The sequence below is a fragment of the Acinetobacter sp. YH12108 genome (assembly GCF_013419055.1).
GTDB lineage: Bacteria > Pseudomonadota > Gammaproteobacteria > Pseudomonadales > Moraxellaceae > Acinetobacter.
In genome coordinates this window covers 1-48,628 of record NZ_VPAW01000026.1, presented here as the reverse complement: position 1 = coordinate 48,628, position 48,628 = coordinate 1, and the positions used below count along the sequence as shown (strand labels likewise).

41 protein-coding genes, 6 tRNA genes, 1 pseudogene and 1 riboswitch are annotated in these 48,628 nt (G+C 43.2%); of the genes and pseudogenes, 27 read left to right on the top strand and 21 right to left on the bottom strand.

Annotation, left to right across the window (positions count from 1 at the left end; all coding sequences use genetic code 11):
* A pseudogene (locus FTU46_RS13990) lies at positions 1-150 on the top strand (IS5/IS1182 family transposase); the annotation flags it as partial.
* Between the two features lie 29 nt (positions 151-179).
* Here FTU46_RS13990 and FTU46_RS13985 read toward each other — a convergent pair.
* The 5 genes from FTU46_RS13985 to FTU46_RS13965 form a co-directional block, all read right to left on the bottom strand.
* Positions 180-746 carry a glycosyltransferase gene (locus FTU46_RS13985; protein WP_180105205.1) on the bottom strand — a complete coding sequence of 189 codons (567 nt, stop codon included), beginning with the start codon at positions 744-746 and terminating at the stop codon, positions 180-182.
* Positions 747-768: 22 nt separating this feature from the next.
* Positions 769-1,632 (bottom strand): lysophospholipid acyltransferase family protein, encoded by an 864-nt coding sequence (locus FTU46_RS13980; RefSeq protein WP_180048137.1) that lies wholly within the window; start codon positions 1,630-1,632, stop codon positions 769-771.
* Between the two features lie 18 nt (positions 1,633-1,650).
* Positions 1,651-1,872 (bottom strand): hypothetical protein, encoded by a 222-nt coding sequence (locus FTU46_RS13975; RefSeq protein ID WP_005232078.1) that lies wholly within the window; start codon positions 1,870-1,872, stop codon positions 1,651-1,653.
* 115 nt (positions 1,873-1,987) lie between these two features.
* Positions 1,988-3,772, bottom strand: coding sequence for an aspartate--tRNA ligase (gene aspS / locus FTU46_RS13970; RefSeq protein ID WP_034704264.1), 1,785 nt, complete (start codon positions 3,770-3,772; stop codon positions 1,988-1,990).
* A gap of 161 nt (positions 3,773-3,933) precedes the next feature.
* Entirely contained in the window at positions 3,934-4,698 is a 765-nt protein-coding gene (locus tag FTU46_RS13965) for a DUF4184 family protein (protein ID WP_180054115.1), read from the bottom strand.
* A 141-nt stretch (positions 4,699-4,839) separates the two neighbouring features.
* Here FTU46_RS13965 and znuD point away from each other — a divergent pair, with 141 nt between their 5' ends.
* Positions 4,840-6,954, top strand: coding sequence for a zinc piracy TonB-dependent receptor ZnuD (znuD, locus tag FTU46_RS13960; RefSeq protein ID WP_180105204.1), 2,115 nt, complete (start codon positions 4,840-4,842; stop codon positions 6,952-6,954).
* Positions 6,955-7,059: 105 nt separating this feature from the next.
* Positions 7,060-8,523, top strand: a complete 1,464-nt coding sequence (locus tag FTU46_RS13955; protein ID WP_180105203.1) for a phospholipase D family protein — start codon at positions 7,060-7,062, stop codon at positions 8,521-8,523.
* A gap of 76 nt (positions 8,524-8,599) precedes the next feature.
* On the opposite strand, the gene FTU46_RS13950 is transcribed toward FTU46_RS13955, so the two are convergent.
* Positions 8,600-9,052 (bottom strand): hypothetical protein, encoded by a 453-nt coding sequence (locus tag FTU46_RS13950; protein WP_180017145.1) that lies wholly within the window; start codon positions 9,050-9,052, stop codon positions 8,600-8,602.
* 178 nt (positions 9,053-9,230) lie between these two features.
* Between FTU46_RS13950 and FTU46_RS13945 the strand changes: the two genes are divergently transcribed.
* Positions 9,231-9,671, top strand: coding sequence for an RcnB family protein (locus tag FTU46_RS13945; protein ID WP_180105202.1), 441 nt, complete (start codon positions 9,231-9,233; stop codon positions 9,669-9,671).
* 92 nt (positions 9,672-9,763) lie between these two features.
* On the opposite strand, the gene FTU46_RS13940 is transcribed toward FTU46_RS13945, so the two are convergent.
* Positions 9,764-10,261, bottom strand: a complete 498-nt coding sequence (locus tag FTU46_RS13940) for a phosphate-starvation-inducible protein PsiE (protein WP_005232065.1) — start codon at positions 10,259-10,261, stop codon at positions 9,764-9,766.
* 173 nt (positions 10,262-10,434) lie between these two features.
* On the opposite strand from FTU46_RS13940, the gene FTU46_RS13935 reads away from it, so the two are divergent.
* Positions 10,435-10,641, top strand: coding sequence for a hypothetical protein (locus FTU46_RS13935; RefSeq protein WP_125279369.1), 207 nt, complete (start codon positions 10,435-10,437; stop codon positions 10,639-10,641).
* A 51-nt stretch (positions 10,642-10,692) separates the two neighbouring features.
* Here the strand turns inward: FTU46_RS13935 and FTU46_RS13930 are convergent, their stop codons facing one another.
* The 3 genes from FTU46_RS13930 to FTU46_RS13920 all read right to left on the bottom strand — a co-directional run bounded on the left by FTU46_RS13930 (position 10,693) and on the right by FTU46_RS13920 (position 15,386).
* The gene (locus FTU46_RS13930) at positions 10,693-12,474 is read right to left on the bottom strand and encodes an acyl-CoA dehydrogenase C-terminal domain-containing protein (RefSeq protein ID WP_005232064.1); all 1,782 of its coding nucleotides are present in this window, start codon (positions 12,472-12,474) and stop codon (positions 10,693-10,695) included.
* A gap of 169 nt (positions 12,475-12,643) precedes the next feature.
* Positions 12,644-14,446, bottom strand: coding sequence for an acyl-CoA dehydrogenase C-terminal domain-containing protein (locus FTU46_RS13925; protein ID WP_180105201.1), 1,803 nt, complete (start codon positions 14,444-14,446; stop codon positions 12,644-12,646).
* 310 nt (positions 14,447-14,756) lie between these two features.
* Complete coding sequence (locus tag FTU46_RS13920; protein ID WP_159124146.1) at positions 14,757-15,386, bottom strand: hypothetical protein; 630 nt, start codon at positions 15,384-15,386, stop codon at positions 14,757-14,759.
* Between the two features lie 137 nt (positions 15,387-15,523).
* On the opposite strand from FTU46_RS13920, the gene baeS reads away from it, so the two are divergent.
* From baeS to FTU46_RS13900, 4 genes are all read left to right on the top strand, one after another.
* Positions 15,524-17,188: a sensor histidine kinase efflux regulator BaeS gene (baeS, locus tag FTU46_RS13915; protein WP_180105200.1), complete on the top strand. Its 1,665-nt coding sequence runs from the start codon at positions 15,524-15,526 to the stop codon at positions 17,186-17,188.
* A gap of 14 nt (positions 17,189-17,202) precedes the next feature.
* A complete protein-coding gene (locus FTU46_RS13910) occupies positions 17,203-17,889 on the top strand; it encodes a response regulator (protein ID WP_034704234.1) in 687 nt (228 codons plus the stop codon).
* Between the two features lie 90 nt (positions 17,890-17,979).
* Positions 17,980-18,486: a GNAT family N-acetyltransferase gene (locus tag FTU46_RS13905; protein ID WP_180025146.1), complete on the top strand. Its 507-nt coding sequence runs from the start codon at positions 17,980-17,982 to the stop codon at positions 18,484-18,486.
* A gap of 220 nt (positions 18,487-18,706) precedes the next feature.
* Positions 18,707-20,062, top strand: coding sequence for an amino acid permease (locus FTU46_RS13900; protein ID WP_180105199.1), 1,356 nt, complete (start codon positions 18,707-18,709; stop codon positions 20,060-20,062).
* Between the two features lie 93 nt (positions 20,063-20,155).
* Here FTU46_RS13900 and FTU46_RS13895 read toward each other — a convergent pair whose 3' ends face one another.
* The 7 genes from FTU46_RS13895 to FTU46_RS13865 form a co-directional block, all read right to left on the bottom strand.
* Positions 20,156-20,710, bottom strand: a complete 555-nt coding sequence (locus FTU46_RS13895) for a GNAT family N-acetyltransferase (RefSeq protein ID WP_180068716.1) — start codon at positions 20,708-20,710, stop codon at positions 20,156-20,158.
* 15 nt (positions 20,711-20,725) lie between these two features.
* On the bottom strand, positions 20,726-21,097 hold the full coding sequence (locus FTU46_RS13890) for an MmcQ/YjbR family DNA-binding protein (protein WP_180105198.1): 372 nt from the start codon (positions 21,095-21,097) through the stop codon (positions 20,726-20,728).
* Positions 21,098-21,173: 76 nt separating this feature from the next.
* Complete coding sequence (locus FTU46_RS13885) at positions 21,174-22,619, bottom strand: YdiU family protein (protein WP_180105197.1); 1,446 nt, start codon at positions 22,617-22,619, stop codon at positions 21,174-21,176.
* A 138-nt stretch (positions 22,620-22,757) separates the two neighbouring features.
* Complete coding sequence (locus FTU46_RS13880; RefSeq protein ID WP_104495369.1) at positions 22,758-23,924, bottom strand: acyl-CoA desaturase; 1,167 nt, start codon at positions 23,922-23,924, stop codon at positions 22,758-22,760.
* A 425-nt stretch (positions 23,925-24,349) separates the two neighbouring features.
* A complete protein-coding gene (locus tag FTU46_RS13875) occupies positions 24,350-25,063 on the bottom strand; it encodes a glycerophosphodiester phosphodiesterase (RefSeq protein WP_004782178.1) in 714 nt (237 codons plus the stop codon).
* Positions 25,064-25,208: 145 nt separating this feature from the next.
* Complete coding sequence (locus tag FTU46_RS13870) at positions 25,209-25,793, bottom strand: cob(I)yrinic acid a,c-diamide adenosyltransferase (protein WP_180105196.1); 585 nt, start codon at positions 25,791-25,793, stop codon at positions 25,209-25,211.
* 94 nt (positions 25,794-25,887) lie between these two features.
* Positions 25,888-27,726 carry a TonB-dependent siderophore receptor gene (locus tag FTU46_RS13865; protein WP_180105195.1) on the bottom strand — a complete coding sequence of 613 codons (1,839 nt, stop codon included), beginning with the start codon at positions 27,724-27,726 and terminating at the stop codon, positions 25,888-25,890.
* Positions 27,727-27,763: 37 nt separating this feature from the next.
* Positions 27,764-27,974: riboswitch (cobalamin riboswitch) on the bottom strand.
* Positions 27,975-28,117: 143 nt separating this feature from the next.
* On the opposite strand from FTU46_RS13865, the gene FTU46_RS13860 reads away from it, so the two are divergent.
* The 3 genes from FTU46_RS13860 to FTU46_RS13850 all read left to right on the top strand — a co-directional run bounded on the left by FTU46_RS13860 (position 28,118) and on the right by FTU46_RS13850 (position 31,342).
* Positions 28,118-28,762: a phosphoribosylanthranilate isomerase gene (locus FTU46_RS13860; RefSeq protein WP_180105194.1), complete on the top strand. Its 645-nt coding sequence runs from the start codon at positions 28,118-28,120 to the stop codon at positions 28,760-28,762.
* Entirely contained in the window at positions 28,743-29,987 is a 1,245-nt protein-coding gene (gene trpB / locus FTU46_RS13855) for a tryptophan synthase subunit beta (protein ID WP_004782182.1), read from the top strand. The genes FTU46_RS13860 and trpB overlap by 20 nt, the downstream gene beginning before the upstream one ends.
* 362 nt (positions 29,988-30,349) lie before the next feature.
* Positions 30,350-31,342 carry a DUF2804 domain-containing protein gene (locus FTU46_RS13850; protein ID WP_180105193.1) on the top strand — a complete coding sequence of 331 codons (993 nt, stop codon included), beginning with the start codon at positions 30,350-30,352 and terminating at the stop codon, positions 31,340-31,342.
* A gap of 63 nt (positions 31,343-31,405) precedes the next feature.
* Here FTU46_RS13850 and FTU46_RS13845 read toward each other — a convergent pair whose 3' ends face one another.
* Complete coding sequence (locus FTU46_RS13845; RefSeq protein WP_179993252.1) at positions 31,406-32,284, bottom strand: metal-dependent hydrolase; 879 nt, start codon at positions 32,282-32,284, stop codon at positions 31,406-31,408.
* Between the two features lie 140 nt (positions 32,285-32,424).
* On the opposite strand from FTU46_RS13845, the gene FTU46_RS13840 reads away from it, so the two are divergent.
* Positions 32,425-33,462: an AraC family transcriptional regulator gene (locus tag FTU46_RS13840; RefSeq protein WP_180105192.1), complete on the top strand. Its 1,038-nt coding sequence runs from the start codon at positions 32,425-32,427 to the stop codon at positions 33,460-33,462.
* A 40-nt stretch (positions 33,463-33,502) separates the two neighbouring features.
* On the opposite strand, the gene FTU46_RS13835 is transcribed toward FTU46_RS13840, so the two are convergent.
* A complete protein-coding gene (locus FTU46_RS13835; RefSeq protein WP_180068725.1) occupies positions 33,503-34,834 on the bottom strand; it encodes a Na+/H+ antiporter NhaC family protein in 1,332 nt (443 codons plus the stop codon).
* A gap of 365 nt (positions 34,835-35,199) precedes the next feature.
* On the opposite strand from FTU46_RS13835, the gene trpA reads away from it, so the two are divergent.
* The 4 genes from trpA to FTU46_RS13815 are packed head-to-tail and all read left to right on the top strand — an operon-like array spanning position 35,200 to position 39,215.
* Complete coding sequence (gene trpA, locus FTU46_RS13830) at positions 35,200-36,000, top strand: tryptophan synthase subunit alpha (protein ID WP_004782187.1); 801 nt, start codon at positions 35,200-35,202, stop codon at positions 35,998-36,000.
* Between the two features lies 1 nt (position 36,001).
* Positions 36,002-36,898 (top strand): acetyl-CoA carboxylase, carboxyltransferase subunit beta, encoded by an 897-nt coding sequence (gene accD, locus FTU46_RS13825; protein WP_034169942.1) that lies wholly within the window; start codon positions 36,002-36,004, stop codon positions 36,896-36,898.
* Positions 36,895-38,178 (top strand): bifunctional tetrahydrofolate synthase/dihydrofolate synthase, encoded by a 1,284-nt coding sequence (folC, locus tag FTU46_RS13820; protein ID WP_180012591.1) that lies wholly within the window; start codon positions 36,895-36,897, stop codon positions 38,176-38,178. The genes accD and folC overlap by 4 nt, the downstream gene beginning before the upstream one ends.
* On the top strand, positions 38,169-39,215 hold the full coding sequence (locus tag FTU46_RS13815; protein WP_373684505.1) for an SPOR domain-containing protein: 1,047 nt from the start codon (positions 38,169-38,171) through the stop codon (positions 39,213-39,215). The genes folC and FTU46_RS13815 overlap by 10 nt, the downstream gene beginning before the upstream one ends.
* Positions 39,216-39,220: 5 nt before the next feature.
* Here the strand turns inward: FTU46_RS13815 and FTU46_RS13810 are convergent, their stop codons facing one another.
* Positions 39,221-39,811 (bottom strand): dual specificity protein phosphatase family protein, encoded by a 591-nt coding sequence (locus FTU46_RS13810; protein WP_159124161.1) that lies wholly within the window; start codon positions 39,809-39,811, stop codon positions 39,221-39,223.
* A gap of 568 nt (positions 39,812-40,379) precedes the next feature.
* Positions 40,380-41,021, bottom strand: a complete 642-nt coding sequence (locus tag FTU46_RS13805; protein WP_104426585.1) for a peroxiredoxin — start codon at positions 41,019-41,021, stop codon at positions 40,380-40,382.
* A gap of 331 nt (positions 41,022-41,352) precedes the next feature.
* Here FTU46_RS13805 and secA point away from each other — a divergent pair, with 331 nt between their 5' ends.
* From secA to FTU46_RS13755, 10 genes are all read left to right on the top strand, one after another.
* Positions 41,353-44,079, top strand: a complete 2,727-nt coding sequence (gene secA, locus FTU46_RS13800) for a preprotein translocase subunit SecA (RefSeq protein ID WP_180105191.1) — start codon at positions 41,353-41,355, stop codon at positions 44,077-44,079.
* 153 nt (positions 44,080-44,232) lie between these two features.
* Positions 44,233-44,586: a hypothetical protein gene (locus FTU46_RS13795; RefSeq protein ID WP_159124164.1), complete on the top strand. Its 354-nt coding sequence runs from the start codon at positions 44,233-44,235 to the stop codon at positions 44,584-44,586.
* 154 nt (positions 44,587-44,740) lie between these two features.
* Entirely contained in the window at positions 44,741-45,961 is a 1,221-nt protein-coding gene (gene argJ, locus FTU46_RS13790) for a bifunctional glutamate N-acetyltransferase/amino-acid acetyltransferase ArgJ (protein ID WP_179993244.1), read from the top strand.
* A 152-nt stretch (positions 45,962-46,113) separates the two neighbouring features.
* A complete protein-coding gene (nadA, locus tag FTU46_RS13785; RefSeq protein ID WP_179993243.1) occupies positions 46,114-47,181 on the top strand; it encodes a quinolinate synthase NadA in 1,068 nt (355 codons plus the stop codon).
* A gap of 154 nt (positions 47,182-47,335) precedes the next feature.
* A tRNA-Pro gene (locus tag FTU46_RS13780) sits at positions 47,336-47,412 on the top strand.
* A gap of 35 nt (positions 47,413-47,447) precedes the next feature.
* Positions 47,448-47,524, top strand: a tRNA-Arg gene (locus tag FTU46_RS13775).
* A 36-nt stretch (positions 47,525-47,560) separates the two neighbouring features.
* Positions 47,561-47,636: transfer RNA gene (locus FTU46_RS13770), tRNA-His, on the top strand.
* An 18-nt stretch (positions 47,637-47,654) separates the two neighbouring features.
* Positions 47,655-47,731: transfer RNA gene (locus FTU46_RS13765), tRNA-Pro, on the top strand.
* A gap of 78 nt (positions 47,732-47,809) precedes the next feature.
* Positions 47,810-47,885, top strand: a tRNA-His gene (locus tag FTU46_RS13760).
* A gap of 18 nt (positions 47,886-47,903) precedes the next feature.
* A tRNA-Pro gene (locus FTU46_RS13755) sits at positions 47,904-47,980 on the top strand.
* Positions 47,981-48,628: the final 648 nt, after the last annotated feature.

The following is a 48,628-nucleotide window of genomic DNA, read 5'->3' as shown; positions in this document are numbered from 1 at the left end:
GTGGAAACCAAGATGCATTGCATCAAATTATTAGGCGATAAATTAATGGCAAGAAGCTTTCCTAGTCAGGTGAATGAAATTCATGCACGTGTAGCAGTCCTCAACAGATTTACGGAATTAGGTCGACAAATTACCCAAGTTACGCCTTAAATTTGGCTCAATTAGGGGCGCTTTGCATTTCAAATCTTTGTGCAACAAAGCCTATGTACTCTAGAATTATTTAATAAAGAGAGGTATTTATATTCAAGGTCTTTATTTAATGTAATAATTTCTTGATTAGCCATTAAACGTATAAAATTTCTCTTAAAGAAATTATTTTTATAATAATTTCTTAAAGTTTTTAAAGGATTATAGGTCTTGTTGAAAGGTGGAAGTAAGTCTGCTTGAGCCCAGACTTTAACCTTATATTCTTTTAAATAAGGAAGTAGATTAAAAGCATACCAAATAGTTACGATAATATAATCAGGTTTTAGATTATTCATAATATCTGATAGATGAGATTGAGTGTTTTTATCTAAAGTTTTATTAACTAGTAATTTTCCTCTAGAAAAATCTGCTGGGACATTTAGAGAAAATGTTTTAAAAGATTCAGTTATATGGTCGAAATTATTTTTATTTTCTAATAATAATAGGCTAATGTCATATCCTCTTTCTTGAAGTTTTTGTGCGAGATTAAGAGTCATAATCTCTGCACCACCGCCTTGTAGGTGATCAACAATAAAGAGAATTTTTGCTTTATCTTGCATTGGAAACCTAATCTTCTAACCTTTATTTATATAAATTCTTTGATTGTTCTAATTTCCTAAACCTTTTATACCCCCACAAATACTGCTCTGGAGCAATGTTAATCATTCGCTCCATTTCCTTGTTTAAGGTATCTACAGAAAGCTGTAAGTCTTTAGATAGAATATCAATTGATAATTTAGTTACATGAATATCAAAGCCGTTTAGATCATCATGACGTAGACAACTCAAGCCAATTACAGAGCATTGGGTTTTTGCAGCCAATTTAGAGAGCAGGGTGGAAGATAGAGCATTCTGTCCATAAAAAGGTGAGTAAATACCACCACTTTCTTTGGGCACATGATCAGGAAGAATAGCAGCGAAGCCACCCTGTTTTAAATGCTTGAATAAAGCCCTTACTCCCGTTTCATCAGTCGGAACAAGGGTAGCATTTAAACGCTGCCGTGCTTCGAGCATAAACCGATCGACATCAGGATTTTTGCTCGGTTTATACATGATGACAGGGCTAGTGTGTTGATTCACCCAGGCATTAAGTAACTCCCAAGTACCAAAATGAGGAACGACTGCTAAAGTTCCATTCGGGTTTTTCAGTGCATCAGTAAAAATTTCTGGATGATGAATATTCCGGATTTGTTTTAATGCGAACTCAGGTTCAGAACCCCAAATTTTGACTGACTCGGCATAGGTCATGCATTGGCTTTGAACACTTCGTTTTGCCAGTCGTGTACGTTCTGATGCTGACAGTTCAGGATAGGCAATCCCTAAATTAATTTCTGTAGTACGGCGAATCGATGAATTCGTGATATAGAGAAGTGATCCAACACTTTTCGCCAAATTTTGAATGAATCTTAACGGGAGTTTGGAGAAGTTCTTGAGTAATGCGTACATGGTGTGCAGCTTGCCTGATTAAGATTCTTGATCAGGATTGCCTTTAAGCACCATATAAATCAAACCTACAAAAATGACAAGTGCACCTAAAATACTGCTCAGGCAGAAGTACACGATACGGTCATTGGTGTCCAGATTAAACAGGTTGTTTGCAAGGATATAGCGCATGAACAGCCATTGTACGACTGAAAACACGATCAGCATGATGCCACGGTTACGAACAGCAGGACGCATCGCCATTGCCAAATTACCTAAAAATAGAAACTGAAGCTATTATGCCACTGTCGTGCAGGCTTCTCAATGCAATAAAAAAGCCCTGCTAGAACAGGGCTTTTTTACTTAAATCATCAAGAAATTATTCTTGAGATTCAGCTTTTGGTTTTTCACGTAGGCGAATACCCAAATCACGTAGTTGAGTTGATTCAACTGGTGCAGGTGCTTGAGTCAATGGACATTCAGCAGTTTTGGTTTTCGGGAATGCAATGACGTCACGGATTGAAGATGCACCTGTCATCAACATCACCAGACGATCCAGACCGAATGCTAAACCACCGTGAGGAGGCGCACCGAATTTCAATGCATTTAATAAGAAGCTGAATTTTTCTTCTGCCTCTTCTTCAGAAATACCCAGCGCTTCAAAGATCGCTTTTTGCATTTCTAAAGTATAAATACGCAGTGAACCACCACCGATTTCAGTACCATTCAATACCATGTCATAAGCAACAGACAATGCTTCGCCTGGATTATTCTTCACATCTTCAACGCTTGATTTAGGAAGCGTGAACGGATGGTGAACAGAAGTCCATTTACCATCATCAGTTTCTTCGAACATTGGGAAGTCAACCACCCAAAGCGGAGCCCATTCGCAAGTTGCAAGGTTCATGTCATGACCAATTTTCACACGAAGTGCGCCCATTGCATCATTCACAACTTTGGCTTTGTCTGCACCGAAGAATACGATGTCGCCATTTTCAGCACCAACACGTTTCAATAGATCCAGCACGATAGGCTCGATGAATTTAACGATAGGTGATTGAAGACCTTCGATACCTTTTTCAAGTTCGTTGACTTTGATGTAAGCCAGACCTTTCGCACCGTAGATACCAACGAATTTAGTATATTCATCGATTGCGCTACGTGGCAGTGAACCCGCACCTGGAACGCGAAGCGCAACGATACGGCCTTTAGGATCTTTAGCAGGACCTGCGAAGACTTTGAACTCGACATCTTGCATCAAGTCTGCAACATCAACGAGTTTCAAAGGAATACGTAAGTCTGGTTTGTCAGAAGCGTAGTCACGCATTGCTTCTGAATAAGGCATACGTTGGAATTTGTCGAATTTGATGCCAAGAAGTTCGTCGAACATCTTAACAGTCATGCCTTCCATCAAATCCATAATATCGTCATCGCTCATGAACGATGTTTCGATGTCGATTTGAGTGAATTCAGGTTGACGATCCGCACGTAAATCTTCGTCACGGAAACATTTAGCGATCTGGTAGTAACGATCTACACCACCTACCATCAACAACTGTTTGAACAGCTGTGGTGATTGTGGAAGCGCATAGAAGCTACCATTAGATACACGGCTTGGAACTAAGTAGTCACGCGCACCTTCAGGGGTCGCACGAGTCAAGATCGGAGTTTCAACGTCTAGGAAACCGTGATCGTCTAAATAGTTACGGATCAGGTTGGTCACTTTAGAACGGAAACGTAAACGATCGATCATTTCAGGACGACGGATGTCCAGGAAACGATATTTCAAACGAATTTCTTCAGAAATGCTTGTATTTTCGTCATTTAATGGGAATGGAGGAGTTTCAGACTGAGCAAGAACTTCAATTTCTTTACCCAATACTTCGATTTGACCACTCACCATGTTGGCATTTTCAGTACCCGCATAACGGCGACGTACACGGCCTGTAATTTTTAATACGTATTCAGAACGTGCTTTGTCTGCTGTTGCAAACGCTTCAGGTGTATCTGGGTCGATAACCACTTGAACAAGACCGTCACGGTCACGCATGTCAAGGAAAATGACACCACCGTGGTCACGGCGACGGTGTACCCAACCGCATAATGTTACGGTCTGGTCAATTTGAGCTTCGGTTAAAGAACCGCAGTAATGAGTTCGCATCATAGCGTTAAAAATCCAACTATATGGGTTAAGGAAGCGTATACGTAAACAGCGTACCGCCTTTAGCAAAGGTAGGATTATGCCTCTTTGGGCATGTTGTCACAAGAACTTGAGGCAAAAACAGTATCATTTTAAAGTGAATAAGCAGGAAGTGAGAGATTTTCCTAGCCCATACGCCGATCACGATCCAGAAATAGAAATAGCAGACAGCCCAGACTAAAGGTGATTAAAAAGCCCTGGCTAAATTCATTGATAGAGCGGCCGGTAAAATAATACAGATCAGATCGCCAGACCTCATCCGGAATATAGCGCATATAGTCCCATGTCGAAAATAAACCTGTGAGCGTAGATAGACCGAATAGACCCCAGCAAAAGAGGAGGATCTTGTGACTGACGCTTAAATATTGCTGGTGAGTTTTATAGTAATGCAGACTCATCCATAGAATAAAAGGCAGAGCCAGAGCAGAAGTCCCTATCTGCAAAATCCGGTGTAGAGGATAAGTTCGCCCTAAAATTTGATACTGCTGGCTGAGAATGTCATAAAAGGCAAAGGTTCGAAAATCCACATGGGTGAGACCATCCCAAATAATATGGGTTGCTGTCCCAATCATCACTGCAATACACATAGCGCAAATAAATTTGAACGCTGAAAATAGATTATGAATATTTAAATCATGCTGTATGCCAATGAAACGATAAATCACTGGCCGGTAAATCAGGTACCAGACCGCACAAAAAATGAGACCAATCCATAAATCAGGGTGAATCAGCGAAGACCATAAATGAGTAATATTAGAATTCTTATGGGTAAAAAGACGGTACAGATCAGGAACCATGCTGCCAATCGCCAGTGCAGCAACAGGTAGCCGATTGCCAGTTAAATATGAAATAGGTGGAGCCAGTACAGCATGTGATAAAGTAAAGGGCATAAAAAATAGTGTTTTACTACAATGAAAAATATTCAAATGACATTCTAATAAAATATCTCATTGATTATCGTAAAGGATTGCAAAAGCAATGAAATGTTATATTATAACATTATTCGAAATTGCTGAATTTGAGCTTGGGTCATGTCCTTTTCTAAGAATCTAATAACACTCTCAATTTTTGCTGTAGTTGCGCCTACAGTATTTGCTGAACAGTCATCTTCTTCTATTCCTGTACAAACCATGGATACCATTCAGGTACAAGCTCATCCATTGGTACAGACTGCGGCAGATTTTGCAGTTGCTGATCTAATGGTGGACCAGAAAGCTTTGTCTGAACGTGCAACGACTATTGGTGATGCGCTGGCAGATGAACTTGGGGTGTATTCAAATCAGTATGGAACCGGAGCGAGCCGACCGGTAATTCGAGGCCAGGATGGTCCACGTGTCAAAGTTTTGCAGCATGCCTCCGAAACGGCTGATGTATCTACTCTATCTCCTGACCATGCGGTGACGGTTGATCCGATTCTGGCCAAACAGGTCGAAGTGATTCGTGGCCCATCAACTTTGCTTTATAGCGCGGGAACCGTCGGTGGTCTGGTCAATGTCACTGACCAGAAAATCCCAACCCAAATGCCGGAAGATGGTCTGGAAGGAACTGCTGGACTACGTTACAACTCGGGCAGTGATGAAAAACTGGCAAGTGCAGGCGTGACTGCTGCAGTCGGTGAAAATTTTGCCCTGCGTGTCGAAGGTACTAAACATAAGGCCAATGACTATATTGCTCCGGATTATGTTCATGAGCATGGTGATGAATTAGAAAAAGAACGTCGTGTAGGTAATACCTTTGCTGAAGGCCAGACCGTAAATATTGGTGGATCATGGATTCATGATCGTGGTTTTGTGGGGCTATCTTATAGTAACCGTCAGGATGAATATGGCTTGCCGGGGCATAGTCATGAATATCATGGCTGTGTATTACATGGTGATCATTTCCATGGCTGTCCAGAGCCGGGTGTTGCCGCAGAACATGAAGAAGAGCATGGCGGACCATGGGTAGATCTGAAATCTGAACGTTATGAAGTACGTACTGAACTGGAACAGCCTTTTGCCGGTTTTGACAAGTTACGTGCCCATGCCAGTTTTACCGATTATGAGCATGATGAGCTGGAAGAAAATGAAGTGATTAGTAATTTCAAAAGCAAAGGCTACGATGGCCGTTTAGAGCTGGTGCATGTTCCGGTTGCTGGTTGGGAAGGGGTAATTGGCACCCAATATAGCCAGCAGAAAATCAATCTGGCTGCTACAGAACATGATCATCATGAAGATGGTGACGAAGATGATGAAGAACATCATGTTCATGGTTCAAGCGTAGTCATGCCAGATACCAAAACTGAAAAATACAGTCTGTTTGCTTTAGAGCATAAACAACTCGGTGATGTGCATGTCGAACTGGGTGCACGTGTTGATCATCAAAAAGTACAAGTTGAATCTGAACAGAAAAATTATTCAGGCACAGGTATCTCTGCTTCTGCCGCTGCGAATTGGGAATTTGCCCCGAACTATAAGTTATCCATTGTAGGTTCACATCAGCAACGTTTACCATTGGCGCAAGAGTTGTATGCCAATGGTCTGCATTTTGCCACCAATACCTATGAAGTCGGTAATCCTGATCTGGAAAAAGAAAGCTCGAATAACCTGGAACTGGGTTTCGAATATGAAGGTGATAAGCTGGATTATCATGCGCATATTTACCATAACTGGTTTGATGACTATATCTACGGTGCGACTACGGCCAGAAATGGAAATTTGCGTGGGGTAGAATATACTCAAGATAAAGCTCGTTTCTATGGGGCTGAAGCGGAAGCTACTTATGCATTAAATGACACATACAAGTTTGGTGTGTTCGGTGATTATGTACGCGGCAAAATTGAGGGTGAAAATGCACCCCGTATTCCAGCAGGCCGCTTAGGAACCAAGGTTGAAGCAGACTTTGCCGATGGCTGGTCAGGAATGGCAGAGTATTATCATGTCTTTAATCAGGACAAAACGGCCAGTTATGAAGATGAAACCCAAGGCTATAACATGGTCAATGTCGGTCTAAGCTATGCTAATAGCATTGCTGATAAAAATGCCTATCGGGTTTATTTTAAAGCCAATAACCTGCTCGATGATCAGGTCTATTCACATAGCTCATTCCTGTCGAATATTCCGCAAGTCGGACGTAATTTCACAGTCGGCGTACAATATGATTTCTAGGATTCAGATGAAATAACTGACCGAATCCAAGTACTGTCACTGAAATAGACTTGAAAAATCATCAGATTAAACCTAGCCTGAGTATATTGGGTTAGGTTTTTTCTTATGCGTATCTTTCAACGAATTCACAATAAACTGAACTGGTCAAACCGCCGTTATGCGGCCTTGATCATTGGTGTGCTGATGGCCAGTTATCTGGCTTCAGCAATTTATCATACTTATAAACCCTTACCTGAAGGGCTGAATTACACGGGTAAGCTGCGCCATGCACAGGTGAAATTTCTGGTCGATCAGACTTATCTGAATGCACAGGGCAAGCAGCAACTGGATCATCAGATTTTTAATGAAATGCTGAAAATGGTTGAGGAAGCAAAATCCCTGATCGTGCTGGATATGTTCCTGTTTAATCAGCAGACCGGTGCCTCTAAACAGGAACATCAGGCACTCAGCAAACAGCTCACAGAGGCCTTACTTAACAAGCGATTAATGCAGCCTGAAGTGGAAATCAAATTTATTACCGATCCGATTAATTCTGTCTACGGTGGAATTACAGCACAGCATTATCGTGAACTGCGTCAGGCGGGAGTAGATGTAATCGAAACCAATCTGACACCGCTGCGTGCTTCTAATCCAAGCTGGTCAGGTTTCTGGTATCTGTGCTGTCAGGGGATTGGCAATAATCCGGAAAAAGGCTGGTTGCCGAATCCATTTGGTCCAGAAAAAGTGACCTTACGCAGTTATTTCGACCTGTTTAATTTCAAAGCCAATCATCGTAAAACACTGGTCGTGGATACAGATCAGGGCTGGAAAGCACTGGTTACCTCAATGAACCCACATGATGGCAGTTCACGGCACTCCAATATTGGTCTACTGGTCTGGGGCAGAACAGCGATTGATATTCTTGCGACAGAACAGGCGGTCGGGATCATGTCTCAAGCCAATATGCCGGCTGTGATTGCAGGTGAGTTTGAAGCAGAAAAAAAACAGCCTCAAGTTCAGGTACTAACTGAAAAAGCCATTTATGAGGGAGTTCTAAAGCTGCTTGAAACGGCGAAAGCAGATGAGCAGATTGATCTGGCCATGTTCTATCTGTCAGAACGTAAGATTGTGAAAGGGTTAATTGCAGCGCATGAGCGCGGAGTGAAACTTCGGGTTTTACTTGATCCAAACAAAGATGCATTTGGTCGTGAAAAAAATGGCATTCCTAACCGGCAGGTGGCTTCAGAACTGCATAAAGCTGGTATTCCGGTACGCTGGTGTAATACTCAAGGCGAGCAATGTCACAACAAAATTCTGATGAAATCCGGTGCCCAGCAAGCTGAAATGATTTTAGGTTCAGCAAATTTCACGGCGCGTAACCTAAAAAATTATAATCTGGAGACCAATCTACGTGTGGTGGGTCAGCCTCAGGCGGAAGTCTTTAGCGATGCGCAGCAGTATTTCAATACGGCCTGGTCTAATTTGAATGACCGTTCTATGAGCGTGGACTATGCTCAATATGCTGAAGAGTCATTCTGGAAATACTGGCTCTATCGTTTTATGGAATGGAGTGGCTGGTCGACGTTTTGATTGGCCTCTCCCTAGCCCTCTCCTGAAAGGAGAGGGAACTCCTTCTCCCTATGGGAGAAGGTTGGGATGAGGGGAGTTATTTTTCTGGATTCGGCGGAACCAGTTGATCCAGTTCTTTATCTGTCAGCTCATCCAGTTCAGAAATATCAGTCTTAATTTTCCATTGTGCTTCATCATCCACCGGATTTGGTAAACGTGCTTCTAGCCAGTCACATACCACATCTGGTGGGAAGTCAGCATGATTGCACTGGATGACCCAAGATAAGAAATCTTTGGCTACACCATTCATATAAGGCGGTGGAGAAACTGGAAGAAACTGAGTCGGCAGGCGCTCATTTTTAGAAATATAGTTCAGGACATGACCCAGTTCCTGCACAGTTTGCCATGCTAAAGGATGATCAACGTTGATCTGAAATTTAAACCACCAAGCCTGTTTCCCATCCGAGCCATAGCTATCAATCAGTCCTTTTTGAACACTAGGTACCTTGCAAAAATATTCATATAAACGATCGAAATTTAAATCAGACACAGTATGCAACTCAAAGCATTAAAAAAGTGATATTAGCATACGCACTTCAGCGTTCATCACGCAAGCCTGTTAAAGTCATGGAATCAATTACAAAACTTTGCAGCAGCAGGGGATTTATCCATATTTTCTGCATGGATTTTGGTTAAAATATGGTCAGAAATCTTTGGAGGACGCACTTATGAAAAAATTAGCTTCAGGTGCATTGCTGGCTTCATTCCTGTTTGGTATTGCGGTGCCCGCTTGGGCGGATAATGCCTGGGTAGGCTATACTGGTGTTGATCGTTCTAAACCTCAACATCGTCCTCCATCACGTCCTCATGATGCACCGCAGCCCCCTCATTCGCAGCGGCCTTATTCTCCGCAACGTCCGTCCCATGGCGGCTATTATCCTCCTGCGCAGAGCCAAAGCGGGTTCAATATCCAGTATCAGGCACCGACCACGATTTACCAGAATTCCAATAGCTATAGTTGGGTCAATGGTGATCCGAATGTAGCCCACATTGAAAGTTCGAGATATACAGTGATTACTGACTGGCAGCGTTTGGGATTACCGGCACCACCACGCGGAAGTTACTGGATTTATGAAAATGGACGTTATGTGTTGATGAATAACCGTTAAAAGAAATTCCCTCTCTTGTTAGGAGAGGTGATTAATTACCCTCTTGCGAAGCAGTGCTTCTCACCTTTTGCAAAGGGGGGACTTTTCTATGACTATGCCAACTCATCATCTTCAGGACGTGGAGTTTTACCTTCTGGTAATGGCTTTTCGCTATGCTTGTCGCGAATAACGGATGGATAGGTCCAGGACGCATAACGGACCACCAGAATGGCAAAAGCCAAAATCAGAATCGAACCGGTAATAATAACCTGATCCATGCTGGCTTTGTGTGTATGCTGAATATCAGAAATCAGTAAACGGGTCAGGGCAGTAATCGCAATATAAATCAGGAACCGAACCGGCATATGATTGGTCTTGAAATAGATGCCGACCATGGCACCAAGTTCCAGATAGATAAACAGCAAAAGAATATCATCAATGGTGGCAAACTGTTTGACGGTCAAAATGTCAAATACGGTATGACCTGCGGACCAGATCACCATACAGCCAATAATGAACAGCGCAAGATAATGGAAACTTTCAACGGCAAGGTTGCCAAAACGGTCGAGGAGAGTTTCTATTCTTTTCACTTTAGACTCTGATTTACTCATGTTCTCCTCCTGATTTTTCATGTGAACTAACATGTGAACAGAAAAGAACTAGCAAAGATCATGCACAAAAAGAGAAAAATAAAATAAAAGTGAAATTATTCGAACTTTTGCACTTTTTTTGCACTAACTTGTTATATTGTATGAGAACTACATTGAATAAATAGGAGAAAAAAATGTTGGACAAAATTCAAACAAAAATTAGTCAATTAGAAGCAGGAAAAAAATTAATCTTGGGCACGGGGATCAAGGCTGAAGAGATGCAGAAGGTACTTGAACTGTGTGAATCTTTAGAGTCGCAAGGGGGAATTAAAATAGTAAATAAGCATTTCAATCCTAAAATAACGACGCAACCAGATACGATCTTGATTGAAAAAGTATAATGGATAAAAAGCCCTGCAGATGCAGGGCTTTTATATGGATTCACGTCAAGATTAAGCTTGAGTCGTAAAGTAATCTTCAGAGAAATTCATTACTACTTCACAACCGGCTTTCACTTTAGTGATACGCAGTGCAAGTTCAGGCAAGATGCGTTGCGTGAAATAACGCGCCAGTGCCAGTTTGTTTTGGTAGAACTCGCCATCTTTGTCTTTTGCAGCATTGGCAATGCGCGCAAACATATAAGAGAAGCTCAATAGGCCTACTGCATGTAGGTAATCAACCGCTGCAGCATTCGGGAATTCTGCATTTTCGCCAGCAGCTTCAAGCACAAACTGAGTCAATGATTCTACTTCAGTAGCTGCATCTAAAGTTGCATCTTTAATGAAGTTCAGGTCTGCATCTAACTGGTTCGCAAAGTCGCGGATTTCTTCGATGTATTCACCGATGTACGCACCGCCACATTTAATGGTTTTACGGCCGATTAAATCTTGCGACTGAACGCCATTGGTTCCTTCATAAATCTGTGAGATACGCAGGTCACGGATACATTGTTCCATACCCCATTCACGGATATAACCATGTCCACCAAAGACCATTTGTGCATCTAGGGTTGCCTGGAATGCCGTATCCGTCAGGTAAGCTTTCGCAATTGGTGTTAACAGCGCAACACGGTCATTGGCTTTTTTCACGGCTTCAGGATCAGTCGAGAACTTAGTAATATCCAGTTGCTGACCTACATACACTGCAAATGCACGGGATGCTTCGTTGTTCGCACGAACATTCAGCAACATACGACGTACATCACCATGTACTAAAATGCTGTCTGCCGGTTTAGCCGGTGATTGAGCACCAAGTGCACTACGACCCTGTAAACGATCTGTCGCATATTGCGCAGCATTTTGATAAGCAAATTCTGAAGCACCTAGGCCCTGGATGCCCATAGACAGACGTTCGTAGTTCATCATCACGAACATGGCTGCCAGACCTTCATTTTCTTTACCCACCAGGTAACCTTTGGCACCGTCAAAGTTCATTACACAAGTCGCAGATGCCTTGATCCCCATTTTGTGTTCGATTGAACCTGGACCTACCGGGTTACGTTCGCCAATTGAACCGTCTTCATTGACCAGGAACTTTGGTACAATGAACAGGGAAATACCGCGAGAGCCGGCAGGCGCATCAGGAGTTTTTGCCAGTACCAGATGAATAATGTTTTCAGCAAGATCGTGGTCACCACCCGTGATAAAGATTTTGGTACCGGTAATGCTATACGTGCCATCTTCATTACGTTCAGCTTTGGTTTTGATAATACCCAGATCAGTACCGGCATGTGGCTCAGTTAAGCACATGGTGCCTGACCATTCACCAGAATAGATTTTAGGAAGATAGGTTTCTTTTTGCTCTTGAGATGCATAGCTGTTTAAAGCCATACCTGCACCCACAGAAAGAAGCGGGTAGAGCATGAAAGATGGGTTGGTTGCAAACAGCATTTCATCAGAAAGTACGGTAAGCATTTTCGGCATTTCCTGGCCGCCCCATTCTGCATCGGCACCCAGACCGATCCAGCCACCTTCAGCATATTGTTTGAATGCTTCTTTAAAGCCAGCAGGTGTGGTGACATTGCCATTTTCATATTTTGCGCCTTCTTCATCACCGGTACGGTTCAGAGGAAGCATGACGTTTTGCGCAAACTTCGCCATTTCTTCAAGAATGGCTTCTGCTGTGGCAGTATCCAAGTGGGCAAGATTTTCATTCGCCTGCCAGAACTGTTCTGCATTGAAAACATCATTCAGGATGAATTTCATGTCAGCAAGTGGCGCGTTATAAATTGGCATAGTATGTCACCTGTTTTATTGTTTAATTGGATTGTTTTGGCTCAGTCTAAAGCATTAAAAATCTGAATGTTAGACGACTAAAGGTTAATTCTGTAACTCTTTATAAAGAAAAAGGACTGCCTGAAGATGGCCGTCCTTTTTCTTATTATGCATTTAAAACTGCATCAGCTTAGAATGCGAAATGTTCAGCATCTAAAGACATAAGCGGTTCTACACCAGTTGCAATCACGTCAACGTGTGAACGAACACGTGGCAGGATTTTCTTGAAGTAGAAGCGTGCAGTCGTCAATTTAGCATTGTAGAAGTCTGCATCAGTGGTACCTGCAGCAAGAGTCTCTTGAGCAACCAGTGCCATACGAGCCCACAGGTAAGCCAGTGTTACATAACCAGAGAAGTACAGGTAATCTACTGCAGCTGCACCCACTTCTTCAGGGTTTTGCATCGCACGCATACCAATCTGCATGGTCAGGTCACCCCATTCTTTGTTCAATGCCGCAAGCGGTTCAACAAATTCTTTCATTGCAGAATTGTCTTTGTTCGCTTCCGCAAATTTGTGGATGATCTTGGTGAAGTCTTTCAACATCGCACCTTGAGTACCCAGTACTTTACGGCCTAACAGATCCAGTGCTTGAATCTCAGTCGTACCTTCGTACAGGCAGGCAATACGTGTATCACGTACGATTTGTTCCATGCCATGCTCAGAGATAAAGCCGTGACCACCGAAGACTTGAACACCATGTTTCGCAGCTTCTGAACCAGTTTCAGTCAGGAATGCTTTTGCGATTGGAGTTAATAGCGACAGGATATTGTCAGCGAACTTGCGCTCTTCTTCAGAAGTACCTTGTTCAACCACATCAGCATATTGAGCCAACAGGTAAACCAGTGCACGACCACCTTCAGCAAATGCTTTTTGAGTTAAAAGCATGTTACGTACAGCTGGGTGAACAATAATTGGATCTGCTTCTTTTTCAGGTGCTTTAGGACCAGAAAGAGAACGCATTGCCAGACGGTCTTTAGCATAAGTTAAAGCGCCTTGGAACGCCGCTTCAGATGCAGACAGACCTTGTACAGCAGTACCGATACGTGCAGTGTTCATGAACGTGAACATACAGTTCAGACCACGGTTTTCAGGACCAATCAGGAAGCCTTTTGCGTTATCGAAGTTGATGACACAAGTTGCGTTACCATGGATCCCCATTTTGTGTTCGATTGAACCACAACGTACGCCGTTACGCTCACCGATTGAACTGTCAGCATTCAGATTGAATTTTGGTACGATGAACAGAGAAATACCTTTAGTACCTTTAGGCGCGCCAGGCAGACGAGCAAGTACGATGTGGATGATGTTCTCTGCCATGTCGTGTTCACCAGCAGAGATAAAGATTTTCTCGCCAGAGATTGCATAGCTACCATCAGCTTGTGGCTCAGCTTTAGTACGGATAATACCGAGGTCAGAACCTGCATGAGATTCAGTCAGACACATGGTACCTGTCCATTCACCTGAAACCAGTTTAGGCAGGTAAGCGTCTTTTTGTTCTTGAGAACCGTGGTGTTCTAAAGTACGAACTGCACCATGAGACAGACCAGGGTACATACCCCATGCCCAGTTCGCAGTACCCACCATTTCAGAAAGAGTGATACCTAAAGAATTTGGTAAGCCTTGACCGCCGTATTGCTCTTCAGCAGAAAGAGAAGGGAAGCCTAGCTCGATGTATTTTTGGTAAGCTTCTTTAAAGCCAGTCGGTGTCGTTACAACGCCGTCATTCCAGGTACAACCTTCACGGTCGCCTACTTGGTTTAGAGGAGATAATTCATTTTCACAGAAGTCAGCTGCAGCTTCTAGGTACTGATCAACCAACTCACGGCTTACGTTTTCTTGAAACGCAGGAAGTTTTGCGTAATGTTCTTCAGCATTTAATAATTCGTGTAGAACAAATTGCATGTCACGTAAGGGCGCTTTGTATTGTGGCATATCGGTTTCCTCAATACTGGTTTAGACCAGCGTTATCATCCTAAATTAATTGAAACGTGCCTTCAGTGACACGTATTGCTATGAATCTAATCGTGCAACATCTTGCCCGGCCATACAAGCTTTCAGGCGGCTTTCTTGGTGACTATAAAGTCAAAGATTAATCTGCACGGAACAGTAAACATGTTGACTGCAAAGACTTTTGTAGAAATTAGCAGAACATGAATGGTCAAAAGAGGACTGAGGAGTCAGCTATAAAAAAAAGGCACCCGAAGGTGCCTGAATTTGAAGGAATAAGAAACGTAGAAGAAGATTAAGATGCAGCTTTAGTCATCTTAATGGGTGCATTCGGCTGGAAGTGCACGATACATTGACCATCAATAGTTTGAGTACCCGCTTTCACTTGAACGGCCTTGCCGTGGGTTTGACCTTTACAAGCGTTGGCAAACGCAGTTTGTAGAGCCTGACGTTCTGATAAACGCTGATCATACTGTTTAACCATTTCTGCACGTTGACTATCCGTTAATGCTTCTCCACGGTTCATACCACCTCGGAATTCACCACGCATTGGACGATGTTCACCGCGCATACTACGGAATTCACCACGTTGACCTGTGATGCCTTTATGGTCAGGTTTGAAAGAAATCTTGCATTGCCCATCAATGGTTTTATCACCCGCCTTGATTTGGACTGCACTACCTACAGCTTTACCGTCACAGGCCTGTTGAATCTGTTTATGCAATTGCATGCGTTCTGCACGAGCGGCTTTGAATTGTTCGCGTTGCTCTGGAGTGAGACGATGCTGTTTTTGACCTTCATGATGTTTCATCATGCGAGAATGATCTTTCTGCTCATTCACGTTGCTCGTAGATTGACAGGCAGTCAATGCACCCATCGATAAAACACTGGCACTGATTAAGGCGATTTTTGTCATTGCTTTCATGTTTTTACCTCATTCAAGAGCTGATTCTTTTTGATGAGTAAAGATTAAATAATAAAGATGAAGAAACAATGGAGAGTTTTTTAAGTCTGTGTTCGCTACAATAATGAATATAGAGAAGAAAAACTGAGATTTTTACTTTGAAGATTCGCCGTATTCCGATTGCATTACGTCTGTTTTTGACTGTTTTATTGACCACCCTGGTAATTACCACGGTGAGTCTGGGCGTATTGCATCTGAATATGCAGCGCAACTTTACCCGCTATGTGGCGGATGTAGAAATGCAGAAGCTGGATCATGTGATCGAGAATCTGGCTGATGTCTATACGGTATATGAAGACTGGGGTAACGCCATTCAGGCGCAGATTCTGCAAATTGAAGGTGAAGCTGCACCGGATGATTATGACCGTTTATCGCGCTGGTGGTTGCGCCGTCAGTATGATATTGCCTTACAGCAGCGTTACTTTCAGGAGCAGACCTTAGCCACTGTAGCGCCTTCAAGTATGGTTGAACCAAATCTGACATCGCGTTCAGTCAATGAAGAAGAATTGCGTATTCTGGCATCTAACCTGCCTTCACAATTCCAGCCCTTTGAAGGTTTAAGATTTCCACTTAGTTCCAATCAGAACCTGTTTAGAACCGACCGTAAAGACAATAATGGCGGTCAACAGCCAGTCCAGCAGCCCACTGGCAAGAAACAGTTCATCCAGATGCCAGACCGTCTGGGTCTAAGTTCACGCCTGTCGCTCTATGATGCCAAACGTCGTTTTGTAGTAGGTGAGGCGTCAGATGAGCAGATTTCTTATCGTCCGATTATGGTCGAAAACCAGGTAGTCGGTTATTTGGGTTTGAAACCGGTTTTAGACCAAGATGATGCTTTAAGTATTAATTTCTTTAGTAATCAGAAACGTTACCTATTTTTAGTTTATGGTTTAAGTATTCTAGCCAGTCTGATTGCTGCATTATTACTGGCAACTTATTTTAAAAAACCGATTCAGCGTTTGTTGAACGGTACGCGTGAATTGACTCGTGGTAATTATCAGCATCAGGTGAAAGTGAAACGTAATGATGAGCTGGGTGATCTGTCTAATGAGCTGAATCAACTGGCCGTGATTTTGGATCAGCATGAAACTTCACGCCGTCAGTGGGTAGCAGATACCTCACATGAATTGAAAACTCCGCTGGCAGTCTTGCAGGCACAAATTGAAGCGATGCAGGATGGAATCCGTAAACCGACACCAGAGCATTTTGCGTCGATGTTGGCACAGGTAACCAGCCTGAAAAAACTGACTCAGGATCTGGCAGCTCTAGCGCAGGCTGATGCACAGCAATTACAGTTTTACTATGCAACTGTAAATCCATGGGAGGTGGTGCAGCAGGAATTGATGAACTTCCAGCCTAAATTTGAACAGGCTGATCTGAAAGTGACTATTGAAGGTGACGGTGCTGAAGTCGAGCTGGATCTGGACCGTTTCAAGCAGATTGTAGCCAACCTGCTCAGCAACAGTATTCGTTATACAGAAGCCGGTGGACAGGTACATATCCATACCGAACAGAATGAGAAAGAATGGACCTTATATGTCGATGACAGTCCATTCGGTCTGACTGATGAGCAGCTGGCTCGCATTGGTGAACGTTTCTATCGGGTTGATGATTCGCGTACCCGTTCCACCGGTGGAACAGGCTTGGGTCTGGCCTTATCTTGTAAAATTACTCAGGCTATGGGTGGTAGCTTAAGCTTTGCACATTCACCATTAGGTGGTTTACGATGCAAACTGAGCTTTCCTAAACAAATGAAACCATAAAGGAAAATATATTCATGAAACATATTATGCTGGTTGAAGACGAAGTCGAACTTGCCCTGTTAGTGCGAGATTATCTAGAGGCTGCTGGTTTTGAAGTCAGCGTGTTTCATGATGGGCAAGAAGCATATAACAGTTTTACCCAGCGTAAACCGAGCCTGATGATCTTGGACTTGATGGTGCCGCGTATGGATGGTCTGACCATTTGCCGTAAAGTACGTGAGCAATCAGACTTGCCGATCATTATGGTGACTGCGCGTACTGAAGAAATTGACCGTGTACTTGGCCTGAATATGGGCGCGGATGACTATATCTGTAAACCATTTAGTCCAAAAGAACTGGTTGCCCGTGTACAAGCCGTATTACGCCGTTTAGACCGTAAAGCTGAGCCGGAAAGCAATGATTTATTCCGTATGGATAAATCACAACAGCGTATCTGGTATCAGCAAAAAGCCTTGAACCTGACCCCGACTGAATTCCGTTTGCTGGAGCTGTTCCTAGAGCATGTCGGCCAGGTGTATTCACGAGCACAATTACTAGATCATATCAATCCGGACAGTTTTGATGTGGCAGACCGTGTGATTGATAGTCATATCAAAAATTTGCGCCGTAAAATTTCAGATGCTGCGGAAACCGGAAACCGTCATGAGTGGATTCAGGCCGTTTATGGGGTAGGTTACCGTTTTGAATATCCTGAAGACTGATATTCGAATTCGTTAAAGAAAAGCGGATAGACTTCTTGGTTTGTTCGCTTTTTTATTTCTGAAAATGATCAATATAAGAGAGCCAAAATAATGAAAATCATCATTCGGGATGAACGGCTAGAAGATATTCCAGCCATTGCTAAATTGACCCGAGCGGCTTTTCAAAATACTGACCATTCAAGTCATACTGAACAATTTATTGTCAATGCTTTGCGCACGCATGGGCAGTTAACGATTTCTCTAGTTGCGATTGAAAATAATCAGCTGGTTGGCCATGTGGCTATTTCACCTGTCACTATCTCTTCAGGTGAAACTGGCTGGTACGGTCTTGGCCCAATTTCGGTATTACCTGCAAAACAAGGACAGGGAATCGGCACTTTACTTATACGGGTAGCTTTAGATCGCCTGCAACAGTTGGGGGCTCAAGGATGTGTAGTGCTCGGTGATCCTCAATATTATGGTCGTTTCGGGTTTAAGGCTTTTTCAGAACTTTACCTCAAGGATGTTCCATCAGAATACTTTCAAGTCATTGCATTTAATGGATCTATTCCACAGGGAGAAGTGGTCTACCATGAGGCGTTTAATGCGACACAATAATTCATCAAAAAAGAGCTATTTCTATTGAAAAGTTATGGAGTTTTGAAATGTAAAATAGCTTTTAACTAGTATCTATTATGAAATCAATTATTTATATTTCTTTTTATCTGAGTAGATACAAAAAATAAAAGTTTAATAATTAATAACTTAAATTTATGTATTGGTTGATTAGTTGGAGACCCGCTACAATTCGGTTTTTTATTCATCATGAGAGCGTGTCTTGGAGAGTGAAACACCGCAACTACAGCGCCGTTTAAAGAACCGTCATATCCAGCTGATTGCTATGGGCGGGGCCATTGGAACCGGATTATTCTTGGGGTCCGCACAGATTATTCAGTCCGCAGGACCTTCCATTATTCTGGGCTATTTGATTGGTGGTTTGATTGCATTCCTGATTATGCGCCAGTTAGGTGAGATGATTGTGCATGAGCCTGTGACTGGTTCATTCAGTTATTTTGCATTTAAATACTGGGGTAAATTTCCAGGCTTTTTAACCGGCTGGAATTACTGGATTTTATATATTCTGGTCGCAATGACAGAGCTGACCGCCATTGGCAAATATATCAATTACTGGTGGCCACATATTCCAGCCTGGGTATCTGTACTCATTTTCTTTTTGACGGTAACACTTGCCAACTTGGCTAATGTCAAAATTTATGGTGAATCTGAGTTCTGGCTATCGATGATTAAAGTCCTTGCCATTATTGCAATGATTATCTTTGGCATATATTTGCTCGTCACTGCTGATGCAACCTCAACCTCTTCGATCAGCAATTTATGGACTCATGGTGGATTTTTTCCGAATGGCTTTGATGGGCTGTTTTATATGCTCGCCTTTATGATGTTTGCCTTTGGCGGCATTGAGCTGATTAGTATGGCAGCGGCAGAAACCGAAAATCCTGACAAGAACATTCCACGTGCTGTAAATCAAACTGTGATTCGGGTATTTTTATTTTATATCTGCTCGCTTGCCGTATTACTTTCACTCGTACCATGGAATCAGCTGAATTTAGGCGATTTAGATCATAGTCCATTTGTAATGATTTTCAGCCAGATGGGGATTGAATGGGCTGCACATTTACTGAATTTCATTATTTTAACTGCTTCACTTTCAGTCTGTAATAGTGGCATGTATGCCAATAGCCGTATGTTGATGGGGCTGGCTCAACAAGGGAATGCACCGCAATTATTTAAGAGCGTGAATAAACATGGTGTGCCTGTGGCAGCGGTATTGTTTTCGGCATTTCTGATCTTTGGCTGTGTGATCCTGAATTACTTTGTGCCTGAAAAAGCCTTGAGGTACCTGATTTATATCGTGGTGGCTGCGGCAGTACTGAACTGGATGATGATCAGTTTGATTCATTTGAAATTTAGACAAGCCATCAAACGAAAGGGGATTCAAACCAAATTTCCAGCAATCTTTGCGCCGTTTAGTAACTATTTTGTTTTAGCTTTTATGCTGATGATTTTATACATCATGTGGACACAAGGCTTTATGTTGTCAGTGTTAATGTTGCCGGTGTGGATTGCGGTGTTGTTTGGCGTGTTTAAGTTTCTGAATAAAAGGAATGCTTAAGCCTAAAATCTCCAATCAGAAGAAGCCCGACCAGAAATGATTGGGCTTTTTTCATATTGTCGCAATATCTAAAGCTTTTAGATGAGTTAAGGTTTATTTTGATCTTAGTGGCAGAATATACTGAATACAGTCTTTAAGGTCATTTCCCAATAAAGGAAAGATGGTCCAAGCACGAAGCAGTTGCTGTTTATGAAAACCTGTTTTTTCTAACACTTGTCTTGACGCTAAATGTTCAGTAGCACAAAAGGTTTCAATTCTATTGAGTTTTTTAGTTTGTTTTAAAAATTGGATCACTGAAGTCATCGCTTCACACATCAAACCTTGTCCCTGATAAGGAGTCCCAAGCCCGAAGTGAATTTCTCCAATGTCATGCCTTTGTATAAAGATCAAAATACCCATAGGTTGCTGGGTTAAATGATCTGCAATAATCCACATAAACTCAGGATCTGAGTTTTCCCACTTTTGTCCCGCCCAGTTTTCTAAAGTTTGTCGAGTTTGAGTTTGGTTCCGATGTGGATGTCTTTGCAAATATTTTGACGCTGCTAGATCGCTAAAATAGTTTTGAAATAAATTGATTTCATCACCACAGTGGTAGGAGCGAAGAATTAAACTCTTTGTCTTTAATGTTATTGGTTTGATCTTAGTCATCGGTGGTATCTGCACTTATTTTTCTAATGTTCGTAATAATTCAATCCGTACTTTTTCTGCTTTCTTTAATTTCGATACTACCAGCTCATAAGAATTCTGTACTAGGTCCTCAATCAGATGTTCATCCAGTTCATTATTTTCATACACTGAAATCCAGTGCTGTTTATTCATATGCCAGCCTGTACAGATATAAGAATAAATATCTCGCAGCATAGCACCATGATCAGGCGCTACTTTTAAATTGACAGCTTTGCCTTGGAGATAGAACTGAAGCATAAAGACTTTATCTAGCACCTTGAATACCTTACAACCTTCACCGAAAGGCTGAGTCACAGTGACTTCAGGTAAACTTATCGCTATCTGTGCTGAGATTTGATGTAAGGTCATAAGTTATGAATAAACCGAAATAAAACTGTGGATAATGCTTAAATTATCCACAGTTTTTAGTCGTCTTGTGAATAAATTAAGATGAACAACTTACCATGACTTCAGGTACATCACTCGGCAATGGCACTAGATCTTCAGGGTGTTCCAGATCCGGCTGTTTTAAATAAGGCTGACTCAATAATTTAAACAGGCGATCGACTTCGGAAAAGTCATCCCGCTCAGCCAGTTCAATGGCTTTCTGTGCCATGTGATTGCGCAGGATATAGTGTGGATTGACGAGTTGCATGGCGGCATCTAATTCTTCAATATCCTGATGTTCGCGGATCGCTTCATATTGAGTCAGGAATGCTTCAAACTGACGGCGATCCAAACAATCATCCTTGATTGCTTCATATTCATGATTCTGCAGGCGAATAAAGCTTTGCGTATAGTCGAGTTGCTCGCTTTGTAAGATTCTGAGAAAAGCCATGGCGCAGTCAAAGCTGTCTTTGTGAAAACTCGGTAAGCCCATTTTCTGGTTTAGGCCATGCTTATAATGTTCCAGGAAGGTCGGTTCATAATGTTCCAGACATTGGGCCAGATCCTGTTTCCATTGTTCTTCATCATAGTTTTCAGGACATAATGGAATCAGGTTATTCAGCCACATCCACAAGTTCCAGTGGCCGATGCTTGGTTGCTGCTGATAAGTATAACGACCCTGATAATCCGAGTGGTTATTAATCCAGTTGGGACGGAACCGCTCCATAAACCCATAAGGACCAAAGTCTAGCGTTGAACCGGTAATATTCAGGTTGTCGGTGTTCATGACACCATGTGCAAATCCGACCAGTTGCCATTTGGCAATCATGACTGCCGTGCGCTGAATCACTTGGGTAGCAAATGCCAGAATAGGCTGTTCTGCTTGCAGACATTGCGGGTAATGCCATTCCATACATTTTTGTGTGAATACAGGCAATAGGTCTGGCTGATACTGATTGATCCATTCAAAATGTCCAAACCGGATATGACAGTCAGACGTCCGTAATAGCATTGCACCCGGTTCCAGTTTTTCACGCTGTACACCTTGAGCGGAAGAGGTAAAACCAACCGCATTACTGGACTCTACACCTAGTGCATTTAAGGCGTGTCCGGCTAGGTATTCCCGAATCACCGAGCGTAACACTGCACGACCATCTCCCATACGTGAATAAGGCGTTGCACCAGCACCTTTCAAATGCAGATCAATGGTCTGATGATCTTTATCCAGAATCTGAGCGATCAATAAACCACGTCCATCACCCAGTTGTCCTGCCCATTGTCCAAACTGATGGCCAGCATACACCATGGCCAAAGGTTCAAACTCGGCAAAGGTTTTTTGACCACTACAGATTTCGACCCATTGTGCTTTATCTTCCTCAGACCATTGCAGATGCTCAGCAAGCGCAGCATTAAAATGTCCCGCTTTAGCATCTTTTAAAGGCAGTGGGGGCTGATGATGGTAAAGGCGAGGAGGGAGAGTTTGATATCGAGAATTAAAATACATAGCAGTCAAAATATTTAGGCAATAAAAGCAATATAACAAAGATCTCTGTTTAAAACTGTTGTAAAAGGAAAGTATAAGTAAGACAGACAAAAATAAAAAAAGCCCCTGATTTCAGGAGCTTTTTTGAGAATTTAAATCTTATTGAGAGACAGGCGCTTTTTTCAAATTACGTACTAACAGATTCAGTGTTTCACGATGATGAGAAAGACGCTGTTCAACCAGCTGGAATTCAACTTTAAGCTTGTCATCCATCTGGTGAATCTTTTCTGCTACAGCCGCCTTTTTCACCTGAATTTCCTGTTCTTTCAGTTTGGCCCAGTCATTCAATGTTTGAGTAAAGGCTTCATATTCCTGAGCAATCTTACTTTTTACATTGATAATGTCTTCATTGACATTATGGCCGTATACCGCCAGATCCTGCTCGGCATATTTAAACTTCATTGCCAGTTCAGCTTTTTTGATATTAAAGCTTGGAATACGGCGCAGATTTTTAGCCAGACCCAGTTTAGAGCAAGTCCAGATTAACCATTTAGTTGGGTCATATTGCCACCATTTTACGCCATTACGGTAATCGTACTGGAAGATGTGATGGTAGTTATGATAACCCTCACCCCAAGTTGCAATTGCTAACCAGAAGTTGTCACGTGCAGTGTTTTCATCCGTATAAGGACGTGAACCCCACATATGGCACAGTGAGTTAATGAAGAAGGTCACGTGATGGCTCAGGATTAAACGAACCAGACCACCCAATAACAATACACCCCAGACATCGCCTACAGCCCAGCCGATTGGCAACAAGATTGCAGCGTGTACTGCAATTACTAAAGGCACATAGTATTTGTGCTGGAACATAACGACTTTGTCGTTTTGCAGGTCTGGTGCATTTTTGTAGTTTGGTTCTGCAGCAGGATAGTCACGCAGCATCCAGCCCAGGTGCGCATACCAGAAGCCGTTATTAATTGAATATGGGTCTTTTTCCACGTCATCGACATGACGGTGATGGGTACGGTGACCTGAACCCCAGTACAGAATACTGTTCTGCACGGCAAAGGTACCCATGATCATTAAAATGATTTTTAAAGGTAAAGTCGCTTCATAAGCACGATGTGCCCAAAGACGATGATAGCCCGCTGTAATCCCCAGGCTGCTAACGCCGAGCAAAACAAACATACTGATCCAAGCGGCAAGGCTAAAATCATGGTGATACGCATATAACGGAATCGCGATAACAGCTACAATGGGTAAAACTACCAGAGCAAACACAGCGACCCAGTTAATTGGGGCTTGAGGTAGGGGAGCATTCATCTCCAACAGCACTCCTGGAACCTGGGAAGGTATAACAAAAAGCAGAGGCCGCTATTGTTTATTTTAACAGCGGTTAAGTCATTCATATTAGCACGCCCCCCTAGGGCATCACTAGCATTATTGTACGGTTGTATTGTACTTATCGGTAACAGAATAAGTAGGATGAAAACTACCATTTTCACGAGCTAGACAGGCTCTGATTTCCGAGTAAATCACTGAGATTTTTGAAGCTTTTAATCAAATTTATTTTATGAAAATGAGTCAAATGAATGTTCATTTTTTCTACTAGATTGCAGAGAAATAAATTTGTAAGCAAACCCATAACCTAAGGTTAAACAAGATTACAGACAGGTATTCTTCTTTAAATGATTTTTCAAGGCTTAAAGAAAAATAATCTTTATATAGAATCTTGCATTTTGGGTCATTTAAAGATGTTGCATCATTAACTTCGGATAATCCGTAATAAGACCCTGAATACCCCAGTCGCGTAATTCTTTGGCACGATTAACATCATTTACGGTCCAGACGCTGATGGTGAGTTTGGCAGCTTGTGTGGCTTGAATAATATCTTTGCTGGCCAGTTCATTCATCCAGCCAATCTGACAACAGCCAAGTTCTAAAGCTTGATCAATCGCCTGATATTTCACATCTGTTTCAATTAGAAGGCCGCGTTTTAAACTGGAATTTTGCTGTTGCAAAGCCTGATGGATTTTAGGATCAAAGCTGGTAATCACGACTGACTGCTCATAACCCTGTAACTGCTGTTCAAGCTCAAGCGTAATTTTTTCAGCATCTGCCTGGCTCGCGACACTTTTGACTTCAACTTCAATATGATCAAAGTTATGAATCACGGTTAAGGTCTGATCCAGCATGGGGGTCGCTTCGACCTTGTTCCATTCTGACCATTTCACTGCGTGGTTATATTGACTGAGATCCTGACGGCTACATTCATAGAGGGGTTTTTGCAAACCGGTAGTGCGTACAAAATTATCATCATGCATGATGATCAGGGCATTATCTTTAAGCTGGCGTACGTCAAATTCGACTGCGCGAATCCCGATATCCTGAATATATTGAAAACCGCCTAGTGTATTTTCAGGCGCTTCTCCACGCGCACCGCGATGTCCGATTATGCGCATGCTGCGATAACCTGAAGAAGTAAAGATGAAGACATAATGATGAGGAATTGTGACAGGAGTATTGCAATATTCTGCGCCTGAAACACTTTGTTGCAAATACCGTTGGCGCAGAATTTTCCGTGCAATTTAATACATTTTAGCGGATTTATTGATCAATGGTCTCGTTGATATTTTTTTGCCATAATACCTCAGAACCGCCTTCAGCACGTTGTAAGGTACGCGAAGCCACAAATAACCAGTCAGATAGGCGATTTAATAGCTGCAGGGAAGTCGCCTGAATATTCTGGTCGCGTGAGTGAACTGACATCACGCTGCGCTCTGCACGACGGCACACGGCACGGGCTTGATGAGCAAAACTGCAAACTAAAGTACCCGCAGGCAAAATAAAATCTTTCAGCATCGGCAAAGCTTCATTCATACGATCGATGTCATTTTCCAGAAAATCAATCGAGACTGGTTGAACCAGGTTAAAGCCAGGGATACACACTTCACCACCCAGATCAAACAACCAGTGCTGGATCAGGCTTAAAGATTTATCCCAAGTCGCTTTATCCTGAATGCTGCTTGCCGCGATTTGTGCGCGTAAAACCCCAATGATGGCATTTAGCTCGTCCACATCACCGAGCGCGGCAATACGCAAGTCATCTTTGGCAACGCGTGAGCCATCACCCAATCCTGTGGTGCCTGAATCGCCGGTACGGGTATAGATCTTACTTAAACGGTGGCCCATTTGAATTCCTTAAAATTTTGAATACTGAATATCAAAAGGATAATGCCATAGGCATGACATGATCCTCAAAAGTATTTATTTAGATTGGCTGGTTCTAGTATTTGAAAGTGACACCAGCGGAAGCCAGACGGCCACCATTGACATAGTATTGGTCGCCCGCACTATGCACGGTTTTGTATTTCACATCACCAACATTTTCAATATTGGTAAAGAGCTTTACTGTTGGATTGATATTCCAGTAAGCATTCAGGTCGACACGTGCATAGCCTGGAATGTCACGAGCAAAATCTTTGGCTTTCGATTTCGCAACCAATGCTGCACTTAGACCATAATCGGCATTTTGTAGACCTGTAGATAAGGTCAAAGACTGACGCGGACGACGTAGCAGCTCGGTATTCTGTTTGCTATCTTCAGTCTTGACGTATGTGTAACCAGCATTAATAAAAAATTGATCCTTGTTCCATTGCGCCGTTAATTCACCACCTGTCATTTGGGCTTCATCAATATTCTGGTTTTGATAGACAGGGAAGGTGTTGACCCAGTCACCGTCACAAGTGCTGATACAGGTTGAATTGATCAGGTGATCGACTTCCGTATGAAAAGCTGATGCGCCAACCAGAATATTGAATGGTAATTTTTGATCAATTCCCAGTTCATAAGAAATACTTTCTTCAGGTTTGAGCTGATCATTGCCGCCAAAGGCATACATATCATTTAAAGTGGGTGCCTTGAAAGCTGAACCGATATTGGTATAAATGCTGGTATTCGGAAGCAGCTGATAACGAATCCCGCCTTGTGCCACCGTATGAGTACCAAATTTTTCATTATCTTCGACACGCAGACCGAGTTGGGTACTGAAACCATGATTCTGGTATTGATGCTGAATGTAGTAACCAGTTGAATTGATGTCTTCATCAATAGCTTGGGTTTTGGCATCTGTATTACGTTGGGTCAGACCTAATAAAACATTCTGGGTCGGGCTAAAATTCCATTTGCCATAGATTTCAGCTTCTTGTGTCGTGCTGTGTACAAAGCTGTTAGATGTGACCTGATTTAGGTCATCTTTAAACTGGGAAAGTCGTGCATGAATGGCCGTGGTTTCAGTAGGATGAATCTGACCTTTTAAATTGACGATTTCATTTTTGAAATTCTGGCTGGAAAAGACACCCCAGTCGCTATATTGGCCATTTCCTGAATTCTGGCTGTAATCTAGAGATGCAGCATAACGCTCTTTTTCAACGCCGAATTTTGCACTATATCCTTTCTGGTCATAGCTATAGTCACGACTGTCATTCATGTTGAATACCGGAGTGCCATCAGTTTCTAAAATCTGGCCACGAATCTGTGCATAGATTCCATCTTCTGCGAGGTCTGCACCAACCAGTGATTTATAAGTCTGGTTTTCACCCATCTCGCCAGATACAAAAGCACCAGTTTTTTCAGGTGTTTTAGTGACGAACTGAACTACACCACCAATCGCATCTGTCCCATACAGCACGGATGCGGGGCCTTTTAATATTTCAATCTGCTTGAGGTCAGTGGTATCCAGAAATGGAATAGAGGCTGCACCGGTAGTTGCGGTATTTAAACGAACGCCGTCACGTAAAACCAAAGCTTGATTGGAGTTAGTACCGCGTAAGAACAGAGAAGTCTGCTGGCCATAACCGCCTGACTGCACCACATTTATGCTGGGATCTGTTTGTAATAAATCCGGAAGAGCCTTAATCGGTGATTGCTCAAGAACAGCCGGTTCAATAATCGCAATCCGGGCTGGCACATTTTCAATTTTTTCTTCAGATCGGGTAGCGGTCACCACAATGGTATCTAAAGCTGCTTGTGCAACTTTTTGCTCGGCAGCATGAACTGATGAGGAAAAACCCAAAGCAAACGTGATAGAACCTGCTAAGGCAGCAGGCTGAAATGGAATAGACATGAGATGTGCTCCATGCATTCACTCCCCGTGAATGATTGAGTTAAAGAACACAACAAGCAGGTATCCGGACTTAAATGCAGTATTGAAACATACTTACTTATCCACCTTCCCACATATTGATGCAGTGGTGTAAATCCTGAGGATTTATAAAGACAAGCTTTTCATTTTTTACCGTTGCGGGGGCAGCGTTGGATTTGCACCAACTTCCCTAAAGCCTTAAGGCCTTGACTCGTTGCAAATTGTGGCAAGTATAAAGTCTGCTTATGACTTAAACAATCAAGATCAAGAATAATCCGTATGAACTTTACGCAAGATCGATGATTTGCATTACAATGATTCACCCCAATCTCATAGATTACTTGATATCTTGGTAAATCAGAGCCAACACTATATGCGAACCCGTGCCAAAATCTGTGGAATCACCCGAGTTGAAGATGTCCAAGCTGTTGCGAATGCCGGCTGTGATGCCATTGGATTTGTGTTCTATCCACCGAGTCCACGTAGCGTGACTCAGGCACAAGCTGAAGTATTGGCCAAAGCAGTGCCAGCTTATATTCAAGTGGTTGGCTTATTTGTTAATAGTACGGCATATGAAATCCAGGATATTTTAAAAACTGTTCCGCTGGATATTCTGCAGTTTCATGGTGATGAAAGCCCTGAACAATGTCAGGTTATCGCAAAGCAGGTTGGGCGTCGCTGGTATAAAGCGATTCAGGTCAAACCTGATCTGGACGTAGTCGCTGAGATTCAACGTTATCAGACAGCAGGGGCCAGCGCAGTACTGTTAGACGCATGGCATCCTGATTTAAAAGGTGGTACCGGCCACAGCTTTGACTGGAGCACCTTTCCTCAATTAGATATTCCCTTGATCCTGGCTGGGGGCTTAAACCCGGACAATATCGAGCAAGCAATTCACACCACACAGGCTTATGCTGTTGATGTTAGTGGTGGTGTCGAATCCGCAAAAGGTATAAAAGACCAACAACTCATAGAACGCTTTATGCAAGGAGTCCATCGTGGATCAGCAAAGTACTAATCACAACAAGCCCGTGATTGACTATACCCAATTCCCGGATGAGCGTGGACATTTCGGTATCCATGGCGGGCGTTTTGTGTCAGAAACTCTGATGGCGGCTTTACAAGATCTGGAAAAGCTTTATTTCCGCATGAAAGATGATGAACAGTTTCTGGCAGAATTCGACCGTGATCTAGCCTACTACGTAGGTCGTCCTAGTCCTTTATATCATGCTGAACGATGGTCAAAAGAGTTGGGTGGTGCGCAAATTTACTTGAAACGTGAAGATCTGAACCATACTGGCTCACATAAAGTAAATAACACAATTGGTCAGGCTTTATTGGCTAAACTTTCAGGCAAAAAACGCATTATTGCAGAAACTGGTGCCGGTCAGCATGGTGTAGCAACGGCAACCATCGCAGCACGTTTAGGTCTTGAATGTGTGGTGTTCATGGGTGCTGAAGACGTGAAACGTCAGGCGATGAACGTTTACCGTATGCGTCTGCTGGGTGCAACAGTTGTCCCTGTAGAAAGTGGCTCTAAAACATTAAAAGATGCCATGAACGAAGCGATGCGTGACTGGGTTACCAACGTTGACTCAACTTATTATGTGATTGGTACCGTGGCAGGTCCGCACCCATATCCACAATTGGTTCGTGACTTCCAGTCCATTATTGGCCGTGAAGCACGCCGTCAGATTCAAGAACAGGCAGGTCGCCTACCAGATGCATTGGTTGCTTGTGTCGGTGGTGGTTCAAATGCAATGGGCTTGTTCTATCCATTCCTGAACGATCAGGATGTGAAAATGTATGGTGTTGAAGCCGCAGGTTTAGGGATTGAAACTGGCAAGCACTCTGCACCACTGAATGCGGGTCACGTCGGTGTGCTGCATGGTAACCGTACGTATCTGATGTCTGATAAAGAAGGACAGATCATTGAAACGCATTCAATTTCTGCCGGTCTGGATTATCCGGGTGTAGGTCCGGAACACAGCTTCCTGAAAGATATGGAGCGCGTGAACTATGTGCCAATCAATGACCAGGAAGCGTTACAAGGTTTCCGTGATTTGACCAAGATCGAAGGGATCATTCCTGCGCTTGAAAGTTCACATGCGATGGCTTATGTCACTAAACTTGCCCCAACCATGGACAAGGATCAAATCATTATTGCGACCGTTTCTGGTCGTGGTGATAAAGACTTGATGACCGTTGCCCGTATTGATGGCGTGGAAATGGTTGAGATGTAAAATCTCCCCCAGGCCCTCTTTTTCAAAGAGGGGAGAAAACCCTCCTATCTAAAAGGAGAGTAAGGTGGATTAAAAAAATCGTATTGAAGCTATTCAGTACGATTTTTTTATTTTTATAGATAAGAAAATTTTTAAAGATGAAGAGGAAGAAGCAATCTGGTTCAAAATAGAATAAAATTTATTCAAGTTCTGGATAAAACAGCAAAAAAATCAGTTTCTCATTCAGAAAATTAAAATGGTTATTTTAAGCAGAATTGGCCGGAAGAGCTGACGAACGGTTTTAAAAAATTCTTTATCAAATCTCAATAATCGGCATAATAGCTTCAAGCAAAAATAGTTTTTGATTGAGATGGAATGTCTTAATGGATTTAATTCAGGAAAATGGACAACCACGTTACGGACGTTTCAAGGAAATTCCAAAAAGTATTGATTACCATGCGTACCAGTACAAAAATCCCTATGGTGATGTACTCAAGGGATGGCGTAAGCAACTAAAATATAAAAAATTTAAATTCTGTAGTATTCAACACGAGCATTATACGATTGGCCTTGCAATTGCGGATATCGCTTGGGCCGGGCACAGTTTTTTCTATATCTATAACCATAGCACCAATGAAGTGCAGGAATGGAATGCGATCAATTTCTTCTCGCGCAATACGGTGCTAGATGAACAGCCATTGTTTAATCATAGTTATTTTCACAAATCTCCCTTTCAGATTGATATCCAGCATGCCAATGGGGTGCGTTATATCCATGTGACCAAATATGGTGAAATCAAGCTTAGTGCCCGAATTTTTTGTGCAGGTACAGATCCGCTGAGTATGTGCAGTCCGACCGGAATCAATGGCTGGACCTATACCCAGAAATTGACCACTTTGGGTTGTGAAGGTTATTTCGTAAATAAGCAGGGTGAAACCATCCAGTTTAATGAGCGCACCTTCGCCTCTCTGGATGATACCTGCGGCTTTTTGCGTCCTGAAACTGCCTGGTTCTGGCTATCTTGTAATTTCTGGGATACCAATCGTAACCGTATCGGGATCAATCTCGCTTCCGGCGTCAATGAAAGCTTTGGCAATGAAAACTGTTTGTGGGTAAATGGCAAAATTTATCCTGTGGCGGATGTGTTATTTCAGCAGGAATCTGACGAACGCTGGAACATCCAGTCATTGGATGGCTGCTTGAACCTGAATGTACACACAGGCTGGCGCCGTTATGAAAATCTGAATCTGCGTCTGGTCGGCAGCCAGTTTAGCCAGTGGCAAGCAAAAGTATCTGGTACTATCCGACAAGATGGCCAAGATATTGTACTGGTTAATGAATATGGACTTTTAGAACAGCACTATGCCAAATGGTAATTCATTTTTCTAACTTCTAAATCTAAAAAAGCCTTCAATCTCGAAGGCTTTTGATTTCGAGGTTTAATCTTCTGCAGCTTGCCAGAAGGCTTCTCCTGCCTGAATCGGGTCGCCGGTTTCTGCCAGCGTTTTTACCCAAACCTCATATTGAGCAATCACTGGGTGCTGGGATGGATGGAAATCCTTTTTAAACCAGTCACGATACTGTTTACCCATACGAGTCAGAGTCCCTTTTTTGCCAAAGAACCAAGGTAGGCCACGGATATTCATTTGCAAGCGTTGCAGCGGACTAAAGCCATCATGTTTAAGCATGACATTGGCACGGTAAATGGTAAAACCAAACATCAGCAAAGTCGTGATGAGCAAGGTGTATTGACGCAGCCATTCTGGCGTTTTTGCCACATCTTTCATGACATCAAAAGCCACATCACGATGTTCCATTTCCTCAATCGCATGCCAGGCAAACATGGCGCGAACAAAAGGATGGGCATTTCTTAAAGTATCTTTTTGTCCATAAAAAGTTTCAGCCATGAGCGCGGTCAGATGTTCTGCGGCTGCAGTGACTGCAATATTGTACTCAGGTGAACGGTTCTTCAGGTCATAGTTCATCATGTAGTTCAGACGCTGAATAAACTGATCAACCGGCATGCCTTGTTCCCGCATCAGGTTATTCATCTTGTCATGGGCAATACCATGCTGTGCTTCCTGACGGATAAAATCAGCTACCCGTTTTTGCAGATCTGGATCTTTGATCTGGTCACGGAACAGACGCACACTCTGAATGAAATAACGTTCACCGTCTGGAAAGGTCAGACTCAGTGCATCAAACATACGGGTCAGGAATGGATCGCCACCAAACCAGTAACGCGGAATTTCACTCAGCTTAAAATCAAGATTACTGCGTACCACAGGCTGTACGGAAGATTTTAAAGGTGCGTTCATCTGCTTTCATTCTTTTTCTGAAGATGCTGACAGTATGTTCAGAATTGCACAAATTGTTTTGACAGATATGGCCAATTTTTATACATTTTACGCCAGAGAAAAATAAAATATACATTCGCAGCGGAGACAGGGACGCGCTCATGCAGGACATCAAAATCTCCAATGGCTATATCCAGCTATGGGCCACCTATTTACGTAGCTTAAATATAGAACCTTTAACCGCAAAGTTTCTTGCAGATCTACGACCTCAGCTCATTGGACTGATTGATCAGCCTTTTGATGCACAAGTTCCGCTGGATTTTCTCAATAGCATCCTGTTAAGAACCCAAAAACAGCTAGCGTGTCCACAGTTAATTTTTGAAATTGTGCAGTGCATTCGGCCAGAACATTTTGGTGTGCTGGGCTATATGGTATCTAAAAGCAGCAGTATTCCTGAGATCATCGGCTATATCATGCGTTTTCAGCGACTGGTCATTGATGGGAGTGAATTTGTCCCATTGCAACTAAGACAGCATGCACAGAGTATTGAATTGTATTGGATCTATCAGGATGAGCGTTATAACCTGCTGAATGAGCTGACCATCGCAGCTATGGTGCAATTGGGACGTTTTATTTTGCAGGATCATCCTTTACTCTTGCGTCGGGTGCGTTTTGCCCATGCGCCAGAAATTGCCCGAATTCACTATCAAAAATTCTATGATGCAGAAGTGCAGTTTTCACAGCAGGATTATGGCTTTGAACTGGATATACAGGGACTGAGCCTGAAATCGGAACAGGCCGATCCAATGCTATTACAGTTATTGATTCGTCAGGCTGAAGAAGCGATTGCAGCCAAACCACCTGTAGAAAGTATTTTGACTCAGGCTCAAAAGGTGGTTGCAGAGCATCTAAGAAGCAGACAGCAGGCGATTAAAATTGAACAGCTGGCCGAGCAACTGTTTGTATCGACTCGAACCTTGCAGCGTCAGCTAAATGAGCAAGGTAGTTCTTTTAAAAAATTGTTGGAACAGGAAAGGATCAGGCGTTGTGAAAGCTTATTGCATCAGCCCCTAAGCCTGACCGAAATCGCCCAACAACTGGATTATTCTGACCAGTCCGCTTTAGCCCGCGCTTATAAGGCAGCAACAGGCAGGACTTTATTGCAATATAGAAAACAATTAAAACAGGATCAGGCATAAAAAAACGGCCATCATTGGCCGCTTTATCTCATGACTTAATTTAAGCTGTTTTTAATTTAGGATATCGGAAAGTAATTGCGATCACCGCAAATATTGCCAGAATCCAGCAATAATACACGCCCCCGATTAGCTCGACTGGAGAAAGTTTGGCAATCGAACAGGCCAGTAATAATTGTGCGCCATAAGGGATCAGCCCCTGTACCACACAGGAGAAAATATCCATCAGGGCGGCGGCACGTTTCGGATCAACCCCATATTCTTTCGCCACTTCACGGGCCATATCACCAGCCAGAATAATCGCGACAGTGTTATTTGCTACAAACAGATTCGAAAATACGACCAAGAAACTGATCCCGATTTCACCAGCCCGCTGACGGCCTACTTTAAATAAGCGGGTCAGCGCGTAGATGCGTTCGATCAGCCAGCGTAAACCACCTTCACGTTGCATGATCGCAGACAGGCCACCCAGGAACATGGATAACAATGCCACTTCAAACATGCCGACAAAGCCATCATAAATGGAAGTGTTCAGCTTGAGGATATTGAAATCTGGCGTAGCAAATAGCCCGAATAAACCCGATAACACGACACCGATGATTAAAACCGCCAGAACATGCAGACGGCTAAAAGCCAGTAAAAAGACCGCAATATAAGGCAGGACTAGAATCCAGTTAAAGTCCTTGTATTCCACTGGACTAGAACTACCAGTATTGAAGATATAGATCAAAATCGTGACGATAGAAGCCGGCACAGCAATCCAGACATTGACTCTGAATTTGTCACGTAACTGCACTTTCTGGCTGCTGGTTGCAGCAATGGTAGTATCCGAAATCATAGACAGGTTATCACCGAACATTGCCCCACCGACCACGGCGCCGATCGCATAAACCACCGGAATCTCGGTCACTTGTGCAAAGCCAAAGGCAATGGGTGCACAGGCGGCAATGGTTCCCATAGAGGTACCCATCGCCGTCGCAATAAATGCCGAAATCACAAACAGCATCGGTAAGACAAAACTCGGAGGAATGACAGACAGGCCCATCTGTACGGTGGCATCAACACTGCCAATCGCACTGCTAACACTGGCAAAAGCACCGGCCAGCATAAATACCATGAACATCAGAATCAGGTTAGGATGGCTGGCACCTTTCAGAAATTCTTCAATACCCTGATTGAGTTTGCCACGATACACTAATGCAGCCAAGATAATCGCGGGCAGGGCAGCAACAGGCGCTTTAATCTGATAAAACGCAAATTCAGTTCCGATCAGAGAATGATAGATCCCGCTACCTAAAAAGATGGTTAAAAATACAATAAGCGGCAACAGTGCAATGGCGCGTGCCTGCACTGTACCTTCAGAGTCAGTCTGCATAGGAGATAAAAAAATAAGAGAATGGGGCTAGTATAAAACAGGTTTTGCAATTTCAGAAAACTTTAAATGAATGCGCTAACATCTGCATTTTTATTAATTTTTCCATGATAAAAATAAGTTTATCTAAATATTCAACATTTTAGGGAATGCCAAAATTAGGCATCTTTGATCATTGAGAAAAAAATCAAAATAATCGTAAATAGATCCCTTCGGGTTGTTCTGAAATCCTCGCACAGGAAATGAAATGCCAGAGGTTGATGTTGCACACTGTTCAATGTACAAAAAATAGCGTTACAATGCGATGTCTTGTATTTCTACATAGTCAATGTCTCAAGTTTGAAACACCTTAAGGAAAGCTCAGCCCTATGTCACGTTTAGCCACACGATTTGGACAACTTAAATCTCAACAGCGTAAAGCTTTAGTTTCTTATGTTATGGCTGGTGACCCGCATCCAGAGGTAACCGTACCTTTGCTGCACCAGATGGTGGACGCTGGCGTCGACGTGATTGAACTGGGTCTTCCTTTCTCAGATCCAATGGCAGATGGTCCGGTGATTGCTCTGGCCGCTGAACGCGCGCTGGCCGGTGGCACTAATACCTTGGATGCCCTGCACATGGTGAAAGAATTTCGCTTGAAAGACCGCGAAACACCAGTGGTACTCATGGGTTATCTCAATCCGGTTGAAGTCATTGGCTATGAAAAGTTTGTGGCTTATGCCTATGAATGCGGTGTCGACGGCGTGCTTCTGGTCGATCTTCCTCCTGAAGAAGCTCAAGATTTGGGGCAGGTGCTGGAAAAATATGAAATGGATCAGATTTTCCTGTTGGCTCCGACCTCAACTGATGAGCGTATTCAGCATGTAGTGAAACAGGCCAGTGGCTTTATTTACTATGTGTCGTTGAAAGGTGTGACGGGTGCTGCAACATTAGATGTATCTGAAGCAGCTGCACGTATTCAGAAAATTAAGGCAGAGACAGATGTTCCTGTAGGCGTGGGTTTTGGTATCAGTGATGCTGCATCTGCGAAAGCGATGGGTGTTGCTGCCGATGCAGTTATTGTGGGAAGTGCGTTTGTAAAACAGTTTGCAACCCTCGCGCCAGAACAAGCCGTTATTGCGACGGTGAATAAAGTCAAGGAGCTTCGAGCAGCGCTCGATGAGTTATAGTATGAGTCAACAAGTGAAATCAGGCAAAATTCTGAGCCCATCGACCCCATGGACGGAGCGTATTGTTCCGGGCATTCATGTACCTGATGAGCAAACTACCCTAAAAGCGACATTCACAGAGCCAACCATTGAGTGCCCTGAATGTCATGCTTTGGTGACACGTACTGCAATGTCATTTAATGCTTATGTTTGTCCACAATGCGATGAACATCTGAAAATGAAAGCACGTGACCGTCTGAACTGGTTCTTTGATCAGGTACAGACTGAAATGGGTCAGGAATTTACGGCCAAAGATCCACTGAAATTTGTCGACAGCAAAGCTTATCCTGAGCGTATGTCGGAAGCACAAAAGAAAACGGGTGAAACTGAAGCACTGATCGTGATGCAAGGTCTGCTGAAAGGCGTGCCAATGATTGCAACTGCATTTGAATTCGACTTCATGGGCGGCTCTATGGGTACCGTAGTGGGTGACCGTTTTGTGCAGGCAGCCGAGCGTGCGATTGAAACACATCAACCTCTAATCTGTTTTGCAGCTTCTGGTGGCGCGCGTATGCAGGAAGGCATGCTGTCTTTGATGCAAATGGCACGTACTTCAGCAGCGATTCAGCGTTTGAAAGAAGCAGGTCTGCCTTATGTGGTGGTATTGACCCATCCAGTCTACGGTGGTGTCACTGCGTCTTTAGCTATGCTGGGTGATGTACATCTGGCTGAACCGAAAGCCATGATCGGCTTTGCGGGTAAACGTGTGATCGAACAAACTGTACGTGAAAAACTGGACGAACCGTTCCAGCGTGCTGAATATTTGCTTGATCATGGTGTAATCGATCAGATTGTTCACCGTCATGCATTACGTGATACAGTTTATCGTATTATCACGAAATTGATGAACCTGCCTTGAACACAGCACCATTAGCAACTGATTCACTTGATACATGGCTCGATTATTGGAGCCATGTTCACGTTACGGGGATTGATTTAGGCCTGGAACGTGTTATTCCTGTGGCTGAAAAGCTGGGCGTGATCAATCCGGAGGCTAAAGTCCTGACGGTTGCCGGAACCAATGGTAAAGGTTCAACGACCACGACTCTGGCTGCCATTCTCAATGCTCAGGGTTTTAAGGTCGGACTGTATCAGTCTCCTCATGTATATCGTTTTAATGAACGGGTGAAATTACGTGGGGTTGAAGTCGAAGACCAGTTGCTGATTGATGCTTTTGTTGAAGTCGATCGGGCACGTCGCGAATGCGATTTAAGCCTGTCATTCTTTGAAGCAACCACACTTGCTGCATTTGTGATTTTTAAACATGAACTGTGTAATGTGTGGGTGCTGGAAGTCGGATTGGGTGGCCGTCTGGATGTCGTGAATGTGGTTAATCCGGATGTTGCAGTCATCACCAATATCGGACTGGATCATACCGACTGGCTCGGTGATACCATTGAAAAAATTGCTTTTGAAAAAGCTGGTATTATCCGTCCGAATATTCCCGTGATATTTGGTGGTCAGCAAGATATTCCGCAAGCCATTCTGGATAAAGCTGCTGAATGCAATGCGCCGTTGTATGCTATCAACCGTGATTATTTCTATGAAGCCTTTGAAGATGGCAAAACCTGGGCTTTTGCATCGTCGGGTACGACTTTAAAATTGCCAACAGGTTCACTGGCGCTGGATAATATTTCGACAGCGGTTGCAGCGATCTTGCTGAGTGGTTTGGAAGTCAACCAGACAGCGATTGCGGAAGGAATTCAGGCAGCTAAATTGCCGGGACGTTTTGAAGTCCGAGAAATTCAGAATAAGACCGTAATTTTTGATGCCGGACATAACCCGCATGGGGTAGAGTTCCTGTTAAAACAATTACGCAATTATTTAAATTACAACAAGAAATATAAAGAAGTCATTTGTGTATTTTCCATGCTGGCAGATAAAGATATAAATTCTGTCGTCAAGTTGTTGAAAGACACTGTTCATTTGTGGAAAATTGCACCATTATCTGTGCCACGTGCGGCAGAGGTCACACTTTTGACTGATGCACTGCAAGGTGAATTGATAGAACAATTTGACAATGTAAAATTAGCTTTTAAATCAGCGCTGGATGAAACAGAGAATAATCAGCTGATTTTGGTATGTGGATCATTTCATACCTTAGAAGCGGTATGGGAGTATTTGGAAGAATGTCAATGAATAACAAACAACGCTGGATGGGTGGCGTTGTTTTACTAGGTGGTGGTGTTTTATTGGCAGCATTACTCCTGAAAGGCCAAAATGAAATTCATCAGGATCGTCAGCAAAACCCGGCACTGGCTGCAGAAGTAGAATCAAAAGATACAGTCAACAATTCATTAGGTTCTTTAACAGTCGATGTGGAAACAGAAAAACGTCTGCTGGAACAGCAGCGTCGTGACCGCGAAAAAGCAGTGGCTGAACAGGAAGCCCGTGCAGCTGAATTTTTAGCCATGCAACAGCAGGCTGAGGCAGATGCAGCACGTCGTGCGGCTGAAGAATATGCTGCTTTGAATGCCCATCGTATGGGACAGCAAAGTTCAGACAATATTCCACCTGAGCTGGCAGAAGATGAACAGACGAAGCAAAAACGTCTGGCTGAAGACAAGGCTGCTACACAAAAAAAGTTAGAACAGCAGAAACTTGAGCAGCAAAAAGCCCAAACTTCAGCTGATACTGCCAAGAAACAGGCAGAGCAGAAGGCTGCAGAAGAAAAACGTAAGCTAGAAGAGAAACGTAAAGCTGAAGAAGCGCATAAGGCAGCTGAAGCAAAACGTAAGGCCGAGGAAGAGCACAAAGCGGCTGAAAAGAAAAAAGAAGCTGAGCATAAAGCTGCTGAAGAAAAACGTAAGGCAGAAGAAAAACGTAAGGCAGAAGAAAAGCGCAAAGCTGAAGAGAAACATAAAGCAGAAGAGGCCAAGAAAAAGGCTGAAGCTGAAAAAGCCCGTAAACTTCTTGAAGGTGAAAGTGATAAACAGTGGATGGTGCAGGTGGCATTGGCTGCCAATGAAGCCAATGCTGATGCCATTGCGGCCAAACTGCGAGCCAAAGGCTACAAGGTCACCAAGAGCCAGACATCTAAAGGTGTGCGTATCATGGTCGGTCCATCTAAAGACCGTGAAACAGCAGATGCACTGCGTAAGAAAATCGCGTCTGATGCCAGCCTGAACATGAAATCAGCCTGGGTGAATGACTGGGTGCCGCTAGATAAGCGTTAATTCTCTTACTTAACCGAAGTTTCTGTAGATGGATTCGTGAGTTGCTCGCGAATCCATCTTACATTTTCAGGGATAAATAATTTTTCAATATTGCGCCAAATGGAATGAAAGCCATAACCGCCATGCTTCATTTCCCGTACTGCGTCTTCAATGCGCCAGTTCTGGAAAATAATCCGGTACATGGCCACACTGGCACCGGTACGGTCTGAACCATGATAACAGTGTAAAAGTATTTTTTCATTATTTTGCCGTGCCTGTTGAATCAACTGCATTACGTTCAGTAAATCCTCGCGATTCATAGCCCAGGTATGAATGGGAACATGTTTAAGCTTGAGGTCTTCATTTGACAAAATATCCGTATCTTTATCGCGTGAACGCAGGTTGATCACCACATTAATGGCATATCGTTTTAATAAGGGCGTCAGTTCATCGCTCGGCTGTTCACTCCGGTAGAGTTCATCGCTGATCTGATAAAAATTATGTTCTTCATGCAGTTCCTGTCCCCAATGCATTGGGCGTTCCTGTTCAGGCAGCGCTGGAGTACAGCCGGATAAAACAAGCGTGGAAACCAGAAGAAGTACATAATTATTTTTCATTGCAACCTAACTCACCTTTTTAATCATTCTCTTCAACAGCATATCGGCTTTTCCAAAAAAAAGCCTGTCCGAAGACAGGCTTGATGGGAAAAGTTCGAAAACCCGGCTCGTCGGAGGGTATCAAACTAAACATGAAAATGATGGTTGATGCATGACGATTTTCATTTTCATGGTGGAGAGTTGATTGGGGTTTTTTACTATTCAAAAAGGATAGAACAACCTTTAGCTTATCCTCTTGCACCCACAGCATAGCTGTGGGTCTTCTTGCGGAATATATTCCTCAGGGCGGAGCAGTGCTTCGTTTTAACTTGAACTACGCGCTTCGCTTGTCTTGCCACAAATTAAGGCAGTGTTCAAATACTGCGCACTTCGTTTGCCTTGCGCAAAACTGAAAAGCAGTGGTTTCGGTGTTATCACTCGAAGCATAGCTTCTCGTCTTGCGCAAGGGCAGTACTATGGAAACTGCGCGCTACGCTTGCCTTGCGCAAAATTAAAAAGGAGTCCTTTTAATTCCTTACCAGCCATAGCATAGCTATGGCTCTTGCGCTCGGGCGAAGCAGTGCTTCGCTTATCCTCGCTCAGGCTGTGGTGTCAGACGTAGGTATGGAGTTACTGCCTTATAACCTTTAGGGAAGCGTTGTTTAATTTCTTCCTCATCTTTTAATGAAGGCACAATCACTACATCATCGCCATGTTGCCAGTTTGCTGGAGTTGCAACTTTATGATTGTCGGTTAATTGCAGAGAGTCGACTACACGTAATACTTCATGGAAATTACGACCTGTTGATGCAGGGTAGGTAATAATCAGACGCACTTTCTTGTTTGGATCAATGATTACCAGAGAACGTACAGTTAGGGTTTCGCTGGCATTTGGGTGAATGAAACCATACAGCTCAGACACTTTTCGGTCCTGATCAGCAATGATCGGGAAGTTAACGGTCGTACCTTGAGTTTCATTAATGTCTTTGATCCAGCCATGATGCGATTCAACATCATCAACAGAAAGCGCAATCGCTTTCACGCCACGTTTTGTAAACTCGTCTTTCAGTTTCGCGGTAAAGCCCAGTTCAGTGGTACATACAGGTGTGTAGTCTGCTGGATGTGAAAATAAAATGCCCCAACTATCGCCTAGAAAGTCATAAAAGTTAATTAAGCCTTCGCTAGATTGCTGTTCAAAATTCGGTGCGGTATCGCCTAAACGTAAACTCATTTTCTTGCCTCAATTGATCTTGTAATGTGTCGATGAGAATAAATATGAACCAATTTTTTTATGATTAAAAATAGTGTTTTTAGAATTTCTTATGAATAAACCGAATAAAGAAGTAGGCTGTCGATTCAGAATCAGACAAATCAGTCGTCTAATTAACTATATTGCATGGGTAAAATTTGCTACATTACTTTGCCTTAGGTCTCAGGGCTAGGACGAAGGATGAGTTTTTTTCATTGGTTTTCTGGCAAAACCCTTGTAGTTCAAATTTCTAGCACCATAATAACGACTAAGAACATATTTATTTGACAAGCAAGATTTAGAGAGTCTATTCATGTTGGCAAGTCTGATCGGAGGAATCTTCGGTACCAAAAATGAGCGCGAACTCAAACGCATGCGTAAAATCGTAGACAAGATTAATGCGCTCGAGCCGACGATATCAGCCCTAAGCGATGCAGACTTATCTGCAAAAACTGAAGAATTCAAACAACGATATAATAAGGGTGAAAGCCTAGATAAGTTACTTCCTGAAGCATTCGCAGTCTGTCGTGAAGCTGCAAAACGTGTTATGGGAATGCGTCACTACGACGTACAGTTGATAGGTGGTATTACCCTGCATGAAGGCAAGATTGCCGAGATGCGTACCGGTGAAGGTAAAACCCTGATGGGGACGCTGGCCTGTTATCTTAATGCATTGAGCGGGCAGGGTGTCCATGTCATCACGGTGAACGACTATCTGGCACAACGTGATGCCGAGTTAAACCGTCCATTGTTCGAATTCTTGGGTTTAAGCATTGGGATTATCTATTCCATGCAGAATCCGATAGAAAAATCTGAAGCCTATAAAGCAGATATCACTTACGGTACCAATAACGAATTCGGTTTCGATTATCTTCGTGACAACATGGTGTTCTCGTTGGCTGAGAAAAAACAGCGTGGTCTGACCTATGCCATTATCGATGAGGTCGATTCGATCCTGATCGATGAAGCACGTACACCACTGATTATCTCTGGTCAAAGTGAAGATTCTTCCCAGCTTTATGCAGCAATCAATAACATTCCGCCGAAATTAAAAGCACAGAAAGAAGAAAAAGTACCGGATGGCGGTCATTTCTGGATTGATGAAAAACAGCGTTCAGTAGAAATTACAGAAACCGGTTTTGAAACCATTGAAAGTGAATTGATTGCAATGGGCTTGCTGGCTGAAGGTGAAAGCCTATATTCAGCTTCTAATCTGAATTTGCTGCATCATGTGACTGCTGCGATTCGTGCGCATTATCTGTATCAACGTAACGTGCATTACATCATCCATGAAGGTGAAGTGATCATCGTCGATGAGAACACCGGTCGTACCATGCCAGGTCGTCGCTGGTCTGAAGGTCTGCACCAGGCAGTTGAAGCAAAAGAAGGTCTGGAAATCCAGCCGGAAAACCAGACCCTTGCAACTACTACATTCCAGAACTATTTCCGTCTGTATAAAAAATTATCCGGTATGACCGGTACTGCAGATACTGAAGCTGCGGAAATGAAAGAAATTTACGGTCTGGATGTGGTAATCATTCCAACCCACCGTCCAATGATCCGTAATGACCAGAACGATTTGATCTACCTGAATCGTGAAGGCAAATACAACGCGATTATTCAGGAAATCCAGCGTGTTCATGAAGCTGGTGTTGCGCCAATCCTAATTGGTACGGCCACTATTGAAGCGTCGGAAATTCTTTCTGACAAGCTTAAAGAAGCTGGTATTGAACATGAAGTCCTGAATGCCAAACAGCATGAGCGTGAAGCAGATATTATTGCCCAAGCGGGTGCACCGCGTGCTGTAACGATTGCAACTAACATGGCCGGTCGTGGTACCGATATTTTGCTGGGTGGTAACTGGAAAGCGCTACTGGCCAAAATTGAAAACCCAACCTCTGAAGATGAAGCACGCCTGAAAGCAGAATGGGAAGCGAATCATGAAGCAGTTCTTGCTTCTGGTGGTTTGCATATTATCGGTTCTGAGCGTCATGAATCTCGCCGTATCGATAACCAGTTGCGTGGTCGTGCGGGCCGTCAGGGTGACCCGGGTGTATCGCGTTTCTACCTGTCTCTTGAAGATGACTTGATGCGTATCTTTGCGGGTGACCGTGTGGTTGCCATGATGCGTGCAATGGGCTTAAAAGAAGATGAAGCGATTGAACACAAAATGGTGTCACGCTCAATCGAAAATGCACAACGCAAAGTAGAAGCACGTAACTTCGACATTCGTAAGAACCTGTTGAAATACGATGACGTGAATAACGAGCAGCGTAAAATTATCTATAGTCAGCGTGATGAGATTCTGGCTGAAAGTTCATTGCAGGATTATATCGAAGAGATGATCCGTGAAGTGATGCAGGGCATGATCGCCAACTATATTCCGCCTGAATCAATTCATGATCAGTGGGATATTGAAGGTCTGGAACTTGCACTACGTGAAGACTTATCGATTGATCTGCCAGTTGCACAATGGTTAGAGCAGGATCGTCGTTTAGATGAAGAAGCACTGGTTGAGCGAATTACTGAAGAAGTGGTAAATCGTTACCGTTCACGTCGTGAACAAATGGGTGCTGAATCTGCAGCATCACTCGAACGTCATTTCATGCTGAACTCGTTGGACCGTCACTGGAAAGAGCATCTGGCAGCGATGGATTACCTGCGTCAGGGTATTCATTTACGCGGTTATGCACAGAAAAATCCAGAGCAGGAATACAAAAAAGAAGCCTATAACCTGTTTGTAAACATGCTGGGTGTCATTAAATCTGATGTGATCACTGATCTGTCACGTATCCATGTGCCAACACCTGAAGAGCTGGCTGAAATGGAAGCACAGCAGCAGGCACAGGCTGAAGCGATGCGTTTGCAGTTATCTCATCAGGAATTTGATGGATTACTGGCTGAAGAAGATGAAATCACCACTGAACAAAATGCGCAGGCTAATCCGGTTGCACCAGTCTTTGAAGCACCGGCAAGCCGTAATGCACCTTGTCCATGTGGTTCAGGTCTGAAATACAAACAGTGTCATGGCAAGATCTAATTTCTGCTAAGTTTCTAAACTATAAAAAGATCAGGACCAAATGGTCCTGATCTTTTTATGTATATGGACTTTTCAGCTGATGAATACTGTTTGCACTGTACCGGATTAAATGGTATTTAATGGCAGATTGAACACCGCAAAGTGGAAGAAACAATGACAAAAGTATTAAAAACGATGATGGTTGCTGCTTTGGTAATCCCGACTTTAAGTTTTGCTGAAACAGCAACAACGACACCTGCTAAAGTTCAGCAGGCCATTGGTCCAACTACGGCTCAGGTTCAGACGGGTACAGATGGTCAGGTGACCATTGCAAGTCCGCGTACTGGCATTCGCTATACCTTTAATAATTCAAACCGTCCAATCGTTTTGCAGACTGCAGCGATTGCAGCAGCCAATGCAGCGAATGCTGACCGTATTGTTGCTTCTAACCCAGCGCTTTCTGCGGCAAGTCAGCAACAGGCGAAACAAGCTTTATTGAGTGAATCAACCCAGCTGGCTAAAAACTAAGTTTGATCCAGTTTAATAAAACCAGTCACCATGACTGGTTTTTTATTGTGAAAAACCATAAGAAAAGTGAGTGTTCATCTGGCTTTGGCTCGATTTTTTAATGAAGATCAACTAAGCTGTATTTTTCTGAAACTTCAATATTGGACATTTAAAAATGGCAGTTGGTGACGTATCTATGCCACAGATGCATGTGGTAAAAGGGGTGAGAATTGGTTCGGCAGAAGCGTATGTACGCTATCAGAACCGACGTGACCTGGTGATATTTGAACTGGCTGAAGGCTCCAATGTTGCAGGTGTATTTACCCAGAATGCTTTTTGTGCTGCTCCTGTACATGTTTCTAAAGCACATCTGGCGGTAGGTAACCCACATTATTTAGTGATTAATACCGGAAATGCCAATGCGGGTACAGGTGCTACAGGTATGGCAAATGCTGAAGCCACTTGTGCCAAACTGGCTGAACTTGCAGGCGTGAAAGCTGAAGAAGTATTGCCATTTTCAACAGGGGTGATTGGCGAACAATTACCAATGGAACGTCTTCTGAATGGTTTGCAGCCTGCATTAGAGTCATTGCGTGATGATGCCTGGATCGATGCGGCAACCGGCATCATGACCACAGACACTACACCAAAAGGTGCATCTGAACAGTTCGAACTGGACGGCATTACTTATACCATGACCGGGATTTCCAAAGGTGCCGGCATGATTCGCCCAAATATGGCCACTATGCTAGGTTATGTGGCGACTGATGTGCCAATCAGCCGTGAACTGGTTCAACAGCTTTTATCTGAGACAGTGAATCAGTCATTCAACCGCATTACCATTGATGGGGATACCTCAACCAATGACTCTTGCATTTTTATTGCTACAGGTCAGGCCGGTGGAACAGAAATTTCATCAGTTGAAGATCCGCGTTATGCAGCTGTGCTTGAGGTATTAATGCGTACCATGAAACGCCTTGCGCAATTGATTGTGCGTGATGGTGAAGGCGCAACCAAGTTTATTACTGTGGCCGTAGAAGGTGGTGCCAATACTCAGGAATGCTGTGACGTGGCCTATAGCATCGCGCATTCTCCATTGGTGAAAACTGCGATCTTTGCTTCTGATCCAAACTGGGGACGTATTCTGGCTGCAATCGGTTATGCAGGTGTGGCGAATTTAGACGTTGCAAAAATTCAGGTTTGGTTAGATGATGTACAAATCTGCAAGGATGGTGGTGCTGCAGCAGACTATACCGAAGAGGCAGGTGCACGTGTGATGGCACAAGCTGAAATGACGATTCGTGTTGATCTTGGACGTGGTGAAGCAAAAGATACAGTCTATACCTGTGACCTGTCCTATGATTATGTGAAGATCAATGCTGATTATCGTTCATAATTCAGATTGTTTCTAAAGCCTCCGTTGTGGGGCTTTTTTTATATCTTATGATTTTTAATGACTGGTCAAAAAAGTATTTTGCTAGAGATGACCGGGATGTAGGGTGAAAGGTTCGTTGAATAATGAACCATGAGGGTAGAGTAAGAGTTGTTATGAATGATGCGACCAAATTAATAGCCAATGAAGCCAAATCGATTGTGCAGGCGCATTTAGATCGTTTAGGAGAACCCAAAGAGCATCAGATCAGTGCACAGGCCAAACAGGAAAAATTTGCACAGATTCAAGCCGAATTGGAAAAGCAGAATGCAGTACTAGTTGCACATTATTATTGTGATCCTGAAATACAGGAACTGGCAGAACTGACTGGTGGCTGTGTGTCCGATTCATTGGAAATGGCGCGTTTTGGACGTGACCATCCCGCATCGACCTTGGTGGTAGCTGGGGTTAAGTTCATGGGGGAAACTTCAAAAATACTTTCACCAGAAAAAACCGTCCTGATGCCAACTCTTGAAGCGACCTGTTCACTGGATTTGGGTTGTCCGGTAGAAGAATTTACCAAATTCTGTGATGCGCATCCTGATCATACTGTAGTGGTGTATGCTAATACTTCAGCTGCGGTTAAAGCCCGCGCTGACTGGGTCGTGACTTCAAGTTGTGCAGTTGAGATTATTGAACACCTCGATAGTTTAGGTGAAAAAATTATCTGGGCACCGGATCAGCATCTAGGGCGTTATATCCAGAATAAAACCGGTGCTGACATGCTGCTTTGGGATGGCGCGTGTATCGTCCACGAAGAATTTCGTTCGCGCGGAATTGCTAATATGAAAGCCTTATATCCAGATGCGGCAGTGCTGGTCCATCCAGAATCACCGATGTCTGTGGTAGAAATTGCTGATGCAGTCGGAAGTACTTCTCAGTTAATCAAGGCAGCTCAAACCTTGCCACATCAGCGTTTGATCGTGGCAACAGATCGCGGTATTTTCTATAAAATGCAGCAGGCTGTGCCAGATAAGATTTTGATTGAAGCTCCAACCGCTGGAGAAGGAGCAACCTGTCGTTCATGTGCACACTGTCCTTGGATGGCCATGAACGAGCTAGATGGAATCTTGCATGTTCTACAACATCGTGATCAGGAGATTCATGTTGACCCCGCATTAGCTCAACGAGCCAAACTGCCTTTAGATCGTATGCTGGATTTTAGTGCCAGCTTGAAACGCTAAGATTTTGTATAAAAAATGTCTGAAATGCTTGATAAATAAACGCTTGAAGTGTTTTTTTGATTTTTTTTAAATATAGGTGTTGACGTCTTATGGCGTCACGCCTAGAATGCACACCGTACCAAGCGATAAGCTTGATACGAAAGCTGAGATGAATCGGAGCATAGCACAGCCTGGTAGTGCACCTGGTTTGGGACCAGGGGGTCGTAGGTTCGAATCCTACTGCTCCGACCAATTCTTCAAGGCGGATGGTGAAAATCATCAGTAAAGCGCTTGTAGCTCAGTTGGATAGAGCATCCGCCTTCTAAGCGGATGGTCACAGGTTCGAATCCTGTCAGGCGCGCCATTTTTGGTGGCTTGATATTTAAGAACCAAGGTAATGGTGGATGTAGCTCAGTTGGTAGAGCCCCGGATTGTGATTCCGGTTGTCGTGGGTTCGAATCCCATCATTCACCCCAACTCTTTGAGTTGAACATCGGAGCATAGCACAGCCTGGTAGTGCACCTGGTTTGGGACCAGGGGGTCGTAGGTTCGAATCCTACTGCTCCGACCATCTTCTTCATGGTGGTTAAGATAAATGATACCGCGTCAAGCGGTTTTTTTATGTCTAAATAATGAAGACACCGTAATGGTGGATGTAGCTCAGTTGGTAGAGCCCCGGATTGTGATTCCGGTTGTCGTGGGTTCGAATCCCATCATTCACCCCAACTCTTTGAGTTGAACATCGGAGCATAGCACAGCCTGGTAGTGCACCTGGTTTGGGACCAGGGGGTCGTAGGTTCGAATCCTACTGCTCCGACCATCGATAAAAATGATTAATTATATAGATACCGCATCAGGCGGTTTTTTTATGTCTGAAATTTAACTACGAATTAAATTTAGCAATCAAAATAAAAATAGATTAAAAACTGGTTATTTATTAAGTTCATTCTTCATTCTTCATTCTTCATTCTTCATTCTTCATTCTTCATTCTTCATTCTTCATTCTTCATTCTTCATTCTTCATTCTTCATTCTTCATTCTTCATTCTTCATTCTTCATTCCAGAATTATGTTTTTAATAAGTCGAGCTAAATGTACCTAGATCTTTTTATGGGTGAGTCGCATTTATTGGGAGGTCCATAGGGATTGTGAAAATAAGAAAAATATTTATTCGAGTGAGTTGGAAGAATATTTTAAGCAAGAGTAGTTATAGGAATAAAAAACTAAATTGCACTTTATTAAGCTGAAACGAAATAGTCCCTGTTTTTTAAATTAAAAAATGGAAATAGTAAAAAGATATCTAAAAAATAGGGTTTTTAGATTAAAGAATATGCATATATGACATTTTTGTAGAAATAATAATCAACTGAAGTATTTTCTTAAAAATAGGGGTTGCGCTTGTTTGGGATTGGTCTATAATGCACATCCATCGGCGGTGATGAAGATTAAAACTTCTGATAAAACAGTAA

Bases quoted from the DNA above. Each gene is read 5' to 3' on its own strand.
- FTU46_RS13985 (WP_180105205.1), bottom strand. From the start codon at position 746: ATGCAAGATAAAGCAAAAATTCTCTTTATTGTTGATCACCTACAAGGC.
- FTU46_RS13980 (WP_180048137.1), bottom strand. From the start codon at position 1,632: ATGTACGCATTACTCAAGAACTTCTCCAAACTCCCGTTAAGATTCATT.
- FTU46_RS13975 (WP_005232078.1), bottom strand. From the start codon at position 1,872: ATGGCGATGCGTCCTGCTGTTCGTAACCGTGGCATCATGCTGATCGTG.
- aspS (WP_034704264.1), bottom strand. From the start codon at position 3,772: ATGATGCGAACTCATTACTGCGGTTCTTTAACCGAAGCTCAAATTGAC.
- FTU46_RS13965 (WP_180054115.1), bottom strand. From the start codon at position 4,698: ATGCCCTTTACTTTATCACATGCTGTACTGGCTCCACCTATTTCATAT.
- znuD (WP_180105204.1), top strand. From the start codon at position 4,840: ATGTCCTTTTCTAAGAATCTAATAACACTCTCAATTTTTGCTGTAGTT.
- FTU46_RS13955 (WP_180105203.1), top strand. From the start codon at position 7,060: ATGCGTATCTTTCAACGAATTCACAATAAACTGAACTGGTCAAACCGC.
- FTU46_RS13945 (WP_180105202.1), top strand. From the start codon at position 9,231: ATGAAAAAATTAGCTTCAGGTGCATTGCTGGCTTCATTCCTGTTTGGT.
- FTU46_RS13940 (WP_005232065.1), bottom strand. From the start codon at position 10,261: ATGAGTAAATCAGAGTCTAAAGTGAAAAGAATAGAAACTCTCCTCGAC.
- FTU46_RS13935 (WP_125279369.1), top strand. From the start codon at position 10,435: ATGTTGGACAAAATTCAAACAAAAATTAGTCAATTAGAAGCAGGAAAA.
- FTU46_RS13930 (WP_005232064.1), bottom strand. From the start codon at position 12,474: ATGCCAATTTATAACGCGCCACTTGCTGACATGAAATTCATCCTGAAT.
- FTU46_RS13925 (WP_180105201.1), bottom strand. From the start codon at position 14,446: ATGCCACAATACAAAGCGCCCTTACGTGACATGCAATTTGTTCTACAC.
- FTU46_RS13920 (WP_159124146.1), bottom strand. From the start codon at position 15,386: ATGAAAGCAATGACAAAAATCGCCTTAATCAGTGCCAGTGTTTTATCG.
- FTU46_RS13910 (WP_034704234.1), top strand. From the start codon at position 17,203: ATGAAACATATTATGCTGGTTGAAGACGAAGTCGAACTTGCCCTGTTA.
- FTU46_RS13905 (WP_180025146.1), top strand. From the start codon at position 17,980: ATGAAAATCATCATTCGGGATGAACGGCTAGAAGATATTCCAGCCATT.
- FTU46_RS13895 (WP_180068716.1), bottom strand. From the start codon at position 20,710: ATGACTAAGATCAAACCAATAACATTAAAGACAAAGAGTTTAATTCTT.
- FTU46_RS13890 (WP_180105198.1), bottom strand. From the start codon at position 21,097: ATGACCTTACATCAAATCTCAGCACAGATAGCGATAAGTTTACCTGAA.
- FTU46_RS13885 (WP_180105197.1), bottom strand. From the start codon at position 22,619: ATGTATTTTAATTCTCGATATCAAACTCTCCCTCCTCGCCTTTACCAT.
- FTU46_RS13880 (WP_104495369.1), bottom strand. From the start codon at position 23,924: ATGAATGCTCCCCTACCTCAAGCCCCAATTAACTGGGTCGCTGTGTTT.
- FTU46_RS13875 (WP_004782178.1), bottom strand. From the start codon at position 25,063: ATGCGCATAATCGGACATCGCGGTGCGCGTGGAGAAGCGCCTGAAAAT.
- FTU46_RS13870 (WP_180105196.1), bottom strand. From the start codon at position 25,793: ATGGGCCACCGTTTAAGTAAGATCTATACCCGTACCGGCGATTCAGGC.
- FTU46_RS13865 (WP_180105195.1), bottom strand. From the start codon at position 27,726: ATGTCTATTCCATTTCAGCCTGCTGCCTTAGCAGGTTCTATCACGTTT.
- FTU46_RS13860 (WP_180105194.1), top strand. From the start codon at position 28,118: ATGCGAACCCGTGCCAAAATCTGTGGAATCACCCGAGTTGAAGATGTC.
- FTU46_RS13850 (WP_180105193.1), top strand. From the start codon at position 30,350: ATGGATTTAATTCAGGAAAATGGACAACCACGTTACGGACGTTTCAAG.
- FTU46_RS13845 (WP_179993252.1), bottom strand. From the start codon at position 32,284: ATGAACGCACCTTTAAAATCTTCCGTACAGCCTGTGGTACGCAGTAAT.
- FTU46_RS13840 (WP_180105192.1), top strand. From the start codon at position 32,425: ATGCAGGACATCAAAATCTCCAATGGCTATATCCAGCTATGGGCCACC.
- FTU46_RS13835 (WP_180068725.1), bottom strand. From the start codon at position 34,834: ATGCAGACTGACTCTGAAGGTACAGTGCAGGCACGCGCCATTGCACTG.
- trpA (WP_004782187.1), top strand. From the start codon at position 35,200: ATGTCACGTTTAGCCACACGATTTGGACAACTTAAATCTCAACAGCGT.
- accD (WP_034169942.1), top strand. From the start codon at position 36,002: ATGAGTCAACAAGTGAAATCAGGCAAAATTCTGAGCCCATCGACCCCA.
- FTU46_RS13815 (WP_373684505.1), top strand. From the start codon at position 38,169: ATGTCAATGAATAACAAACAACGCTGGATGGGTGGCGTTGTTTTACTA.
- FTU46_RS13810 (WP_159124161.1), bottom strand. From the start codon at position 39,811: ATGAAAAATAATTATGTACTTCTTCTGGTTTCCACGCTTGTTTTATCC.
- FTU46_RS13805 (WP_104426585.1), bottom strand. From the start codon at position 41,021: ATGAGTTTACGTTTAGGCGATACCGCACCGAATTTTGAACAGCAATCT.
- secA (WP_180105191.1), top strand. From the start codon at position 41,353: ATGTTGGCAAGTCTGATCGGAGGAATCTTCGGTACCAAAAATGAGCGC.
- FTU46_RS13795 (WP_159124164.1), top strand. From the start codon at position 44,233: ATGACAAAAGTATTAAAAACGATGATGGTTGCTGCTTTGGTAATCCCG.
- argJ (WP_179993244.1), top strand. From the start codon at position 44,741: ATGGCAGTTGGTGACGTATCTATGCCACAGATGCATGTGGTAAAAGGG.
- nadA (WP_179993243.1), top strand. From the start codon at position 46,114: ATGAATGATGCGACCAAATTAATAGCCAATGAAGCCAAATCGATTGTG.